Origin of the sequence: Larkinella knui (assembly GCF_003858645.1) — a bacterium.
Taxonomy (GTDB): domain Bacteria; phylum Bacteroidota; class Bacteroidia; order Cytophagales; family Spirosomataceae; genus Larkinella; species Larkinella knui.
Genome location: NZ_RQJP01000001.1, coordinates 2,111,186 through 2,168,856, shown reverse-complemented (window position 1 = coordinate 2,168,856; position 57,671 = coordinate 2,111,186). Strand labels below are relative to the sequence as shown.

At 50.9% G+C, this 57,671-nt stretch carries 47 protein-coding genes and 2 tRNA genes (2 of these 49 running past the window's edge); 24 read left to right on the top strand and 25 right to left on the bottom strand.

The genetic code is table 11. The features are described 5' to 3' along the window. Nucleotides 1-871: the 5' portion of a GTPase HflX gene (gene hflX / locus EHT87_RS08810; RefSeq protein ID WP_124905866.1), read on the bottom strand. The gene continues 398 nt to the left of window position 1, outside the view; 871 of the gene's 1,269 nt are visible here — the first part of the coding sequence; it begins with the start codon at nucleotides 869-871; the stop codon falls past the left edge of the window. A 1-nt stretch (nucleotide 872) separates the two neighbouring features. On the opposite strand from hflX, the gene EHT87_RS08805 reads away from it, so the two are divergent. The 3 genes from EHT87_RS08805 to EHT87_RS08790 all read left to right on the top strand — a co-directional run bounded on the left by EHT87_RS08805 (nucleotide 873) and on the right by EHT87_RS08790 (nucleotide 6,892). Continuing rightward, nucleotides 873-1,187 (top strand): hypothetical protein, encoded by a 315-nt coding sequence (locus EHT87_RS08805; RefSeq protein ID WP_124905864.1) that lies wholly within the window; start codon nucleotides 873-875, stop codon nucleotides 1,185-1,187. 135 nt (nucleotides 1,188-1,322) lie between these two features. Continuing rightward, nucleotides 1,323-2,708: an MATE family efflux transporter gene (locus tag EHT87_RS08800; protein WP_124905862.1), complete on the top strand. Its 1,386-nt coding sequence runs from the start codon at nucleotides 1,323-1,325 to the stop codon at nucleotides 2,706-2,708. 722 nt (nucleotides 2,709-3,430) lie between these two features. After that, nucleotides 3,431-6,892 carry a pyruvate carboxylase gene (locus EHT87_RS08790; protein ID WP_124905858.1) on the top strand — a complete coding sequence of 1,154 codons (3,462 nt, stop codon included), beginning with the start codon at nucleotides 3,431-3,433 and terminating at the stop codon, nucleotides 6,890-6,892. A gap of 31 nt (nucleotides 6,893-6,923) precedes the next feature. Here EHT87_RS08790 and EHT87_RS08785 read toward each other — a convergent pair whose 3' ends face one another. Next, nucleotides 6,924-7,202 (bottom strand): Rdx family protein, encoded by a 279-nt coding sequence (locus tag EHT87_RS08785; RefSeq protein ID WP_124905856.1) that lies wholly within the window; start codon nucleotides 7,200-7,202, stop codon nucleotides 6,924-6,926. Continuing rightward, a complete protein-coding gene (locus EHT87_RS08780; RefSeq protein WP_229320909.1) occupies nucleotides 7,199-7,402 on the bottom strand; it encodes a sterol desaturase family protein in 204 nt (67 codons plus the stop codon). Before EHT87_RS08780 ends, EHT87_RS08785 begins: the two co-directional genes overlap by 4 nt. A gap of 73 nt (nucleotides 7,403-7,475) precedes the next feature. Between EHT87_RS08780 and EHT87_RS08775 the strand changes: the two genes are divergently transcribed. Then, nucleotides 7,476-7,871: a DUF4870 domain-containing protein gene (locus EHT87_RS08775; RefSeq protein ID WP_124905854.1), complete on the top strand. Its 396-nt coding sequence runs from the start codon at nucleotides 7,476-7,478 to the stop codon at nucleotides 7,869-7,871. Nucleotides 7,872-7,953: 82 nt separating this feature from the next. After that, nucleotides 7,954-8,781, top strand: a complete 828-nt coding sequence (locus EHT87_RS08770) for a DUF2490 domain-containing protein (protein WP_124905852.1) — start codon at nucleotides 7,954-7,956, stop codon at nucleotides 8,779-8,781. Nucleotides 8,782-8,788: 7 nt separating this feature from the next. Here EHT87_RS08770 and EHT87_RS08765 read toward each other — a convergent pair whose 3' ends face one another. From EHT87_RS08765 to tamL, 7 genes are all read right to left on the bottom strand, one after another. After that, on the bottom strand, nucleotides 8,789-9,367 hold the full coding sequence (locus EHT87_RS08765) for a hypothetical protein (protein WP_124905850.1): 579 nt from the start codon (nucleotides 9,365-9,367) through the stop codon (nucleotides 8,789-8,791). A 174-nt stretch (nucleotides 9,368-9,541) separates the two neighbouring features. Then, nucleotides 9,542-9,913 carry a preprotein translocase subunit SecG gene (gene secG, locus EHT87_RS08760; protein ID WP_124905848.1) on the bottom strand — a complete coding sequence of 124 codons (372 nt, stop codon included), beginning with the start codon at nucleotides 9,911-9,913 and terminating at the stop codon, nucleotides 9,542-9,544. Between the two features lie 58 nt (nucleotides 9,914-9,971). Then, a complete protein-coding gene (locus EHT87_RS08755; protein WP_124905846.1) occupies nucleotides 9,972-10,841 on the bottom strand; it encodes a DUF8458 domain-containing protein in 870 nt (289 codons plus the stop codon). Nucleotides 10,842-10,969: 128 nt separating this feature from the next. After that, the gene (locus tag EHT87_RS08750) at nucleotides 10,970-11,563 is read right to left on the bottom strand and encodes an LptE family protein (protein ID WP_229320907.1); all 594 of its coding nucleotides are present in this window, start codon (nucleotides 11,561-11,563) and stop codon (nucleotides 10,970-10,972) included. Further along, a complete protein-coding gene (locus tag EHT87_RS08745) occupies nucleotides 11,550-12,851 on the bottom strand; it encodes a sigma-54 interaction domain-containing protein (RefSeq protein WP_124905844.1) in 1,302 nt (433 codons plus the stop codon). The genes EHT87_RS08750 and EHT87_RS08745 overlap by 14 nt, the downstream gene beginning before the upstream one ends. A gap of 22 nt (nucleotides 12,852-12,873) precedes the next feature. Further along, complete coding sequence (gene miaB / locus EHT87_RS08740; protein ID WP_124905842.1) at nucleotides 12,874-14,298, bottom strand: tRNA (N6-isopentenyl adenosine(37)-C2)-methylthiotransferase MiaB; 1,425 nt, start codon at nucleotides 14,296-14,298, stop codon at nucleotides 12,874-12,876. A 157-nt stretch (nucleotides 14,299-14,455) separates the two neighbouring features. After that, nucleotides 14,456-17,080, bottom strand: a complete 2,625-nt coding sequence (gene tamL, locus EHT87_RS08735; protein WP_124905840.1) for a translocation and assembly module lipoprotein TamL — start codon at nucleotides 17,078-17,080, stop codon at nucleotides 14,456-14,458. 25 nt (nucleotides 17,081-17,105) lie between these two features. On the opposite strand from tamL, the gene EHT87_RS08730 reads away from it, so the two are divergent. The 6 genes from EHT87_RS08730 (at nucleotide 17,106) to EHT87_RS08705 (ending at nucleotide 27,734) form a co-directional block, all read left to right on the top strand. Then, a complete protein-coding gene (locus tag EHT87_RS08730) occupies nucleotides 17,106-17,861 on the top strand; it encodes a TrmH family RNA methyltransferase (protein WP_124905838.1) in 756 nt (251 codons plus the stop codon). 180 nt (nucleotides 17,862-18,041) lie between these two features. Further along, complete coding sequence (locus EHT87_RS08725; RefSeq protein ID WP_124905836.1) at nucleotides 18,042-21,260, top strand: ligand-binding sensor domain-containing protein; 3,219 nt, start codon at nucleotides 18,042-18,044, stop codon at nucleotides 21,258-21,260. Nucleotides 21,261-21,384: 124 nt separating this feature from the next. Next, nucleotides 21,385-22,035 carry a response regulator gene (locus EHT87_RS08720; protein ID WP_124905834.1) on the top strand — a complete coding sequence of 217 codons (651 nt, stop codon included), beginning with the start codon at nucleotides 21,385-21,387 and terminating at the stop codon, nucleotides 22,033-22,035. A 272-nt stretch (nucleotides 22,036-22,307) separates the two neighbouring features. After that, a complete protein-coding gene (locus EHT87_RS08715) occupies nucleotides 22,308-25,505 on the top strand; it encodes a SusC/RagA family TonB-linked outer membrane protein (protein WP_124905832.1) in 3,198 nt (1,065 codons plus the stop codon). A gap of 23 nt (nucleotides 25,506-25,528) precedes the next feature. After that, nucleotides 25,529-27,070 carry a SusD/RagB family nutrient-binding outer membrane lipoprotein gene (locus EHT87_RS08710; protein ID WP_124905830.1) on the top strand — a complete coding sequence of 514 codons (1,542 nt, stop codon included), beginning with the start codon at nucleotides 25,529-25,531 and terminating at the stop codon, nucleotides 27,068-27,070. A 247-nt stretch (nucleotides 27,071-27,317) separates the two neighbouring features. Continuing rightward, the gene (locus EHT87_RS08705; RefSeq protein ID WP_124905828.1) at nucleotides 27,318-27,734 is read left to right on the top strand and encodes a hypothetical protein; all 417 of its coding nucleotides are present in this window, start codon (nucleotides 27,318-27,320) and stop codon (nucleotides 27,732-27,734) included. Nucleotides 27,735-27,863: 129 nt separating this feature from the next. Here EHT87_RS08705 and EHT87_RS08700 read toward each other — a convergent pair whose 3' ends face one another. Together EHT87_RS08700 and EHT87_RS08695 are read right to left on the bottom strand one after the other, a co-directional pair. Then, nucleotides 27,864-28,736 (bottom strand): YybH family protein, encoded by an 873-nt coding sequence (locus EHT87_RS08700; RefSeq protein ID WP_124905826.1) that lies wholly within the window; start codon nucleotides 28,734-28,736, stop codon nucleotides 27,864-27,866. Between the two features lies 1 nt (nucleotide 28,737). After that, nucleotides 28,738-29,523: a queuosine precursor transporter gene (locus EHT87_RS08695; protein WP_124905824.1), complete on the bottom strand. Its 786-nt coding sequence runs from the start codon at nucleotides 29,521-29,523 to the stop codon at nucleotides 28,738-28,740. 238 nt (nucleotides 29,524-29,761) lie between these two features. Here EHT87_RS08695 and EHT87_RS08690 point away from each other — a divergent pair, with 238 nt between their 5' ends. Then, nucleotides 29,762-30,058 (top strand): TIGR03643 family protein, encoded by a 297-nt coding sequence (locus EHT87_RS08690; protein ID WP_124905822.1) that lies wholly within the window; start codon nucleotides 29,762-29,764, stop codon nucleotides 30,056-30,058. Nucleotides 30,059-30,106: 48 nt separating this feature from the next. On the opposite strand, the gene EHT87_RS08685 is transcribed toward EHT87_RS08690, so the two are convergent. The 4 genes from EHT87_RS08685 to gltB form a co-directional block, all read right to left on the bottom strand. Beyond that, nucleotides 30,107-31,318 (bottom strand): pyridoxal phosphate-dependent aminotransferase, encoded by a 1,212-nt coding sequence (locus tag EHT87_RS08685; protein WP_124905820.1) that lies wholly within the window; start codon nucleotides 31,316-31,318, stop codon nucleotides 30,107-30,109. Between the two features lie 141 nt (nucleotides 31,319-31,459). After that, the gene (locus EHT87_RS08680) at nucleotides 31,460-32,947 is read right to left on the bottom strand and encodes a glutamate synthase subunit beta (protein ID WP_124905818.1); all 1,488 of its coding nucleotides are present in this window, start codon (nucleotides 32,945-32,947) and stop codon (nucleotides 31,460-31,462) included. 5 nt (nucleotides 32,948-32,952) lie between these two features. Then, the gene (locus EHT87_RS08675; RefSeq protein ID WP_124905816.1) at nucleotides 32,953-33,378 is read right to left on the bottom strand and encodes a DUF29 domain-containing protein; all 426 of its coding nucleotides are present in this window, start codon (nucleotides 33,376-33,378) and stop codon (nucleotides 32,953-32,955) included. 46 nt (nucleotides 33,379-33,424) lie between these two features. Next, nucleotides 33,425-37,996: a glutamate synthase large subunit gene (gene gltB / locus EHT87_RS08670; RefSeq protein ID WP_124905814.1), complete on the bottom strand. Its 4,572-nt coding sequence runs from the start codon at nucleotides 37,994-37,996 to the stop codon at nucleotides 33,425-33,427. 744 nt (nucleotides 37,997-38,740) lie between these two features. Between gltB and EHT87_RS08665 the strand changes: the two genes are divergently transcribed. Together EHT87_RS08665 and EHT87_RS08660 are read left to right on the top strand one after the other, a co-directional pair. Continuing rightward, nucleotides 38,741-39,190, top strand: a complete 450-nt coding sequence (locus tag EHT87_RS08665) for an FAD-binding oxidoreductase (RefSeq protein WP_124905812.1) — start codon at nucleotides 38,741-38,743, stop codon at nucleotides 39,188-39,190. Nucleotides 39,191-39,218: 28 nt separating this feature from the next. Next, nucleotides 39,219-42,470, top strand: a complete 3,252-nt coding sequence (locus EHT87_RS08660; protein ID WP_124905810.1) for a M4 family metallopeptidase — start codon at nucleotides 39,219-39,221, stop codon at nucleotides 42,468-42,470. A 146-nt stretch (nucleotides 42,471-42,616) separates the two neighbouring features. Here EHT87_RS08660 and EHT87_RS08655 read toward each other — a convergent pair whose 3' ends face one another. Beyond that, nucleotides 42,617-43,528 (bottom strand): ribonuclease Z, encoded by a 912-nt coding sequence (locus tag EHT87_RS08655; protein WP_124905808.1) that lies wholly within the window; start codon nucleotides 43,526-43,528, stop codon nucleotides 42,617-42,619. A 57-nt stretch (nucleotides 43,529-43,585) separates the two neighbouring features. Here EHT87_RS08655 and deoC point away from each other — a divergent pair, with 57 nt between their 5' ends. Genes deoC through EHT87_RS08635 form a run of 4 tightly spaced genes read left to right on the top strand, consistent with a single transcriptional unit; the run spans nucleotide 43,586 to nucleotide 47,494 of the window. Continuing rightward, nucleotides 43,586-44,353 (top strand): deoxyribose-phosphate aldolase, encoded by a 768-nt coding sequence (deoC, locus tag EHT87_RS08650; RefSeq protein ID WP_124905806.1) that lies wholly within the window; start codon nucleotides 43,586-43,588, stop codon nucleotides 44,351-44,353. Between the two features lie 35 nt (nucleotides 44,354-44,388). Then, nucleotides 44,389-45,306 (top strand): sugar phosphate isomerase/epimerase family protein, encoded by a 918-nt coding sequence (locus EHT87_RS08645; RefSeq protein WP_124905804.1) that lies wholly within the window; start codon nucleotides 44,389-44,391, stop codon nucleotides 45,304-45,306. A 51-nt stretch (nucleotides 45,307-45,357) separates the two neighbouring features. Continuing rightward, nucleotides 45,358-46,479, top strand: a complete 1,122-nt coding sequence (locus tag EHT87_RS08640) for a GNAT family N-acetyltransferase (RefSeq protein ID WP_124905802.1) — start codon at nucleotides 45,358-45,360, stop codon at nucleotides 46,477-46,479. Further along, nucleotides 46,466-47,494, top strand: a complete 1,029-nt coding sequence (locus EHT87_RS08635; protein ID WP_124905800.1) for a Gfo/Idh/MocA family protein — start codon at nucleotides 46,466-46,468, stop codon at nucleotides 47,492-47,494. Before EHT87_RS08640 ends, EHT87_RS08635 begins: the two co-directional genes overlap by 14 nt. Before the next feature lie 107 nt (nucleotides 47,495-47,601). Here the strand turns inward: EHT87_RS08635 and EHT87_RS08630 are convergent, their stop codons facing one another. The 5 genes from EHT87_RS08630 to EHT87_RS08610 all read right to left on the bottom strand — a co-directional run bounded on the left by EHT87_RS08630 (nucleotide 47,602) and on the right by EHT87_RS08610 (nucleotide 52,012). Next, nucleotides 47,602-48,009: an STAS domain-containing protein gene (locus EHT87_RS08630; RefSeq protein ID WP_124905798.1), complete on the bottom strand. Its 408-nt coding sequence runs from the start codon at nucleotides 48,007-48,009 to the stop codon at nucleotides 47,602-47,604. A gap of 22 nt (nucleotides 48,010-48,031) precedes the next feature. Continuing rightward, on the bottom strand, nucleotides 48,032-48,991 hold the full coding sequence (locus tag EHT87_RS08625; RefSeq protein ID WP_124905796.1) for a phosphoribosylaminoimidazolesuccinocarboxamide synthase: 960 nt from the start codon (nucleotides 48,989-48,991) through the stop codon (nucleotides 48,032-48,034). Between the two features lie 77 nt (nucleotides 48,992-49,068). Continuing rightward, nucleotides 49,069-50,250 carry an acetyl-CoA C-acyltransferase gene (locus EHT87_RS08620; protein ID WP_229320905.1) on the bottom strand — a complete coding sequence of 394 codons (1,182 nt, stop codon included), beginning with the start codon at nucleotides 50,248-50,250 and terminating at the stop codon, nucleotides 49,069-49,071. A gap of 34 nt (nucleotides 50,251-50,284) precedes the next feature. Then, the gene (locus EHT87_RS08615) at nucleotides 50,285-50,992 is read right to left on the bottom strand and encodes a tetratricopeptide repeat protein (protein WP_124905792.1); all 708 of its coding nucleotides are present in this window, start codon (nucleotides 50,990-50,992) and stop codon (nucleotides 50,285-50,287) included. A gap of 57 nt (nucleotides 50,993-51,049) precedes the next feature. Beyond that, the gene (locus EHT87_RS08610; protein ID WP_124905790.1) at nucleotides 51,050-52,012 is read right to left on the bottom strand and encodes a vWA domain-containing protein; all 963 of its coding nucleotides are present in this window, start codon (nucleotides 52,010-52,012) and stop codon (nucleotides 51,050-51,052) included. A 205-nt stretch (nucleotides 52,013-52,217) separates the two neighbouring features. Between EHT87_RS08610 and EHT87_RS08605 the strand changes: the two genes are divergently transcribed. The 3 genes from EHT87_RS08605 (at nucleotide 52,218) to EHT87_RS08595 (ending at nucleotide 54,133) form a co-directional block, all read left to right on the top strand. Further along, nucleotides 52,218-52,304: transfer RNA gene (locus EHT87_RS08605), tRNA-Ser, on the top strand. Between the two features lie 84 nt (nucleotides 52,305-52,388). After that, nucleotides 52,389-52,462, top strand: a tRNA-Pro gene (locus EHT87_RS08600). Nucleotides 52,463-53,095: 633 nt separating this feature from the next. Then, on the top strand, nucleotides 53,096-54,133 hold the full coding sequence (locus EHT87_RS08595; RefSeq protein ID WP_221621987.1) for a ligand-binding sensor domain-containing protein: 1,038 nt from the start codon (nucleotides 53,096-53,098) through the stop codon (nucleotides 54,131-54,133). Nucleotides 54,134-54,250: 117 nt separating this feature from the next. Here EHT87_RS08595 and EHT87_RS31250 read toward each other — a convergent pair whose 3' ends face one another. Together EHT87_RS31250 and EHT87_RS08590 are read right to left on the bottom strand one after the other, a co-directional pair. Further along, entirely contained in the window at nucleotides 54,251-54,388 is a 138-nt protein-coding gene (locus EHT87_RS31250) for a hypothetical protein (protein ID WP_185716163.1), read from the bottom strand. A 701-nt stretch (nucleotides 54,389-55,089) separates the two neighbouring features. Then, complete coding sequence (locus EHT87_RS08590) at nucleotides 55,090-55,656, bottom strand: hypothetical protein (protein ID WP_124905788.1); 567 nt, start codon at nucleotides 55,654-55,656, stop codon at nucleotides 55,090-55,092. 72 nt (nucleotides 55,657-55,728) lie between these two features. Here EHT87_RS08590 and EHT87_RS08585 point away from each other — a divergent pair, with 72 nt between their 5' ends. Both EHT87_RS08585 and EHT87_RS08580 read left to right on the top strand, forming a co-directional pair. Then, on the top strand, nucleotides 55,729-56,046 hold the full coding sequence (locus EHT87_RS08585; protein WP_124905786.1) for a DUF6804 family protein: 318 nt from the start codon (nucleotides 55,729-55,731) through the stop codon (nucleotides 56,044-56,046). Nucleotides 56,047-56,085: 39 nt separating this feature from the next. Continuing rightward, nucleotides 56,086-56,484 (top strand): cytidine deaminase, encoded by a 399-nt coding sequence (locus tag EHT87_RS08580; RefSeq protein ID WP_124905784.1) that lies wholly within the window; start codon nucleotides 56,086-56,088, stop codon nucleotides 56,482-56,484. 183 nt (nucleotides 56,485-56,667) lie between these two features. On the opposite strand, the gene EHT87_RS08575 is transcribed toward EHT87_RS08580, so the two are convergent. Then, nucleotides 56,668-57,012, bottom strand: a complete 345-nt coding sequence (locus EHT87_RS08575; protein ID WP_124905782.1) for a hypothetical protein — start codon at nucleotides 57,010-57,012, stop codon at nucleotides 56,668-56,670. A 179-nt stretch (nucleotides 57,013-57,191) separates the two neighbouring features. Here EHT87_RS08575 and EHT87_RS08570 point away from each other — a divergent pair, with 179 nt between their 5' ends. Continuing rightward, a protein-coding gene (locus EHT87_RS08570) for a DUF1206 domain-containing protein (protein WP_229320903.1) crosses the window boundary here: on the top strand, nucleotides 57,192-57,671 show its 5' portion. 369 nt of this gene lie beyond the right edge of the window; only the first 480 of its 849 coding nucleotides appear in the window; its start codon is at nucleotides 57,192-57,194; its stop codon lies off the right edge, out of view.

Sequence of the window (57,671 nt, the reverse complement as noted above, 5' to 3'; positions counted from 1 at the left end):
ACGGGTGCGAGACATCCACAACATGCAACAGAATATCGGCTTCGCGAACCTCGTCCAGTGTCGATTTAAAGGCCTCGATCAGCGTGGTGGGCAATTTCCGGATAAAACCGACGGTGTCCGTCAGCAGAAAGGGAATATTACCCAGCACGACCTTCCGAACGGTTGAATCGACCGTTGCAAACAGCTTGTTTTCGGCAAAAACATCCACTTTGGCCAAACTCCGCATCAGCGTCGATTTGCCCACGTTCGTGTAGCCAACCAGCGATACGCGCACCAGCCGGTCCCGTTCTTTTCGGCGGGTATAGCTCTGTTTATCAATTTTTTCCAGCTTCTCTTTCAGAAAAGCAATCCGGTCCTGCACAATCCGGCGGTCGGTTTCCAGTTCTTTTTCACCCGGCCCGCGCGTACCAACACCGGCTTTCATCCGGCTCAAGTGGGTCCACATCCGTGTCAGACGCGGATACATATATTGATACTGAGCCAGTTCGACCTGCAATTTGGCCTGGGCGGTTTGCGCCCGCATGGCGAATATATCCAGAATCAGTAAACTTCGGTCCAGCACTTTTACGTCGGTAAAAGCCGCTTCGAGGTTGCGAACCTGCGAGGGTTTCAAGTCGTCGTCAAAAATGACCATGTCGACCGGATTTTCAGTCACGAACGTACTGATTTCCTCCAGTTTCCCTTTTCCAACGTAGGTTCGCGTATCGGGTTGTTCAAGTTTCTGTACGAACGATTTAACGGTAATCACGCCCAGAGTCTGGGCCAGAAAAGCCAGTTCGTCCAGGTATTCCTGGGTTTTTTCGGCCGACTGCTTTTGAGTTACCAATGCCACCAGGACAGCGGTTTCGGGCTGTTTGTGATTTTCAATCATAATGGAATGGATTTACAAAGGTTCTGAACGAGCTTTTGGGACCTTTGCCGCGCAAGAAACACTCCGGCAATCCAGTCGTAGCTGGTTCAAAAACCTTAATTTACTAATGGGAATAAGAATTACAACCGCAGAATACACAAACGGTTTTTTAGAAGAAGCGGAAGGGGCCGAAATCGGCAGAACTATTCATGGGCGTACTACTTTAAGCAGTGCAAATTTAACAAAAAAATTTCAAAAAAAATACCGTTTGCTCAACCCTTCTTTTTTGGCCGGAATCTTTCCGTACATTTGCAGTCTCAAAGCTCAAAGCCGATGAACACCGCTACCCTTTAACGGGCCCCTCCACGTCTGATTCAATCGCCCGGTCTGATTGACCGCCGGTCTGAAATTTCCTATTCAAGCTGTTTTACTACACGGCGATTCTGTCGCCTGTTTACTCTTTCTTTCATCCATGACGAAATTTATTCGCCTGTTACTAGCCGCATTACGCGGTACAGAAAACCATTATACCTCCGGTAGTATCAACCGGGCCATTTTCATGCTGTCGGTTCCGATGGTGCTGGAGATGGTGATGGAATCCCTTTTCGCGGTTGTCGATGTTTTCTTTGTTGCTAAAATCAGTACGGAAGCCGTGGCCACGGTTGGCCTGACCGAGTCAGTTCTGACCATTGTCTATTCCATTGCTATCGGATTGAGTACGGCAGCCACAGCTTTGGTGTCCCGCCGGGTGGGCGAAGGCAATGCCCGTGAAGCCGGCAAATCGGTGGCGCAGGTTATTCTCGTTTCCATTGTGGTAGCGCTCCTGATCGGTATTCCGGGGGCGGTATTTGCGGAGGATATTTTGCGGCTGATGGGCGCCGATGCACAACTTATTGCCCGGGGTTCCGGCTTTACACGATTGATCTTTGCCAGTTCGCCCGCTATCATTCTCCTGTATACGTTGAGTGGTTGTTTACGGGGTGCCGGTGAAGCTTCCACGGCTATGCGCTCACTCTGGCTGGCCAACGGCCTGAATATCGTGCTGTGCCCCATTTTCATTTTCGGGTGGGGACCTGTGCCCGAAATGGGTGTCATTGGTTCGGCTTTTGCAACCACCATTGGTCGTTCGGCGGGCGCGGTTTATCAGTGGTATAGCCTCATGCGAAATGGCCGGATTGTGCAAGTTCACGCGGCTGATTTCAAACCGCATACCGCCATCATCCGGAACCTGCTCGGATTGGCTGCCGGTGGAACGGCTCAGTTTCTGGTGGGTTCGGCCAGTTGGGTATTCCTGACGCGTATATTGTCGACGTTCGGCAGCGATGTCGTGGCCGGATACACCATTGCCATCCGGATCATGATATTCACGATCATGCCGTCGTGGGGAATGGCCAACGCGGCAGCAACGCTCGTTGGCCAGAATCTGGGGGCAGGACAACCCGAGCGCGCCGAGACGTCGGCCTGGCGGGCGGCTTTTTGCAACATGCTGTTTCTGCTGGGTGTCGGTATTTTGTTTTATACCGGAGCAACCCAGATTGTTGGTCTATTCAACCGGGACCCCAGGGTGGTTGAGATTGCCGTACAATGTCTGCGGATATTCTGTTTAGGCTACGTCTTTTTTGCCTACGGTATGGTGATTAGTCAGGCGTTAAACGGGGCAGGTGACACCCGAACGCCCACGCTCATCAACATGGTCTGTTTCTGGGTGATTGAAATACCGCTGGCCTATTTGCTGGCCGAGACGGCCGGATGGGGACCCGAAGGCGTGTTCTGGTCGGTGGCCATCAGTGAATCCTTGCTGGCGGTGATTGCGGTTTTGGTGTTCCGCCGGGGACGCTGGAAATTGGTGAAGGTTTAAGAATTGAACCGGGCAGCGGTTGGTCGATAACCGGGCCGCTGCCCACCTTTATACCGTCGGTAACTAGGAGTTTAAAACCTGCAAATACTCCGTTGTTAAGTTATTCATCGAATCGGCAATCGGTTTTCCATCAAAAGCTTCCAGGGGTAAGTCCGTCCGTTTTCCCTCCCTATCGATGAGGAAAGCACTGATCATTTTAAAGTCAGCTACGAAAAATTGATTGATCAACTCCATTTGATGCTCAATCTCCGTGGAATAAAGTTTGACCGTAAACTTTTCTCCATGCGAAGACAGGAGGGAGATGTAAAGCCACATAGAGTTAAGAATTAGGCGCTTGAAGGTAATCTCCTCAATTTTTAAGCCATGGCGATCATAAACAAGAAATAGTAATCCAACGGCCCGGGAAATTTTTAAACACGGGCGATTGCGCTAGTACAACGACTAAAGCAGCATTGAAAGCGAGTCATTTTCTTTATCACTGCGATGATTTTAAGTTTCTAATGAAAAAAAGAAGTAGATTAATGAACCCTATTTTACGGGAAAGGGCGATTTTCTATCAACTGATCTGTACCCGACGATGAAACTTGTAAAGATGTAATATTTCACGAAAAACCATGCTTTTCCGATGAACCTTCGGTAAAACCTGATTTTTACAAACTTTTCAATAAACTTGCTGCATTGTTCACCAGTTTCAAAAACCCATCCTGCTTTTTTTGGGACACATGAAAGATTACATTCGCCCGATTAAACGCCTGCTCGTCGCCAACCGGGGCGAAATCGCCATCCGCATCATGCGGGCCGCCACCGAGTTAGGAATCACCACCGTCGCCGTTTACACCTACGAAGACCGCTACTCGCTTCACCGCTACAAAGCCGATGAAGCCTACCAGATTGGTCGCGATGATGAACCGCTGAAACCCTATCTGAACATTGAAGGCATCATTCAACTGGCAAAACATAAAAAAATCGACGCCATTCATCCCGGCTACGGTTTTTTGTCGGAGAATGTAACCTTGGCGCGCCGGTGTCGGGAAGAAGGAATCATCTTCGTTGGACCAACGCCCGAAGCAATGGAAGCGCTGGGTGATAAAGTGCGGGCTAAAAACCTGGCGACTACGGCTGACGTACCGATGATACCTGACAGCCGGATCGATATATCGGACTACGCCGTTGCTCTATCGGAAGCGAAGCGAATCGGTTTTCCGGTGATGATCAAAGCCGTGGCCGGTGGGGGAGGGCGCGGTATGCGCGTGGTTCGGCAGGAAGAGGAGTTTGAAAAATCATTCAACGAAGCCCGCAACGAAGCCCGGAATGCCTTTGGGGATGACACGATCTTTTTGGAAAAATTCGTCATCGACCCCAAGCACATTGAAGTCCAGTTGCTCGGCGATACGCACGGGAATATTGTTCACTTATACGAACGGGATTGCTCCGTTCAGCGTCGTTTTCAGAAGGTTGTCGAAGTTGCGCCATCGTTTGGGCTAAAACAGCAGACTAAAAACAAGCTCTACGAATACGCCCTGAAAATTGGTCGCCAGGCCAATTACTCCAATGCCGGTACGGTGGAGTTCCTGGTCGATAAGCAGGAAAATATCTACTTTATCGAGGTGAATCCGCGGATTCAGGTCGAGCACACCATCACGGAAGAAGTGACGGGTATCGACCTGGTGCGGACGCAGATCTTGGTGGCGATGGGCTATAAATTGTCGGACAACGGCATTTACATCAACCACCAGGACGAAATTCCGCTCAATGGATACGCCATTCAGTGCCGGATTACGACCGAAGACCCGGCCAACGGTTTCCGGCCCGACTTTGGAACGATCATCGCTTACCGCAATGCCGCCGGTTTTGGCATCCGGCTCGACGAAGGAAGTTCGTATCCCGGTGTGAAAATTTCGCCGTATTTCGATTCGATGATTGTGAAGGTTTCGGCGCGGGGCCGGACGCTCCGGGGGGCTACCCAGCGGCTGAAAAGAGCACTGGTCGAATTCCGGATTCGGGGCGTGAAAACCAACATCCCGTTCCTGATGAACGTGATCGACCACCCGATTTTCCAGGCCGGTGACGCCCGGGTTTCATTTATCGAGAACCATCCTGAACTGTTCGATCTTCGCAAACCGAAAGACCGTTCAACGCGCGCCTTGAATTACCTGGCGGATGTGATCGTCAACGGCAACCCGGAAGTGAAAGTGAAACCGGGATCGAAAGGCCCGGCCCAGAAATTCCGGACGCCGGTTATTCCGATTTTTGACCAGTATGGAGCTTATCCCAAAGGCAATAAAGACCGTTTGACGGAACTGGGCCGGGAAAAATTCGTCGAGTGGGTACGCGATCAGAAGCCGGTTTTGTATACCGACACGACTTTCCGCGATGGCCATCAATCGCTACTGGCAACCCGGGTTCGGACGCAGGATTTGCTGAATGTGGCCGAAGGCTTTGCCAAAAACCATCCGGAATTATTCTCGATGGAAGTTTGGGGAGGAGCCACGTTCGATGTTGCCATGCGGTTTTTGCACGAAAACCCGTGGACGCGTCTGAAGAAATTCCGCGAAGCCATGCCCAATATGCTCTTGCAGATGCTGTTTCGGGGCTCCAATGCCGTGGGCTATTCGGCGTATCCGGACAACCTGATTGAGAAATTCGTTGAAAAATCGTGGGAAACCGGCATCGACGTTTTTCGGATTTTTGACTCGCTGAACTGGGTCGAAGCCATGAAGGTCAGCATCCGGGCTGTGCGTGAGCGAACCGATGCGCTGGCTGAAGCCGCGATTTGTTACACCGGCGACATGCTGGCTCCGGATCAGAAAAAATACACGCTACAATATTACCTCGATATGGCCCGCCAACTCGAGGACGAAGGGGCTCACCTGCTGGCAATTAAAGATATGGCCGGTTTGCTGAAACCGCTGGCCGCCGAAGTGCTGGTTCGTGAGTTAAAGCAAGCCGTCAGCATTCCCATTCACCTGCATACGCACGACACCTCGTCGATTCAGGCCGCGACGTATTTAAAAGCCGTCGACTCCGGCGTCGATATTATCGACTGTGCGCTGGGGGCCTTGTCGGGCTTGACTTCACAGCCTAATTTCAACTCGGTTGTGGCGATGTTGCAGGGTCACGAGCGCGAAAGTGCAATCGACCTGAACTCCCTGAATGCCTATTCGAACTACTGGGAAGATGTTCGCGAATGGTATTATCCGTTCGAGTCGGGCATGAAAGCCGGTAGCGCGGAAGTATATCAGAATGAAATTCCGGGTGGTCAATATTCAAACCTGAAACCGCAGTCGATTGCGCTGGGCCTGGGTGATAAATTTGAAACACTCAAGAAAAACTACGTGATTGTCAATCAGTTGTTCGGAGATATTGTCAAGGTGACGCCCTCGTCAAAAGTAGTGGGTGACATGGCTTTGTTCATGACATCGAACAACCTGACCGCCGAAGACGTGTTGAAACGGGGCGCATCGCTTTCGTTTCCGGAATCCGTAAAAGGGTTTTTCAAGGGTGAACTCGGCCAACCCTATGGCGGTTTCCCGCACGAAATTCAGGAGATCGTTCTGAAGGGTGAAGAACCGCTGACCGGTCGCCCGAACGAAAAACTGAGCCCGATCAATTTTGAGGAAGACTTCAAGAAATTTGAAGAGAAATTTCCGCAGAACGACGGTTTTCTGGATTACCTCTCGTACCAGATGTATCCGAAAGTATACGAGGAATATTACAAAGCCATCGAAGAACACGGCGACGTCAGCATCATTCCGACTCCGGCATTTTTATACGGCCTGAAAGAAAATGAGGAAATTCTGATTGAAATCGACGAGGGTAAAAACATTCTCGTGCGGCTGCTCTACGTTTCGGAACCCGATGAGCAGGGCAATCGGATGGTTACGTTTGAACTCAATGGTCAAAGCCGCCAGGTTCAGGTGCGGGATAAGTCGCAGAAAGTTGATTTTCAGGCGAATGCAAAAGTCAGCAAGGAAGGCGATGTGGGTTCTCCGTTGCAGGGCCGCCTGACGAAAATATTGGTAAAACCGGGTGATGTGATCACCAAGAACCAGCCGTTGTTTGTAATTGAAGCCATGAAAATGGAAAGCATCGTGGCCGCTCCCAAAGCCGGAACCGTCAAGCAGGTGATTCTGAAAGAGGGCATGGTGGTTGTGCAGGACGATTGGGTGATTGAACTCGGTTAGAACGTAGCGAGGGATCTGACTACCAGATCCCTCATTTTTTATCCGAATGTCCCAGCGATTTTTCCGGATTCACCACGTCCCGAATCAGTTGCTTCAACTCCTTGATCTCCGGAAAACGACCGGCTTCTTTCCGGTCGAAGATCTTCTGTCCATCGATTTGCACCGAAAACCGTCCGCTGATTTCGGAGGGATGCAGCATCACGCCGTGAATGTCGTCGGTGAAGGTCGTTAGAATTTCCTGCGCCATCCAGGCGGAGCGCATCAACCAGCCGCATTTCGGGCAGTATTCGAGGGTAATAACCGGTTTCATTTTTTAGATCTGGCGGGCTTTTTGTGAACATCCCGAGAGCGCAGCATTTCGCCCAATCGCTGCTCTTTGTCGTTATCAAAACCACACGATGAGTTGAACGCCTTTGGATTTTGATAGGTTCCAAACAGCATATCCCACCACACAATATCGCCGTAGTTGTTGGTGTGTTTGTTGTATTCGTGGTGAATTCGGTGCAGCAAACTGATTTTTAAACAAAGATTGCGAAAATCATTTCTTTCGCCTTACTTGGCTGTAACTAAATCACTTACCCATATGGAAAATCAACCCTATAACAACCCGCTGCCTCCTCCGTCTCCCATAACGCCCCTGAGCCCTTCCGACGAGCGGATGTGGGGTTTGCTGGCGCATTTGAGCGCACTGGCCGGTTTCATTATTCCTTTTGGTAATATTATCGGACCCATTGTGGTTTGGCAGATTCAGAAGGATAAATCAGCTTTTGTCGATTATCACGGGAAAGAAGCCGTTAATTTCCAGATTACGATGACCATTGCTTACTGTGTGGCTCTGCTGCTGATTATTGTCGTCATTGGCGTTCCAATTCTGATCGTGCTGGGTATTCTGAGTGTGGTTTTTTCCATCATCGCCGGGATGAAAGCCAACAATGGCGAATATTACAAGTATCCATTCACCTTTCGATTCATTAGCTGATCTTTCCGGCCCTGGCGGTTTTTTTCGGTTGCGGTGAGTTTCGTATTTTTGTCGGAAATCACGACACCAAGTCCGCTTTTGAATGATTCGATCTTTCCACTTCCCGCAAATCGTCGCCGTTGTTGTTCCCCAACGGGTCGGTTTGCCCGGTACCATTTTTTTGACGTTGTTCCGGCGATTGGCGGGAATCTGCTTTTTTCTGCTTCCATCCTTCGCGCTGGCCCAGCAGCATCCGCTGGGTACGTGGTTTATCGGTACGGTGCAACTCCCGGCACGTGAACGGGGCTGGGGCGGTTTTGCCGAGGCTCAGGTGCGAGCCAATGCGCTCTTCGATCAGGTAAACTATTTCGAAGTAAAAGGCGGAATCAGTTACGATTTAGGACCGGCTTTTTCGGCCATGATTGCCACCGGTCGGTACCAGACGTATAACTACCGGGATCTGGAGGCTGGCCCGCAGCAGATCGAAACCCGGTTGTGGGAACAGATCACGATGAGCCAGAATGTCGACCGGTTAAAATTTGAACACCGCTACCGGGTTGAGCAGCGCTGGTTCGGCGAGTCGTCGCCGGAAAATCTGGCCATTCAGGGCCGCTTCCGCAACCGGGTTCGTTACCGGATGAACATGATCATTCCGTTAAATGGAACGACCATTAAGCCCAAAACCGTTTTTGTCTCGATTTATGACGAACTTTTTCTGAACTTCAAAGCTCCTCACCTGGAGCGCAACCGGATTTATGCGGGCTTAGGCTATCAGATCGACCGCCACTGGATTTTGCAGGCGGGTTGGATCAATCAATACGACCAGGCTCCGGTGCGAAACGGTGGAAAGGACAATGTGGTGTTGTCGATCATGTACCGTCTCCACCGCAAAAATGGCGAACGGGAGCGCTTGCCTACCCAAATGGATTAACTGCCGTTTAAAACCACGGACGACGAACGCGGAATGTTTTCTTAAGCCCGCGAATGAGCAGGAAGGCCCCTAACAGCCCGAAGATGATGGCGAGAATGCTGATGTTGAGAACGGCAAAAACAATGGCAACGCCAATAACCGGAACCGACGCCTTGAGTTGCCACGGAATGCGTTGCCACCAGTTGAGTTTCTTCCGGGGCTTTAGGCCCAGTATTTCACGCAAGGTCTTTTTCTTACCGGTTTTTGGCCGGGGTTGCGGCAAGGCGCTGGTTTCGGAAGCGCGGGCTGATGAATTGACCAGCGCTGTAGTAGCCTGACGAGCGCGTTGCTGAACCGTTTGCGTGGGTGGAATACCCGTCGCGGAAGCGTAAAAGTCCGGCTGAGAGGGTTCCGGTTCCGGAGCTTCAGCGGTTAATTCCGTGGCCCGAACAACGGCTGAATCACTCGCTGTCGGCCCCGTTTCGGGTTTCCCCGACGAGCGGAAGGATTCAACGGGTATGGGCTGGTATCGTGCGTAGGGACGATGACAGGAGGCAGTGAACAGGCAAACAATGACGGCAAACGGGGCAAGGGCACTTTTTCTCATCAGGCTGGACGAAGATTCAGGATGCAAAACCTTCATTTACAACGAAACCGATCCGCGGGTTTATACTTTCTGAATCAAAAATTATGATCAAAAAAAGGCCCGCAGGGTTTATTAATTCCTACGGGCCTGAAAGTCAATACCTTAAAGTTCAACGATTCTTTCTGTATGGCAGGACTATTTAGCCGCCGTTCCGCTTTGTGGCGCCGTGGCCGGAGCCGCCGGCTGTTTCTGGGCTGGCGCTTGCAAGCCTGCACCCGGAACGGTTTTGGTAGCCGCAGCGTCGACGTTAGCGCTATTGATGCTGGCACCAACGGGATTCCGGTCGACCACGATGTACGTCGAAAGCGTTAACAGCATGATGGCGATGCCAAGTCCCCAGGTAACCTGTTCCAGCAAATCGGTTGTTTTCTTGACACCCATTAACTGGTTGGAACCCAGGCCCCCAAATTCACCGGACAAACCGCCCCCTTTTGAATTTTGAATGAGTACCACCAAAATCAGCAGTACGGTACAGATACAAATTAATACAATGATTGCCGTTAGCATTTCGATTCGCCCTTGCGGTTATTTTAGTATGCGTATTGTGGTTATTGAAAGGAATCCGTTACTGATCCTGTGGCCGTTTTAAAGCCGCAATTTTCTCCGCAAAATAAACCTTTTTTTCCGGATTTTTCAACATAAGTTTCACGTAAATGTCAATCGCGCGCTCCGACTTGCCCTGTCTGGCCAGGATTTGGGCAAACGCTTCGGTGACCGGTGCCCCCGAATTGACCGGCATCCGGCGCGTTAGATCTTCCTGATCGGCCTGTTCGGTGGTGTGCAGACGCGGGCGCTGAATCATGGGTTCCCGTTTGATGAAATCCTCGATAATGCGCAGTTGCCGGTTGCGCTCGGGGTCCGGCGCTGAAACCGCTTCCGGTTCTTCGGCGGCTGGTTCCTGCTGTTCCAGCGTGGTTTGAATCACCGTCTCGGCGATAAGCGATTCATCGATCATCGGCAAAATTTCGGCGATAGCTTCCGGTTGGTCTTTTCCGTCGTCCGGTGGTGTTTCAAGGATGGGAAGCTCACCGACTGATTTGGCAAAATCAAAAATGGGATTGGAGAAGAACGTATGACTTTCCTCGGCTTTCCGTTTGAACAACTCGTAGCTTTCTTTCTTGTAATCGTCCGGAATGGGTACTTGTTTAAGCGACAGCTCATTCAGGCGACTCAACAGATTTTCGGACCACTGAAATTCATTTTCGATCAATTTCCGGAGCGCATTGCGACTCAGGGCGTGGGCTGCTGCCTGCCGGATGTATTCGATGGCGTGGCTTTTCTGGTGGACGGACGTGGCTTTGGCGGCCAGCAAATACAGCGACTGACAATACGGATAAGCCGAGATGGCCTCCTTTAGTTGTTGTAAATCAGAAGGTAATAACTCCTCAGGGTGAGTTACCCAGAAGGAAAAAGTTTCTTTGTCCAATTTGTTCATTGGATGGTCGGGGCGGGTAGGTGATGTCGCTTTGGTCAAATTTAGCAAATTGTTATCAGTTTCCTCTTCGCAAAGCACTTAAAATTAACGGGGTAAAAGGAAACCATTTCCAAAGCAAAACCGCGTTTTTACCAATCTGCGGCCGTTTTGTTAAAAATATCCAATACCAGCTGATCCTGAATCTTGGGTACAAGGCGGCTTTCACTTTGGGTGAGTGTTTGATTCGCCGGAAAATCCTGGTAAAATGAAAAAGGCTGGTCGAAGTTCTTGGTTTCGTCTTTCGAATTGGAAAAACGCACCTGAACGGTGATCTGCAAACGGTTCTGAGCCGCCTGATCCGAAGCCGTTGCGGCAACGGGCAAAACATCGTAGCCCGTAATCGAACCTTCGAGCACAATGTCGCCGTTGGCCGGAACCACCTTCATGTTGGTGTAGCGCTGGTAATATTCTTTCAGCTTTTCGGTAAATGTCAACGTCAAATTGGCCGGACCACCAGCCGCCGACGTCGTGAAGGTATTCACCGTGATGGTCTTGATATTCGGATCGAGCGTCGTGCCCGTAAAGGAATATTTTCCGCAGGAGAGAGTGAAGAGTGAAGCGTTAAGAATGAAGACTAAAACTAAACCTCGGACGAGATTGCTTTTTACTCCTGCTGCATAACTCTTCATTGTTAACCGCCGGGCGGCCCCGTCTTCACTTTTCACTCTTTTAGCCTTCTTCATCGATTTGATATTGTTTAATCTTCCGGTATAACGTCCGTTCGGAAATGCCGAGTGCCTGGGCTGCGTATTTTCTTTTGTTGTTGTTCCGCCGTAACGCCTTGACAATCATTTCCTTTTCTTTTTTCTCCAGCGATAAAGAATCATCTTCTTCAGTCTCGTGGCTAATGTCTTCTACCGTTACATCGCTGGTGGCATCGGCTGCATCATACTCGTTGACATCCAGCAAATTAGCCGGTGGGAGCAGACGGGTTACGGGTTGTTCGGGTTCCGGCATCAAATCGTTCGACTGAACGGTATCGAATAAATCCTTGTGGTTGTTGAGAATTTCGTGCCCATTCTTTTCATTCTTCAGGACGTCGAGTACGAGCCGTTTCAGGTCATTCATGTCCCGGCGCATGTCAAACAGAACTTTGTAAAGCAGTTCGCGCTCCGAGAAATTATTTTCCGCATGCCCCCCCGGCAACACCATCGGCGACTGGGGCGACTGCGATGAAACCGGCGGCAAATACTTGGCCAGTGTTTCGGCTTCAATTACTTTCGTATTCTCCGATTCGAGAATGGACGTCTGTTCGGCGATGTTTTTTAGCTGGCGGATATTACCCGGAAACGGGTACCGTAACAGCAGCAACTTGGCCGCTTCCGACAGTTGGATGGGGGCAATCCGGTAGCGTTCGGCAAAATCAGTCGTAAATTTCCGAAAAAGCAACTCGATGTCTTCCCCGCGTTCGCGGAGGGGGGGCACGTAGATCGGCACGGTATTCAGCCGATAATACAAATCTTCCCGAAATTTGCCCTGTTCAACGGCTGCCAGCAGATTGACATTGGTAGCCGCAACGACCCGAACATCGGTTTTTTGCACTTTTGAGGAGCCCACGCGGATAAACTCCCCGTTTTCGAGGACCCGCAAAAGCCGGGCCTGAGTCCCCATGGGCATTTCACCAATTTCATCCAGAAAAATAGTGCCGCCGTTGGTAGTTTCAAAATAACCCTTCCGTTGATCGACAGCGCCGGTAAATGACCCTTTTTCGTGGCCAAACAGCTCCGAATCAATGGTTCCTTCGGGAATGGCTCCGCAGTTGATGGCAATAAACTGGCCGTGTTTGCGGCTGCTGAGGCTATGGATTATCTTCGAAAATGACTCTTTTCCACTTCCGCTTTCACCCGTTATCAGTACGGTCAAATCCGTAGCCGCCACCTGAATGCCCACGTTGATGGCGTAATTCAGCGCCGGCGCATTCCCAATAATGCCGAACCGCAGCTTGACCGACTGGATTTCTTTTAAATTCATAAATACTGGAAATGGAGAACTCTTAAACCGTAACGCCCCGCAGTGTTGCCGCGGTGCAATCCGTTACCAACACATTGACATACTGGCCTTTCTGATAATCGCCTTTCGGGAAAACCACCATTTTGTTGTGGTCATTACGGCCGCACAGGAAATCGTCGGAGCGTTTGGAAAACCCTTCGATCAGCACCCGCTGAACCTGACCAATGTGCCGCTGATTGCGTTCCAGCGACAGTTCACGTTGCAAGGCAATGATCTCGTTCAACCGACGGAGTTTGACTTCGTACGGTACGTCATCGGCGTATTTTTTGGCCGCCGGCGTGCCCGGACGCTCGGAATAGGCAAACATGTAGCCGTAATCATACCGGACGTATTCCAGCAAGGATAACGTATCCTGATGTTCTTCTTCCGTTTCGGAACAGAAACCAGAAATCATATCGTGCGAAATACCGCAATCTTCGCCCAGAATGGCCCGAATCCGGTCAATTTTCTGAATATACCAGGCGCGGTCGTACGTCCGGTTCATCAGCTTGAGAATCCGGTCGTTCCCGCTCTGGGCGGGCAGGTGAATGTATTTGCAGATGTTGTCGTATTTCGCCATTGTGTGCAACACCTCGTCGGTGATGTCCTTCGGATGCGAAGTCGAAAACCGGATGCGCAGGTCGGGGTCTACCAGGGCCACCCGTTCGAGCAACTGGGCAAAATTTACGTTTTCCAGACCGTCTTCCGAGGTCCATTTGTAGCTGTCGACATTCTGGCCGAGCAGGGTAACTTCTTTATAACCAGCCGCCGAAAGATCGCGGGCTTCGCGGACGATGGAGTGCGCGTCGCGGCTGCGTTCGCGGCCGCGGGTGTAGGGCACCACGCAGAAGCTGCACATGTTATCACAGCCGCGCATGATGGAAATAAAAGCGGTTACACCGTTGGAATTCAGGCGGATCGGCGAAATATCGGCGTAGGTTTCCTCGCGTGACAGAAAAACGTTGACGGCTTTCTGTCCCGATTCCGCTTCCTCCACCAGTTTCGGAATATCGCGGTAGGCATCCGGTCCGGCCACGATGTCCACCATTTTTTCTTCTTCCAGCAACTTGGCTTTCAACCGTTCGGCCATGCAGCCCAGCATGCCAACCAGCAATTCCGGTTTCCGTTTTTTTAGAATATTGAGTTGCTTCAGCCGGTTGCGGACTTTCTGCTCGGCATTGTCACGAATCGCGCAGGTATTCAGGAAGATAACGTCGGCATCGTCGGCACTGGCGGTGGTGGCAAACCCCGCATTCCGCATCACCGATGCCACAATTTCGCTATCTGAAAAATTCATCTGGCAGCCGTAGCTTTCGATGTAAAGCCGTTTTTTGCCCACCGCCAGTTCGTCTTCCAGCACCCGGGGTTCATCTGCGCTTTCCTTGTCGGCTTCAGTCAATATGGATAATGTCTGCGTAATGCGTTCCATAATTTATCGTGTCAGTTACCACCAGCCGGTTCCCGATGTCGGGGAATGTACCGTACCAGCGTTAACCGGTAACTTGTAAAACCAAGTTTCAAAGTTACGAAGATTTTAGGGAATGTGACAGTTTGTCAGGTAGGAAAGTAACCGCAGGCTGGCGTCGTTAGAACGGATAACCAATCCCGAAGTTGATAACGAGCGGGTTGGGGCCCCGAAACATTTTATCAAACCGAAATTTGGGCAAAAAATACCGCTCATCGATAAGATCGCCGGACTTTTTACCTTCGATAAAATAATTCTGGCCGGGATCGTAGATGAAATACCGGGCGGGGTCGTATACTTTAACGGCTCCATCCAGCCGAATGATGAAGAAAGAGAAATCGATGCGCAGCCCGACACCGGCACCCACGGCGATTTGCTGAATGAAGTTGCGGGAAAAATTCTCTCCCGATCTATTCGCATTATCCCGTAAGGTCCAGACATTCCCGGCGTCCATGAAAACCGCTCCGTTGATATCACCCCCTAAATGAAATAGATGAGTTCGCAATTCAGCCGAAGATTCAATGATCATGTCGCCGGGTTGTTCAAAATCGTAACGGAACTGGCCGGGCCGCTTTGGATTGAATTCAGGCACCAGACCTTTGTCGTCGCGGGTATAGGGAATAGCAGAACCAGCACCAAGTCGGCGGGGTAACCAGGCCCGGATACTGTTGCTGCCACCGGCAAAAAAAAGTTTTTCGTAGGGAGCTGTTTTATTAGTTCCATAGCCATAAACCAACCCGGTGTTGAAACGAAAGGCCAGTGAAGTTTTTGGACGTAAAGGAATGTAATGCCGAAAATCTATACTACCACGCAGGTATTTATAATATTGCAACCCACTCGTTGGCGTTGTGTTAAAGAACTTCTGAAGCTTCTCATCATTGAATAGATTCAAGGTTGTTCCGCCCGATTCAAACGACAATCGCAGGAAATTGGCGCGCCGGTTCTGGCCCAGCACATTTGTATTGTAGGTGTAGGTAAAGCCGATACTCGACGCAAAAGCACTCCGAAAACTATTCCGAATGGTGCTGCCCAATGAATCCTGGCGGTTTAAATAAGCCCGAAACGTATCGCCGACGGCCCCGGTCCTGATGGTGGCATTCAAATAGTTGATATCGGCAACGACAAAATTATACTGATGACTGTTGTTTTTTAGCCAGTTATACGACAGGGCGGTTCTTAATATTCTTCGTCTGTATTCAGGGCGACTGGTGTTATTGACGCCAAGACTGACCTGCGTCCGCGGATTTAGTCGGTTGAACAGAAACCGGATTTTTCCGGGAAAAACAATATGAGGGAAAATCAGAGATGTATTTAATCCGAATTCCTGCGCAAATCCTACCGAGCTCTTCAGCGAAGAATAACCGGTTTGCGCTTCAAAACCGTATCGCAAAGCCGTTTCAAAGGTTCCCAGCCCACCGAATATATTATGAATTCGAAATGAAAAATTGCTAAAAGGCCCTGGATACCCTTGCCCCTGATACAATACAAAAACACCGCCTTCGGTCGTCAGCTCGTACTTGTCGATCGGTACTAAATTGACCCGGGTTCGTAAGCGTCTGCCGGTCGTATCCGTAAAACTGATGTTGGCAAACCGGAACTGGTTCAACAAGAACAATTGCCGTTGGGAATCCTGGTAATTTCTGAGACGATACAAACTATCGGGCCGCAGAAAAATGCGGCTGTCGAGCAAGCGAATGGCGTAATTCTGTTTGCCCAACAGAAACCGTAATCCGTTGTAGTTGACCGTGTCGAGCGACGAACGATCCTCGGCCCGTGCCACGCGCACATCAACCTCACCGATCGTATAAACCGGGTGTCGGGCCTGGCCGGGCGGGTTGGCAATGCGGACCAAAATATTCAGGTTACGATGCGAGGAGTCCGTACTCAGGTTTCGTGCCGAATCGACATCGAGCGGAAGCGGTATATATTGTCGCGAGAAGCTGTAATAGCCGTTGTTCCGCAGCAGTTCTTCGATCCGAACACGTTCGGCTTCGACTTTGTCGGCATTGTAGCGTTCACCGGATTTCAATGTGGAGCGGCTGAGGGTTTGCCGGACAATCGAATCGACCCGGGGGTCGGCAATCTGGTAGGTTATCTTGTTGAGGAGGAAAGGGACATTTTCGGTGATGTTATAGGTCACCCGAACCCGGCGTCCGAGCAGTTTACTACTGTCGACCGAATACGAAGCTTTCCCCAGGATAAAGCCGTTGTTGAATAAAAACCGCTGCATTTTCTCCGCATTTTCCCGGGCTTCCGGTTCGTAAAAATAGGCCGGGGGTTCGCCGAGGGAACGCATCACCCAGTTGCCTTCTTCGGCCCTCCGGCGCAGGCGGGTCAGCTGGCGGTTGAACCGTTTCAGTTGTTTCCGATGCGACCGGGTGGAGTCCGGTTTTTCGATAAACTGGTCATACTCTTTGCGTTTGGCCTCCAGGTTCCGCTGGGCCGCTTCCTTATCGAAACTTTGTGACCCCAGGCGGTAAAACCAGAGGGCGGGCGTGATGGGTAATCGAAGGATCCGGCGGTTGGGCTTCTGGGGAATGAGTGCTTCGAATTCGGTGCTTGATACCGTCCGGTTGCCGCGCACGGTCTGACTAAAAAGCAGATACTGGTTTTTTTGTAAGTTCTTCGAACTCACACAACCCGTCAGGGAAGCGATCAGGCCAGTCAGTATACTTAAAAAATAAGCCGTAGAAATTGCAAATTTTGGATGATTGCTGACGTTGCTTCTCCTTAATTTGTAATTCATACGCTTACATTCGTAATTTCTTCCCATGATTTCCAAATCGCTTAGCAAATATATTCAGTCGCTGCATCAGAAAAAATACCGGCAGGAACATGGGGCCTTTTTGGTGGAAGGGGCCATCAATGTGTTTGAACTCAGTGCGTCGGATTACCAAGTCGAATTGCTGCTGACAACGGAGTCTTTTTACCAGGAAAACGCCCGCCGGTTGGATCAACAACGGGTGCGCCTGGAAATGGTTTCGGCCGACGAGCTGAAACGGGTGGGCACGCTGGTTGCCAACGATACCTGCCTGGCTGTTGCCAAAACGAAAGAAAACCGGTTTTTAGTAGCTGAAGCCGACGAATTTGTGCTGGTTCTGGACGATGTCCGTGACCCCGGAAATCTCGGAACCATCCTCCGGATTGCCGATTGGTACGGGATTCGAAAATTGATCTGTTCCCTGTCGACTGCCGACGTGTATAATCCTAAGGTGATTTCGGCCAGCAAAGGCTCCTTTACCCGGGTTGACTGGTATTACTGCGAATTAAATGCGTACTTGAGTCAATTGCCCCATCGGCCCATATACGGTGCTTTCCTGGATGGCGCCAGCGTGCATTCGCTGGACTTTGGAAAGTCGGGCTACATTGTGATGGGAAATGAAGCGAATGGTATTAGTTTGGAAGTAGAGAAGCTTGTTAATCAGCGGATTACGATTCCCCGGTTTGGTCAGGCCGAATCGTTGAACGTCGGTATTGCCACGGCGGTTATCTGCGATAATCTTCGCCGTGCCCGGCCGGGAAAATAAAAATAGCCCTGTTCAACGCAAGGCTACTTTTACTGCTTTCTTAACCTAAACTAAATATACATATTGGTTACAAAAATACGACCGCAGACCGGCTCTACATTTACCCCAATATGGGGGATTTATTAAAAACATCAGAAGGCGTAAATTTGTGAAATAGGGGGATTTTATCCCCCAAACCCAATGAAAACAAATTTGTGCATACTGCTCCTCTGCCTGAGCGGGGTGACGGCGTTCACCCAGGCAACTAAAAATTTGCCAGCGGGGAATTCGATCGAGTCGCGCGGGCCGGTGATGCAGTTTCTGGACCAGATTTCGGTTGACAACGGCCTGTCGCAAAGTGGCGTCTACTGTGTTTTGAAAGACAGCCGGGGCTACGTTTGGTTCGGAACCCAGGATGGTCTGAACCGCTACGACGGCTATCAGATTACGCACTATAAACACAACCCGTTCGATAGCACCACGCTTTCTCACGACCAGATCATGTCGTTGTATGAAGACGCCCGGGGCAAAATATGGGTTGGAACCGTCAATGGATTAAATCAGTACGACCCCGTCACGGGGCATTTCCGGCGGTGTCGGGATTTGCTGGAACCCAAACAGCAGCGGTTTGGCCTGACCACCATCAACGCCATTACGTCCGACCGCTTCGGAACGGTTTGGCTGGCCACCAGTTTGGGACTCAAGCGGCTGATTTTTAAAGATGCCAGCCACTACCAGGTCATTCATTACGTCATCGAAAACCAGGACGACCGGCGCGCCCAGGTCGTGAACGCGCTCCTGACCGATCAGAACGGCACGCTGTGGATCGGCACGGGTAGAGGTCTGGCGCAACTGGCGCTCACCAAACCCGATCCGAAGCAAAGGCGGCCCGTGCCGGTACCACTGGTGGGCTGTGTAGACAACCTGACGTACCAGCTACCCAATGACTGGGTGAAAACGATGGCACTCGATGAATTCGGCACGGTTTGGGTCGGAACCGCCGGCGGAATAGCCCGGATCAATCCCGCGTTGAGGCAGTCGGAAATTTACCCCGAAATTGGTGAGCAAACCGGTGACCTGCCCATCAACTCCATTCACATCGACCGCTACAGAACGCTGTGGATCGGAACAAGCCAGAATGGGATATGCCGCTTTAAAATTGTCAGCGATCAGCATATTCGCTTCATGGACCGCATTCAGGAAGATTTATTTGGTAAAAAAGGACTGAAAACCGGGGCCATCAACATGATTTACGAAGGTCCGGCACCGCTGGAAGATGTGGTCTGGATTGGCACACTCGATGCGGGCGTTCAGCTCTACAGCCGTTCCAAAAACACCTTCCGCCAGTGGCCCACCATCACCAGCCGGCAGCAGTCATCGGCGGCCGGTCTGGTGTTTGCCGTCACCACCGACCATGCCGGAAAGCTGTGGATTGGCACGCACGAAGGGTTGATTCAAATCGACCGGCTGACATCGGCCATTCAGCGGTTTCGGCCCAATCCGGCTGACCCTCACAGCATTGGCAGCGATAAGATTCAATGCCTGCGGGAAGATCGTCAGGGTAATTTGTGGATTGGTACCATGGAAGGGCTTTTTCGGTATGACCGGCAACGAAACCGGTTCGACCGCCGGTTGGCCGGTATTTCCTCCAAAAGCAGCGAGAAAGGCGACGGCGTTCTGAGTCTTTATGAAGACCAGGCCAGCAATCTGTGGGTGGGAGGGTATTCCAGTCTGCGACGAATCGACGCCAAAACCGGTGCCGTCAGTACGTATCGCCACGACCCGAAAGACTCAACTAGTCTGCGGGCTTTTATTGTTTACGCAATTCAGGAAGACCGCAAGGGCATGCTTTGGGTTGGAACGGGTTTTGGGTTGAATAAACTAAACGTACAAACCGGTAAAATTACCCACTATGAGAATAATCCCAAGGATCCGAATAGCTTGATGGGCGAACAGGTGCTGGGTTTTCTGCGCGACAGCAAAGACCGGTTCTGGGTTTGCAGCAACAAAGGATTTAGTAAGATGGTGTATGGTGAAAAAGGGGAGGAGAAGTTTATTCACTACACCGAACGCAATGGCTTGCCCAATGAACTGGTCTACGGGGCGCTGGAAGACGCGCAGGGCCGCATTTGGATGAGCACCAACCTCGGTCTGTCGTGTTTCGATCCGCAAAAAGAGCAGTTTGAAAATTATGACATCAATGACGGCCTGACCATCAACGAATTCAACATGAACGCCTACCACCAGGCACCGGATGGCGAAATGTTTTTCGGGGGAATTGGCTCTCTGGTTAGCTTTCGACCGATGCGTATGGTTAAAAACCGGCATTTACCCCACACGGTTTTGACATCGTTCAAGAAATTTGAAAAACCGGTCAATGTCGATAGTTTGCTGGCAAACCAGGGCCGGATCGAGATCAAGCCGGGCGAAAATTTCTTTTCATTCTCGTTTTCGGCGCTGGATTATACCAATGCCCACAAAAACCAGTATGCGTATATGCTGGAGGGTTTCCACGACGGGTGGATTGAAAGTGGCACGCGCCGGTATGTGAGTTTTACGAATATTCCCCCCGGCGATTATGTTCTGAAAGTCCGGGGGTCAAACAGCGATGGCGTATGGAGTGATGCAAACATGCTCCGGATTCCGATTACCGTACTGCCGCCTTTCTGGCAAACGTGGTGGTTTCTGGTTCTGCTCATAACGGTTCTGGGCGGAACGATCTGGCTGGTTTACAATTACCGCGTCAAGAAAAAGGTCGAACACCTGCTGGAACTGGAGCGGGTAACGCTGGCCGAAAACGAGCGGGTCCGGAAAATGGCGGCTCAGGATCTGCACGATGAATTTGGCAACACCATCACCCGCATTTCGATGCTGACCGAAATCATTAAAAGCAAACTGAACGGCCACGGGGAGGAAATTTCACCACTGCTGACGAAAATCAGCGATAACAGCAACCGGCTTTACCAGGGCACGAAGGATTTTATCTGGGCCATTAATCCCGAACACGATAATTTTCTGGAAATAGCCATCCGGCTGAAAGATTTCGGCGACGACGTTTTCGACCGTAGTCACATCACTTTTGAGGCCATTGGCATCACCGACGATCTGCGGAAAGCCATCCTGCCGGTGGGCACGAGCCGTCACCTGATTTTTCTGTTTAAGGAAGCCATGAGCAACACCCTGAAGCATTCGCAGGCTACGGTTTCGCAGATTCACTTTGCGATGTTCAACCGGCGCATCGAAGTGCAATGGAAAGACAATGGCATCGGCATTCAGAAAAGCAGCCGGTCGACCGTCGGCAATGGGTTACACAACATTCGGAGCCGGGCCGAGAAAATCGGCGGAAAAGTAGATATTCTGTCCGAAACGATGGAAGGCACCACCATCCTGTTTCGGATGGATATCCCGCACATTGGGTGAATACCCGCTCTCGTCGCTTCATCGACATTCCTTTCGTAAAGTCATTTATTCCGTTGGTGTAATAACGGAATAACCGGCCCTAAAAAAGTAGTTTCTTACTCTTGCAAACTCTAATGGACACACTATGAATGTAACTCAACTTTTACGCAGTCCGCAGACGATTCGGATTTGCATTGTCGAGGATGATAATCTGATTCGCGACGGTTTCGCGTTACTGATCAATAGTACGTACGGTTTCAAAATTGCCAATACGTATTTTCGATGTGAGGATGCGATCAAAAACATCCATTCCGACTCACCCGATGTGGTTTTGATGGACATCGAGTTGCCGGGCATGAACGGGATCGAAGGCATCGCCCGCATCAAGAAACTCCGTCCGAAAACCAACATTATTGTGGTCACGGTGTATGAAAACGATGAACTGGTGTTTAAAGCCCTGTGCGCCGGAGCGGGCGGGTATCTGACCAAAAACATGCAGCCCAGCCGCCTGCTGGAAGCCATTCGGGACATTCAGGAAGGTGGTGCGCCGATGAGCACCAACATTGCGCGGATGGTCGTGGCGTCGTTCCAGAAAAACCGCAATTCACCCCTGACCGCCCGCGAAACCGAGGTGCTGGAGTTGCTCTCAAAAGGCAAAAGCTACACCACCATTGCCGAACAATTGTTCGTCGATAAAGAAACCATCCGGACACACATCAAGAATATTTACTGGAAGCTTGAGGTTCATTCCAAAGCCGAAGCAATCGAAAAAGCAATCAAAGAAAGGCTTATTTAGCACTAAAATCACCTCTTATGGGGTAGAGGACCGCCCCATCATTCGCCTACTTTTGTCGTGTTGACTCGCAGGCGGCATATAAGCCATCTTCGAGCTGACAAAGAAAATAAAACCGGGTTCTGTTAATTCCGAACCTATTCTATGAGATGAACGTAAACAGAAAAAACCAGCCGTTTCGGTTGGTTTTTTCTGTTTAAAAATCACCCTCATTGCGGGATTTTTCGACTGTCAAGGTTAGTGACCTTTGTAAGAAGACACTAATCAGCAAACCAATGAAAATACTGCTACGAGGAATCTTGCTAGTACTGTTGGGATATCAGTATGGGCTTTCCCAATCAAAAACGATTACCGGCACGGTTCGGAGTGCGTCCGACAAATCGCCGATGCCCGGCGTTACCATCAGCATCAAAGGCACCACCCAGGGCGCAAGCAGCGACGGGGCCGGGGCCTTCCGGATCACCAATGTGCCGGATAATGCGCGACTGGTTTTTTCATTCATCGGCTTTAAAACCCAGGAAGTCAACGTCGGTAACCGTACTGATTTTGATATTTTGCTGGAAGAAAGTACGGCTATACTGAATGAGGTAGTGGTTACGGCGTCGGCCATCGAGCGCGAGAAAAAAACGCTGGGCTACGCGGTTACCAATGTGAAAGGCGAAGAACTGATTCGGGCCAATGAGTCGAACATGCTGCGGTCGTTGCAGGGCCGGGTTCCGGGGGTTCAGATTTCGAGTGCATCGGGAGCCGCCGGGGGCGCTACCCGCGTGGTTATCCGCGGGGCGCAATCGTTCAATGGAAACAACCAGCCGCTGTATGTGGTCGACGGGATTATTGTCAGCAACAACAACACCACCACGGCTATCATCAACGGAAACGGCACGGCTTCGACCGCCGGAACAGGCGGTGACCTGAACAACGGGGTGGACATTACCAACCGCGCGGCCGACATTGATCCGAATAACATCGAGTCCGTATCCATTCTGAAAGGGCCCGCTGCTGCGGCTTTGTATGGTTCGCAGGCGGCTTCGGGCGTCATTATCATTACGACCAAAAACCGGGGCAAATCCGTCACCGATAAACCCCAAATCAGCCTCAACAGCTCGGTTAGCTTCGAAAACCCGTTGCGGCTTCCGCCGTTCCAGAATACGTTTGGGGCCGGTTTCGATGGCGTTTATGACCTGGTAGATGCCGGAAACGTGAGCTGGGGGCCTAAAATTCAGGGACAGATGGTGCCCGACTGGCGTACGTACGGCCTGTATACGCTCGGGCAACGGGATCAGCCGGATTCCATTCCGCTGGTGGCCAAACCCAACAATGTCCGCAATTTCTTTAAAACCGGGATGACGGTCAACAATTCTTTCTCGGTGCGGAATAACAACGGGACTTCCAACTACATTCTGACGGTTTCGGATGTCAACACCAAATCCATGATTCCCAACACGGACTACCACCGGACGGCCGTGAATGTGGGAGCCGGAACCAAGTTTTTCAACAACAAAGTTTCCACGAATCTGTCGGCCACATTCACCCGTTCGGGTGGTGACCGCGGGGTTCAGGGACAGGGTCGTTCGAACATTCTGCAAACCATTTACAACACGCCCCGCGATATTGAAATCACGGAGCAGAAGGATATCAACGATCCGAGGTATGATCTGAATGGCTATTATCTGGCTGGTTTTCGAAATAATCCCTACTGGCTGTTGGAAAATAACCTGTTGAAAGACAAAGTCAACCGGTTTTTTGGCAATGCCCAGATTAGCTATGATCCCGTGTCATGGCTGAATTTTACCTACCGGATTGGTACCGATATGTATTCGGATTTGCGGACCCAGAAGTTCGCTCAGGGCACGATCAATACCGTTGGTGGCCGTTACGTCGAAGATAATACCAACTTCCAGAGTTTGCTATCCGATTTTATCGTTACGGCCAACCGCGACCTGAGTTCCGACCTCAACCTGAAAGTGATTCTGGGACATAACCTGCAGGATTACAGCTCGTCTCGGGGGGTGTATGACGGTCAGCCGCTGATTGTGCCGGATTTCTACGACCTGAGCAACGCCAGCACCATTGTAACCACCCGGGTCGATTCGCGCACCCGGCTATACGGTATTTACGGCGATGTACAGCTGGCCTACAAGGATTATCTTTTTCTGGACGTGACCGGCCGGAATGATTACTCATCGACTCTGCCGAAGAAAAACCGGTCGTTCTTTTATCCCGGTGCCAGTGTGAGTTTCATTCCCACCTCAGCGTTTCAGAATTTGAGAGGGAATGTCGTGAGTTACAGCAAGATCCGGGCTAATATCGCCCAGGTAGGGAAAGTGGCCAACGCCTATCAGATCAATCCCGTCTTCACGCGAACGTCCATCACCGACGGGTTTCAGGCCCTGTACCAGTTTCCGTTGAATGGAATTGCCGGTTTTTCGGTCGGCAACATCCGGGGAAATCCGGACTTGCGGTCGGAACTGACCACCTCCTGGGAGGTCGGCGCGGAAGTCATGCTGTTTAACAACCGGCTGGGATTTGATTTTACCTATTACAATTCCAAAAGTGCCCAGCAGATTGTCAATGTGCCGATTTCGAGCACATCCGGCTTTTTGGCACAAACCCTGAATGCCGGGGCCATGACCAACAAAGGAATCGAGCTTTTACTGACCGGAACACCGGTAAAAGCACCGTCGGGTTTCCGCTGGGATGTATCGTTCAACTTTACGCGCAACCGCAACAAGGTCACGGAGTTGTATAACCCATTGGCACCCGTTGGTTTGGGTGGGCTGGCGTCACCCGGTTTGCAGGCCCGGTTGGGTGAGCCTTATGGTGCGTTCTTCGGCAGTAAAATGTTGCGTGATCCGGAAGGACGCGTCGTGGTCAACCCCACGACCGGCCGTCCGCTGGCCGATCCGGTTTTGCAGGTACTGGGCAATATTCAGCCCGATTTTTCGGCCGGTTTAAGCAATACCGTTTCGTTTAAAGGGTTGTCATTCAACGTATTGGTGGATACGCGTCAGGGTGGAAAGTTCTACTCCCAAACCGCTAACCTCGGCCGGTTTGGCGGTTTTCTGGAAGAGACGACCTTCAATGACCGCGAACCGTTTGTGTATCCCAACTCCGTAATCCAAAACCAGGACGGCACATTTACGCCCAATACCACGATCAAAACAAACGGCGGGTACGAGTACTGGTCGACGGTTTCGAACTTTGGCGAAAACAACCTGTTCGATGCCTCGTTTGTGAAGCTCCGCGAAATGAGCCTGAGCTACGCTTTACCCAAGTCGCTGATCGGAAAAACCCCGTTCTCGACCATTCAGGTGTCGTTGATTGGCCGCAATTTGATGCTGTGGACCCCCAAATCACAGCCCAATGTCGATCCGGAAGTTAGCTCGTTTGGAACCGGCAACGCCCAGGGCTACGAATATCTGGCGTATCCGTCGTCACGGAGTTACGGAGCTAGTCTGAAAATTGTGTTGTAACCGATCTTGATTTTTCGAACCATATGAAACGGACCTTATTAAAAACCGTGTTACTGTCCCTGTTCGTCGGACTAAACACGGCCTGTGACAAAGAGTATCTAGACATCAATACGGACCCCAATAACCCGACCGTAGCCGACATCAACCTCGCTTTACCCGCCGGGCAGGCGCAGGTCGCTTTTATCGTGGGCGGCCAACTCAACATTCTCGGCGGTATTTTGGCGCAATACTGGACCATTCCGAAAGGCGGAAATCAGTACCGGGCCTGGGATCAGTACAACATCACGTCGTCGACGCTCGATGGACAGGGCGGGCAATTTGCCACGATGTATTCGGGGGCTCTGGAGGATTTTCAGTACATCATCAACCAGGGAAGCGCGCAGAATGAGTGGCGCATGGTTGGCATTTCAAAAATCATGAAAGCCTATGCGTTTGGCGTATTGACCGATTTATACGGGGACATCCCCTTTTCGGAAGCCTTGAATGCGGACAAAACGATTACCCCCAAATACGACGCCCAAAAGGATGTTTATGCGGGTTTGCAGGCGCTGCTGGATGACGCTAAAGCGGATATTGCCAAGAAACAGGGCCGTTTTCCGGGTACGGCCGATATGCTGTATCAGGCCGGGGCAGAAACGGGAATGGATCGCTGGGTTCGGCTGGCCAACACGCTTAAGCTGAAATTTTACATGCGGCTGAGTCAGGTCGACCCCACCACGGCCCGGACCGGTATTCAGGCCCTTTATGCCAGCAGCGGTACGGCTTTCATGAAAGCCGGTGAAAGCCTTCAACTGGCGAACGGTACGGTTACGAATTCGGAAAATCCGCTCTGGCAGGCGACCTTCCGGTTGTCCAATAACCTGACCGCCAGCACCACGATCGGTAATCTGATGCTGCCGAACAATGATCCCCGGCTGCCGGTCTACTTCCTCGATGCGGATTTGCGGACCCCCGAAATCGAGTATGTATTCACGCCCAACGGAACCACATCAACCAACACGCCAACGTACACGTCGTATCCGGGTAAGTATTTTATCGGACAGCGGTTTACCAATGGAACCATCACCGGTACCTCGGCGGCCAGCGGAGTTACGGCCGCCGATGATAACGCGGCCAAGGCGCGTCCGGTGGTTTTGGTGGCCTACGAAGAAAGCCTGTTTCTGCGGGCCGAGGCCATCGCCCGGGGCTGGGCCGGGACCACCGCCGACGATCCGGCCAAGCTGTATAACGAAGCGATTACGGCGTCGATGACCCGGTTTGGCGTTCAGCCCGGCGATTATTTAACCAAACCGACGGTCGATTATACCAGGCAGGCCGATAAAATCAGAGCGATCGCTACGCAAAAATACCTGGCGCTGTACGGACTGAATGGGGTAGAAGCCTGGTCGGAGCAGCGCCGGACCGGTTTTCCGGCGCCATCCGTTCCGGTGGTAAATCTAACGGGCGGCAAATTCCTGAAACGCTTGCCGTATGTCGATTCGGAATTGCAGCGCAACCCAAGTATTGCCACAACCGGTATTGCGCCCGGCGATGTATTGACCCCCGTTTGGTGGGATGTCGATTGACGTGACCGGCCAGTTCACCAGCAGAAAACGATCGATTTTACGCTTAAAAACCAGCCAATTCGGCTGGTTTTTTCTTTATCCGCTCTTTCGACCACTCATCATCCTCTGCACTCCATTCCTTAATATCCCCTCATTTGCGGTACCTGGAGCCGAAGACATCCCGCTACTTTTAGCTCATCAGCCGGTTGCCAAAAATGAATCAGTGGTCACTCCAAAAACAGCAAATACGATGAATCGCGCTATGAAAATGATCGCACTTATCCTGGTGATGAGTGCTCCCGGTATCGCCGGAACCAATACCGCCGGACCCGGCGAAGAAAAAGACAATGCATCGCCGTCGGTTAACGTGACCCGCACCAAGTCGATGGGGGTGGCCGTTTATCGATCGATCAACACCGCCAAGATGAATCTACTGATCGAAAACTACATTGAAGTGCCGCTCAAGGTAACGTTGATGGGCGAAAATAAGGAGGTTCTTCACACGGAGAAAGTGAGCAAACGACTCAAGAAATACTGGCGGAAATTTGACATGGAAACCATGAAAGATGGATTGTATACGTTCGAAATCAGCGATGGATTCACCAAAGTCACCAAGTCATTCCGGCTGGAAACCCAAAAGGTCGAAGTGAAAGAACCCACGCGTTTTGTATCACTGCTGAATTAACAGCCGGGTAGCCTTGCCGGATTCAAACCATCCCTCGCTGACGAAGGAAGGTGGGTAAAAGACTGCCGCGCTTTTACACCTTCCTTCGCAGCGGGGGATGGTTTTGGGTGGATAAAGCGAAACTTTTTGCTACTCCGCCGGTTCCAGAGAGATTAATTCCAGGGCGATTTTCCACTTTCCCTGGCTGTCTTTTTTCCAGATCCTCAGGTAGTTACCCATCTGTTTAACGGCTTTTCCGCCCGTGTTTGCCAGAGTCTGCGTATTACCATATACGTAGCCCATATCACCCGATTCGGCAACGGAGGCATTTAATGGCAGAAAACCGAGGGTAACCGGCTGTTTTAGCAGCGAGTCGATAGCGGCCTGCTCAAGATACGGCTGCTGATGCATCCGGTATAAGCGGGTCTGCGGGGCGAGGTATTGTTTGTAGGTCGTGGCTGCTCCGTTTTTTTCCAGAACCTTGATAAACTGGTTGTCAAACGCCAGGAGTTCTTCCCGATTTTTAACCGTATCCGCGCTCGTCACACTGCGAATACCGGTAGCCGCCCGAATCATATTGACCGGCGGAACTGGCGGAGCCGGATGGGTAATTCCGATGTCGAGGGCAACCCGCCAATTGTTGTCCGGTTGTTTTTTCCATACCGTAACATAATGGCCAAAACCCGTTGGCTTATCCGCCAGCGTTTTCGGGCGCGATTCCCACGGCCCGGTCGTATACCCCAGATCTCCCGAAACCGACACGTCGGCGGCAACCGGCTGCCAGGTTAGCTTTCCGGGATTTTCCGGGCTCTTTTCCAAAAACTCGCGACCATTCGTAACCTTGCCTTTGTTAAACAGAATACCGTCCGGAGCCAGGTAGGCTAAAAAAGCGGCTTTGGTCGTGCTGTCTCTGGCGAATTGCGCAAATTTTTTCTCGCTATTGACCAGGGTTAATAAGGGACTTTGTGCCAGGGCCGAACTCGCCACTGCCAGGAGAAGAAAGGCCGGGAAAATGTGTTTCATACTACATAAACGTACTCATGCTCGATTCGTTTGCCAATTCTTTTGCATGTTCTTTGCCGAGATAGTTATCAATCAGAAAATGAGCGACATACAGAAGCGGTGTTAGCACAACAGCAATAAAAAACTTGTAGATGTAATTGACAATCGCAACGGCGATGACCTGCGAAAACGACCAGTTTCCAAAAATGTAGAAAGCGATGGTCAGAACCACGAAGCTGTCGACCAGTTGCGAAACGAGCGTCGATCCCGTTGCCCGGAGCCAGATTTTGCGGCTACCCGTAATTTTCTTCAGGGATTGAAAAACCGTGGCATCCAGCAATTGCCCCAGCATGAAGGCCGTGATTGAACCGATGATAATGCCGAGCCCCTGCCGGAAAATCATGGCAAACGCGTTGTTGATGTTCACCGGGTTCCCCACCGCATCGGTTTTGTTGACATCCAGCCAGAACTGAGCCGGGGGCAGCGTGGTAACGAAGTAGATGATCAGAAAGCTGTAGGCGATAAAACCGGCCGTAATGTAGGAAATCTGCTTGACGCCTTTGATGCCATAATATTCATTGATGATGTCGGAGGTGATGAAAACCGCCGGCCAGATGACGACCCCCGCCGTCAGGTTAAAATCCAGCACAAAATCGCCGAGTAAATGCAACTGCGCCGGAGCGACACCCAGCAGGGTTTCGGCGGAGAAAATCTTGACGCCAATGATTTCCGCAATGATGGCATTCGTTAGAAAAATTGCACTTAAAAAGATGTACAAACTGGTTCGCTTGCTGGTAAAAGAGGCCATACGGGAGTTAAGAATTAAGAGTTAAGAATGAAGAGTTAGTCGGTGGCGAAACAGCAACAAGATAGAACGCATAACGCTTAAGTCATAATTCTTACTTCGATGAATCTGGCCAACCAACGGCAATTTAATCCATTATTCGGTTCCATGGTTTTTCGGTAACCGCGCCGGTCCCATCGTTCAGGTGTAACTAAAAATTACCTTAGGCAACTGTTTGCCGATTGGGTTCGTTATCTGATGTATGAAAAAGAACGCATCCGTTGTTGAGTTCGATGAAAACGATCTGGATCGAATTGTGGAAATGGCCTGGGAAGACCGCACGCCTTTCGAGGCCATTGAGGCACAGTTTGGGTTGTCGGAACAGGAGGTTATCGACGTAATGCGCCACCAGCTAAAACCCGCTTCGTGGCGGAGGTGGCGCGAACGGGTTCAGGGCCGGGCCACCAAACACGCGGCTATGTCGGCTGTGGATGATGCCCGGTTTAAAGCAAACCGGCAACGCAGTATAACCATGAACCGGATTACCAAACGGCAGTGAGGGCTGTACGTGACGTCTGGTAATCCCACCCGAAACCGCAAGCTGACGTCACTTCCGGCGGCTTTCCAGGAACGCTTCAATCCGGTCCAGGGCCAGCGTCAGATCGTCGACGGAAGGCAGACAGACGATCCGAAAATGGTCGTCGTGGACGTAATTGAAACCCGTTCCGGCCACCACCAGCACCTTCTGCTCGTCCAGTAAATCGAACACAAAATCATCGTCGCTGGCAATTCGGAACTGGGAGAGGTCGATCTTGGGAAAAATGTACAGGGAGCCTTTCGGTTTCACGCAGCTCAGGCCGGGAATGGCCGTAATGCGATCATACGCATACTGAATTTGCCGGTACAGCCGTCCCGTAGGCAGGATTAAGTCGTTGATACTCTGGTATCCACCCAGCGCGGTTTGAATGGCGTATTGGGTTGGCACGTTGGCACAAAGCCGCATACTGGCCAGCAGCGTCAGCCCTTCGATGTAGGATTTGGCCCGGTGTTTGGCCCCACTCAACACCAGCCAGCCACCCCGAAAACCGGCCGCCCGGTAGTTCTTCGACAAACCGCCCATCGAGATGCACAGGGTGTCTTCCACCATCGTCGCCATGGGATGATGAACGACACCGTCGTAGAGGATTTTGTCATAAATTTCGTCCGCAAACAGAATGAGCTGGTGCTTTTCTGCAATTCGGGCGATGCCTTGCAGGACGTGCTTGTCATAAACCGCCCCCGTCGGATTATTCGGATTGATGACCACAATGGCCCGGGTGCGCGATGTGATCTTGCTTTCCAGATCCACCAGATCCGGGTTCCAGTCGGCCTGCTCGTCACAGAGGTAATGGACCGGTTTGCCACCAGAAAGGGCCACGGAAGTTGTCCAGAGCGGATAATCGGGTGAAGGCACCAGCACTTCGTCGCCTTCGTTGATCAGTGCCTGCATCGTCAGCAGAATCAACTCGCTCACACCGTTGCCGATGTACACGTCGTTGATGGCAACGTCTTTGATGCCCAGATTCTGGGTGTAATGCATAACGGCTTTCCGGGCGGCAAAGAGACCCCGCGAGTCAGAATAACCCTGGGCGTTGCGGATATTCAGGATGATATCGTGGACAATTTCGTCGGGCGCGTCGAAACCAAACGGGGCCGGATTGCCAATATTCAGCTTAATAATGGTGTACCCCTGACTTTCGAGGTCCAGCGCTTTTTCATAAACCGGCCCGCGAATTTCGTAACGCAAATCATTGAGCCGGTTGGATTTTAAAAAATTCATAGGGGTAATTGATTCGAAAAGTGGGGCAAAACTACAAAGTTTCCCAGGTGAATAAACGGATTGGTTTAAAGTTGTGTCGGGCCTAAAAACAAAAAAGCCGCCGGTCGTCAAACCGGCGGCTCCTGATTAAGTTTTCCGTGGTCAGACTGTCGCAAACATCGACTTGGCTTTCGCTTCCAGCTGGCTTTCACCCATCAGGAAGAGGTCGGCCGCTCGCGCGGCTTCACGGCCTTCTGAAATCGCCCAAACCACCAGCGACTGTCCCCGGCGCATATCCCCGGCGGCAAACACTTTTGGGTTGGCCGTAGTCTGATAATTAACGGCTTTGACGTTGCCACGCTCGTATTCCAGTTCGAGGGCATTCAGCAAACCTTCCTGCTGCGGATGCAGAAAACCGGCCGCCAGCAACGCCAGTTCGCAGTCGATATCCCGTTCCGATCCCGGAACTTCTACCATGTTCATGCGACCATCGACGTTTTGCCACTCCAGGTCCACGATGCGCAGGGCTTTCAGGTTGCCATTTTCATCCCCGATAAACGCCTTCGTATTGATCGACCAGTGCCGTTCGCACCCTTCCTCGTGCGAGGTGGAGGTCCGGAGCATCATCGGCCAGTTGGGCCAGGGGGTGCTTTCGGCGCGGTCGGCCGGTGGCATGGGCATCAGTTCAATTTGAGTCACCGACTTCGCACCGTGGCGATTCGACGTTCCCACACAGTCGGAACCGGTATCACCGCCACCAATAACAACGACGTTTTTGCCGGTTGCCAGCAGTTCGCCATTCTGGTACGGTGCGCCCCGGTGGTCGACCTGAACGGGACGATCGGCAACGCGCTTGTTTTGCTGACTCAGAAATTCCATCGCAAAATGCACGCCTTTCAACTCCCGGCCCGGAATCGGCAGGTCGCGCGGAACCGTTGATCCTCCCGTCAATAAAATGACGTCGAATTCGGCCAGCAGTTCCTTGGCTTTAATATGTTCACCAACATTTACGCCGGTTTTGAACGTGATGCCTTCGGCTTCCATAACGGTCAGCCGACGGTCGATCACCCATTTTTCCAGTTTAAAATCCGGAATACCGTACCGCAGCAAACCGCCGATCTGGTCGGCCCGCTCGAACACGGTGACGTCATGTCCGGCTTTGTTCAACTGCGCAGCCGCTGCCAATCCGGCCGGGCCGGAGCCGACGATGGCCGCCTTTTTGCCCGTCCGTTTGATGGTTTTGGAAGGCTGCACGAATCCGCGGGCAAACGCAGCTTCGGCAATCGACTTCTCGATGAATTCAATGGCGACGGGCGGTTTATTGATGCCCAGCACGCACGATGATTCGCAGGGAGCGGGGCAAATGCGGCCCGTAAACTCCGGGAAGTTGTTGGTCGATGCCAGGATTTCGTAGGCATACTCCCAGTTCTGTTCGTAGACGGCGTCGTTGAACTCCGGAATGATATTTCCCAGCGGACAGCCGTTGTGGCAGAATGGAATACCGCAGTCCATGCAGCGAGCCGCCTGTTTCTGGGTATCTTCCTCCGCGTACGGTTGTTCGATTTCCTTGTAATCATGAAGCCGCTGCTGAACGTCGCGTTTTTTCGGCAGTTCGCGGGTAAATTCTAAAAATCCAGTGGGTTTTCCCATGTAGATTAAAGCGTATACGGTTTTTCAAATACTTCGTCCCAGGTCAGGTCTTCCTTATCTGCCGAAACTCCGGTTTCAATTTCTGCTTCGATTCGAGCTTCAGCAATAACCCTTTCCCAAATGCTTTGGATGTATGGTACATTTAAAGAAGGCGTATATTCCCTTAAGCTCTTAATTTCAAAGCGGGCATTATTGATCGTCAGAAGCCAGCTTTTGGATCGTTTTTCCGGCTGAATTTTCCATTTAATTATGTGCTGCATCAGTCGTACCAACTGACTCTGCAAAGCCCGGCGCTCAGAACGTGACATGGTTTCAATTAACTGATTGAGGCCACTTTCTGCGTCTTCCAGATCCCCTTCGTCCCAGGAGCGTTTGATCTCCTGTGCGGCTAAAAGCTCTGAAGTCGATGCAATTTCTTCCCAGTTTTTCATGGCATTACCTTGGTTTTAAACAAAGATAACGAAAGAAAATCAGTTGTTATCCGTGGGCCACGTCCACGACGATGTCCTGATAGACCACGTTCTTGTCGCGAATCTGGTCGGCCAGTGAAATACCGCGTCCGGCCAGCGCCTTGCGGAAATCGCCCGGCATTACCTTGACAAATTGCTTGATGAGGTTATCCCAGTCCTGAATCAGCCGCAGCGCCACGTTGCTGGTGGTATACTGGAAGTGTTTCTCGACAAATTCCTTCACAATGGCGATGTCATCGCTGTCCAGGGTTTCCAGATTCACCATCTCGCCGTTGACTTTGGACGCAAAATCGCCCTCCTGATCCCAGATGTAGGCCACACCACCGGACATGCCGGCGGCAAAGTTTCGACCAACCGAGCCCAGAATGACGGCCAGACCGCCCGTCATGTATTCCAGACCGTGATCACCAACGCCTTCGACAACGACCTTGGCCCCCGAGTTCCGAACGCAGAACCGCTCGCCCGCCATCCCGCGAATGTAGGCTTCGCCGGAGGTTGCGCCGTAGAACGACACGTTGCCGACGATGCTGTTTTCTTCCGGTTTAAACGGCGCCATGCGGTCAGGGTACACAATCAACTGCGCGCCACAAAGCCCTTTTCCGAAATAATCGTTGGCGTCGCCTTCCAGTTCGAGCTTGATGCCATGGGTGTTGAACGCACCGAAACTCTGACCGGCCGTACCCCGGAATTTGAAGTGAATCGTGCCTTCGGGTAACCCCTTGCCAGCGTATAGTTTGGAAATTTCGTTCGATAAAACCGTACCTACCGCCCGGTTCAGGTTGATAATGGGATACTCGGCGTATACCGATTCAGCGGCTTCCAGCGCGGGTTTCGCTACTCTGAGCAATTCCCAATCCAGAATATCATCCATGCCGTGATCCTGCTCTTCCTGCTTGTACAAGGCGACATCCAGGTTATTGGCATCTTTGAACAAGACCGCCGACAGATCGACGTGATTGTATTTCCAGTGCTTGATATCGTTGCGCATTTCGAGCATTTGCGACTGACCCACCATTTCGTTGATGGTCCGGAAGCCCAGTTCCGCCATGATCTCACGCAATTCGGTGGCCAGAAACGTGAACATGTTGACGACGTGTTCCGGTTTGCCCGTAAACAGCGCCCGCAGGTCTTTGTTCTGCGTGGCAACACCCACCGGACAGGTGTTCAAATGACACTTCCGCATCATGATACAGCCGACGGTGACGAGCGCAGCGGTGGCGACACCGAATTCTTCGGCACCCAGCAGCGCGGCAATCGCCAGGTCGCGGCCCGTCCGGATCTGGCCGTCCGTCTGCACCGTTACGCGGCCCCGCAATTTGTTGCGAACCAGCGTCTGGTGGGTTTCGGCCAGTCCCAGTTCCCACGGCAAACCCGCGTGACGAATCGAGCTCAGGGGCGACGCGCCCGTTCCGCCGTCGTGTCCCGAAATCAGGATGTGATCGGCGTGGGCTTTGGCAACCCCGGCGGCAATGGTTCCAACTCCGGCTTCCGACACCAGTTTGACGCTGATGCGGGCGGCCCGGTTGGCATTTTTGAGGTCAAAAATGAGCTGGGCTAAATCCTCGATGGAATAAATATCGTGGTGGGGCGGGGGCGAAATCAAGCCCACACCCGGCGTTGAATGACGCGTCCGGCCAATCCAGTCGTCGACTTTATGGCCGGGCAACTGACCCCCTTCGCCCGGTTTCGCGCCCTGCGCCATTTTGATTTGCAGTTCGCGGGCGTTTGTTAAATAATGACTCGTAACCCCAAACCGGCCCGAAGCCACCTGCTTGATGCTCGAATTCATGTTGTCACCGTTCGCCAGTGGCGTATACCGCAGTTCGTCTTCACCGCCTTCGCCGGAATTGCTTTTGCCGCCGATGCGGTTCATGGCAATGGCCAGCGTCGTGTGAGCTTCCCACGAAATGGAACCGAAGGACATGGCACCTGTGGCAAACCGGGTGAAAATGCTTTCGATCGGTTCAACTTCCTCAATCGGTACCGGATTGCCTTTCTTGAACTTCATCAGGCCGCGCAGGGTCAGGGCCTTGCGGGTTTGGTCGTCGATGAGGTTGGCGTATTTCTTATAAATCTGGTAGTCGTTCTTTTTGGTGGCCTGTTGCAGCAGATGGATCGTGTCGGGGTTGAAAATATGCGCTTCCCCGCGTTGTTTCCACTGGTAGACGCCACCCACTTCCAGCCGGGGCGTCAGTAGGTTATTTTCCGGAAATGCCTGCCGGTGACGAACCAGGATTTCGCGACCGATCTCTTCGAGGCCCATCCCGCCAATCCGGGAAATCGTACCCGTAAAATACTTGTCGACCACTTCCTTGTTCAGACCCAGGCACTCGAAAATCATGGCGCCCTGGTAGGACTGAAGCGTTGAAATGCCCATTTTCGAGAAGATCTTGAGCAATTCTTTATTGACGGCCTTGATGTAGTTCTGGTGGAGTTTTTCGACCGGATAATCGGTCTGAATCAAGCCGCGCTCCTTCATATCCGTGATGGTTTCGAAAGCCATGTACGGGTTGATACCGGAAGCTCCATATCCAATCAGTGTCGCGTAATGATGCGTTTCCCAAACGTCGCCCGCTTCGACCAGAATACCAACCTGACCGCGTAAGCCTCTGCGAATCAGGTGGTGGTGAATGGCCGACGTCGCCAGCAGCGACGGAATCGGAGCGTGGTCGGAGTCGATGGCCCGGTCGGACAGGATGATGATCTCAAACCCGTCTTCGATGGCATCTTCGGCGTAGCGGCAAATGCGTTCCAGAGCGCGCTCCAGTCCCGTGCCGTTATCGGCCCGGAAATAGGTGTTGATCGTTTTGGCCTGGAAGTGGTTTTTATCCACAAACCGCAGTTTATCAAACTCCTCGATGGTCAGAACCGGCTGCGCCAACTCGATCAACCGGCAATGTTCCGGATCTTCGCTCAGCAGGTTACCGGTAGCACCAACGAACGAAATCAACGACATAATGGCCCGTTCCCGGATTGAGTCGATCGGCGGGTTGGTCACCTGCGCGAATAATTGCTTGAAGTAATTGGCCAGATGCTGGCTTTGTTCCGACAGAATAGCCAGGGGCGAGTCGGTTCCCATCGACCCCAGGGCTTCCAGACCGGTTTCGGCCATCGGCGCCAGAATCATCCGCAAATCTTCGGAGGTAAAACCGAATGCCTGCTGCCGTTGCGTAATGTCCTGCTTCCGCATGTGGCTAAACGTGCGGACCGGTTTGGGCAAATCGGAAATTTTAATCTTATATTCTTCCAGCCACTGCTTGTACGGTTTCCGCGAGCAGATGTCGGATTTCACTTCTTCGTCACTGATGATGCGGCCCTGTTCCAGATCCACGACGAACATGCGACCCGGTTGCAGACGGCCTTTTTTGACCACCCGTGCTGGATCGATATCGTTGACACCGGCTTCGGAAGCCATGATGACCACGTCTTCGTCGGTTACCCAGTAGCGGGAAGGACGCAGGCCGTTGCGGTCGAGAGTCGCGCCCACAATCCGTCCGTCCGTAAACGAAATCGATGCGGGGCCATCCCAGGGCTCCATAATGGCTGCGTGGTATTCGTAAAAGGCGTGCCGTTCGGGGTCCATGCTTTCGTTGCCGTCCCAGGCTTCCGGAATCAGCATCATCATCACGTGCGGCAGCGACCGGCCCGATAAAACCAGCAATTCGATGGCATTGTCGAGGTTGGCCGAATCCGACTGGCTGAGGTTGCAGATTGGGCGAAGCATGTCCAGTTCTTCCTGCGTAAACAGTTTCGACTCAAGCATGGCTTCCGCCGTTTTCATCCAGTTGACGTTGCCTTTGACGGTATTGATTTCACCGTTGTGGGCAATATACCGGAAGGGTTGCGCCAGTTGCCAGGATGGAAAGGTGTTGGTCGAAAAGCGGGAGTGAACCACGCCCAGGGCCGACACCAGCTCTTCCCGTTGTAAATCCGGAAAATAATCGCGGAGTTGCTTGGTCGTTAACTGACCCTTATACGTAATGACCCGGCTCGATAGGGAAGAGTAATAAAAATTGTTCTGAACGCCAGCGACCGTTTCATTGATGATCCGGCTGCTGTAGTTCCTTACGATGTATAATTTACGCTCAAATTCGTCAGAAGTCAGGGTAATCGGTTTACGAATAAAGACTTGTTCCATCACCGGTTCGACCGACCGTGAGCCGTTGCCCAGATCAGAAGAATCGACCGGAACGACGCGGTAGCCGAGCAGCTCCAGATTTAGTTTTTTGATGGTTCGGTTCAGAATATCGCGGCATTCTTTCCGCAGACGGTCGTCTTTGGGCATGTAAATCATCCCGACGCCATAATCGCCGGCCGAAGGCAGCGAGAAGCTCAGTTTGCGACACTCGTCGACAAAAAGTTCGTGGGGAATCTGAATCAGAATGCCTGCACCATCGCCCGTATTGGGTTCGTAGCCAACCGCACCCCGGTGATCCATGCGCGTAAGCATCGTCAGGGCGTCCTCCACAATCTGATGGGACTTGCGGCCTTTCACGTGTGCGACGAATCCAATTCCACAGGCGTCATGTTCAAACTCAGGCCGGTACAGACCCTGTTGCGGTGCGTTAGAAGAAGACATCGGCGTAAACTCGTTTGTGGTTTGATATTTAAAAATTGGCAAATCTAAAGGTCTGCAAGCGAGTAAAGGAAAAACTAACTATATGTAGCAGACACTACTGTTTTTGCATTGGAAGTGCAAGTTACGTTAAAATATATTTTGTGAAAAGTCCAAAACACGAAATTTCGTTTGCATAGCCAAATTTATGATTTTGGTACAAAATTGTCTTGGTTAGTGAATAAAATTTAGCAAAAATAGCCTTGAATTGAAGGAATTAAAATGAACAATTTGAACAAATTTCCTCTCAAAAAGCCCTACTAAAAATATAGTTAACCTTGAAATGGAACGGCTTGAAGCGATAATCTCCTGAAATTAATGAGAACTTTAAAATTGAAGCAGTTTTTACTTAAAATTGGTTTTTAAGTAAAAATCAGGTTTCATTTTTGTCTGCTTTTAAATGAATTTATGCTAAAAATCAGAAAAATAGGTTTAGAACTAAGGCAATTCACTAAATCATATACGTTGTTTATTGCAAACCTGCTTTTTAAAAGATTTTGTGACCACTTGCCCCCAATCAAGTCCAATAGAACGGTGCCCAGGCCGTAGGCGGATCAAACCGCAGACAATCTCCGGTCGCGATGCTCACCATACCGTTTGCTCAATGGGATACAGTTCAGCCGCGATTTTTGACGACTCATGGATTGAATAGTAGCAGGCCTGATGCTCCATCGCCTACCTTCGTCCCTGTTCAGAACAAACCACATCATGCTCAAAACGTTACGAATCGGATTGATCATACTGGCCGCCAGTGGGCTGTGTATGGCGCAATCCAGGTCCACTTATCCGCTCACGTATCAGAATCGCCAGATTAGTGTTGGCAAAGGCGGAGGATTTACCGGCGCATCGACGGCCTATTATCTGCTGGAAAACGGGAATTTATATGCCAAATCCACCGCAGATTCTCTCTTTACCCATCTGGGCAAAAAATCGGCCGCCGTTACCCGGCGGCTTTTCAACGAACTGGAAAAGACGTGTCAAATCAAAACCACCCGGTTTGACCAGCCGGGCAATGTCTACCAGTATGTGAGCTGGAAAAAAAATCAGCAGGAATTCAAAGTGACCTGGGGTAATCAGCGGCAACCGCCACCGGCCCGGTTTGTCAAATTTTACAAGTCGTTTATGGCGCAGATTCCGGCAACAAAACGCGCTGATTGACAGGATTTTACCAACAACAAATACACCCATGAAATCAATTTTATCCACCTTTTTTCTGGCCTGTGCGGTCGGCGCACTGGCACAGTCTCCGCAACCCGGCTTTGAACGAAAGCTCAAAAGCCAGGCTCCAACGCCCGGATTAGCACAAAAACTGAAGGCTGACGTAATGCCCGTTGCGGCCCAAAAAAGCAATTTCCGCATGGCCGCCGGGGCCAATACCGCTCAATTTGACGCCCGGACCCTGAAATTGCGGATTGTGCACGACACGGCGACCAGTCTGCCGGTATTCATTGAAAACCGGTCGCCCGTTTCTTCGACCAAAGGGGCCAGAATGAGCGCCCGGTCGTCGGCATTTTCGTTTATGACCCAGATCAGGACGCTGCTGAAGATTGAAAAACCGGAGGAGCAATTTCAGATTACCAGGACTGAAACCGACCAGTTGGGGCAAACCCATATCCGGATGACCCAAACGGTTCAGGGCGTTCCGGTTTATGGCAGTGAACTGGTTGCTCACCTCACAAATGGAACGGTTACGCTGCTCAACGGCCACTACCGGGTTGCCAAAAACGCATCGACCCAGCCCCGGCTTTCGTTGAAAGATGCAACGGATCGGGCTTTTGAGGATATTGGCAACGAGTCGATTGTGCGGCCTTTCGGGCAGAATGTCTTCAACCTAAAACCGTCGGAAGGCGCTTTGTGCCTGTATCCGATGGGTGAAAAAATGGTGCTGGCGTATACTTTGACGATTCGGCCCAATATGCTCGAACGGTGGCAGTATATCGTCGATGCGCAAACCGGGGCAGTGCTGAATAAATACAACAATACCTGCGGGGTGGATGGGCCGGTGAAAGCATCGGGCAAGGATTTGAACGGCATAATGCGAAATTTCCAGACGTATCAGTCGGGAACGAACTACTATTTACTGGATGCAACACGATCCATGTACGATGCCAAAAAATCGACCATTAAAAAACCGGTGGGTGCCCTGGTTACGTACGATGCTAAAAATAAGCAGGAGACCGATGGCACTTTTCGTTTTTATGACATCACTTCGAAAGATAACAAGGACTGGAATTCCAACGCGATTTCGGCACACACCAACGCGGCATTGGCCTATGATTATTATGAAAAAACGCACAAGCGGAATTCATTAGATGGCAAAGGGGGAACCATGGTGTCGATTGTCAATGTGCTCGAAGACGGCAAAGCGATGGACAATGCCTTCTGGACCGGAGAGTTTATGGTTTATGGCAACGGCAATGTGTATTGTAAACCCCTGGCGGGCGGGTTGGATGTAGCCGGTCATGAAATGACCCACGGCGTGATCGATCACTCGGCGAATCTGATTTATCAGGAACAATCGGGTGCGATCAACGAGTCGATGGCGGATATTTTTGGCGCCATGGTCGACCGTGACGACTGGTTGATCGGGGAAGACATCGTCTTGAAAACCAAGTACACCTCTGGAGCCATGCGCAGTCTGTCGAACCCGAACCAGAACGGAAAAGGGACACTGGGCTACCAGCCCAAAACAATGGGCGAATTTATTGTTACCAAAGACGACAATGGCGGAGTACACCGCAACAGCGGTATTCCGAATCATGCCTTTTATCTGTTTGCCACGAAAATCGGAAAAGAGAAAGCCGAGCAGGTGTATTACCGCACCCTGACCACCTACCTGACCCTGAACTCGAAGTTTCTGGATTTGCGTCTGGCCGTGATCCGCTCGGCGGTTGATCTGTACGGCGAGAATAGTGCTGAAATGAAAGCGGCCAGGGATGCTTTTGATACCGTCGGCATAGTTGAAACGACTTCGCAGCCGGACGAACCGAAGGATTTGCCGGCCAACAACGGTCAGGACATGATTCTGCTCTACAGCATTGGCGACCAGAAATTGTATACGGCTCCCGTCAGCACCGGCAACCTGACCGCCCGGATCAAGGCCGAAGTGGCCCACCGCCCCAGCATTACCGACGATGGAAAGGCGGCTTATTACGTAACGACGGATGGCCGGATTCGGGCGGTAACGCTGACTGGCGCGGTCCAGGAAGTGATCATTTCTGATGAGCCTATCTGGGACAATGTGGCCATTTCGCGGGATGGCACCAAGCTGGCGGCTTTAACCAAAGAGAAGGATAAATCGATTTGGGTGTATAGCTACGACCTGAAAAAGTGGAAGAAGTTCCCCCTTAGCAATCCGTCTTCTGCCGAAGGCATTTCGACGGGTGAAGTGGAATATGCCGATTCATTCGAGTGGGATTTTGCGGGCGAAATTTTAGTGTACGACGCTTTTAACAAACTAAAGAGTGGCGATGGGGCCGATATTGAGTTTTGGGACGTGGGCTTGATCGATGTCTGGAATAATGATCAGAAAACGTTCGGCGATGGCAGCATTCTAAAGCTGTTCAAAAATCTGGAAGAAGGCGAAAGCGTCGGCAATCCGAGTTTCTCCCGAAACTCCCCGAACATCATTGCTTTTGATTATTATAACGATGTTGACCAAAGCTATAAAGTGTGGATCGGTGATCTGAAAACGGGGACACTCAACACGGTATTGACCAATGTGACTTTGAGTTTTCCGGCCTATTCCCGGCTTGATGACAAGCTTATATTCAATACGTTAAGTACGGGCGGTGATAAGGAAATGGTAGCATGGCTCGATTTGCAGGCTGATAAAATGACCGCGAAAGGCGATGTGAAACCGCTCTACGAAAACGCAAAATGGGCCGTTTGGTATGCCGCCGGAACGCGGGCCGAAACCGGTAAAACGGCGCAAACCATTACGTTCAACGCGCTGCCGGATCGTTACGCCGATGACGGTTCGTTTACGCTGTCGGCCACGGCTTCGTCTAAATTAGCGGTGAGTTTTGAGATCGTGTCGGGTTCGGCGACACTTTCGGGAAACCGCCTGACGCCCACCAAACCGGGGGTGGTGACGGTGCGCGCAACGCAGGCCGGCAACAATGAGTTTGCGGCCGCAACGCCGGTCGAGCGGAAGTTCAACGTGCTGGCGGTTACCGCAATCGAACCGACCTGGGCCGATGTGCTGAAAATTTATCCAAATCCGGTTGGGGCATCGCTGACGGTCGAACTGCCAGCGGGTGAGTATGTGGAGACGGTGACGTTATCAACGGTTTCGGGCGCTACGGTCATTGAGCAGCCGGTAAAAAACCGGGCTAGTCAAACCACGCTGGATACGAGTCTGTTGCCATCGGGTTTCTACGTCTTGAAAGTTCAGACGCCGAAAGGCGTGGTGTTTCGAAAGGTTGTGAAACCGTAAAGCTTACCCCGGCCGGGGCGTACTCATCAGCGGATTTAGTACGCCCCGGCCGGGGCTTAAAAGCGGTGGCTTGCATGCTGGTGGCTGTTGACAGGCTACCGCTCCGGGGTAAAGGATTGCCCTTGCTATGGCGCTTGGTTTCTGTTCTAAATCTCCGTCGTTTCGCCTTCGATGGCCAAATACGTTTCCGGAAAAACCGACCGGGCCTGAACCAGAAATTCGTCGGTGGTTTTGTAGCGCGACGAAAAGTGGCCGATCATCAACCGACCCACTTCCGCCTGAACAGCCGTTAAAGCCGCCTGACGGGCCGTGGAATGGAAGTATTTTTCGCTCAGCGCTTCCATATCGTCCAGAAACGAAGCTTCGTGATACAACAAATCCACTCCCCGAATCTGGTCGAACATCGCTTCATTATACCGCGTATCGGAACAAAACGCGTAGGAGCGGGGCCGGGGCGCGGGCAGGGTATAGTCTTCGGCGCTGTACAAAACCTGCCCCAGATCATCCAGAATGTCGTTTCCATCCTTTAAATGCCGATAAAAAGACACCGGTAAATCGGCGGGAATTTTGTCGGCAATCAGCTTCCGTTTCCGCATTTTCTCCCGAAACAGAAATCCCGTACAGTCGATGCGGTGTTGCAGCGGAATGGTTTCTACGGTGACGTTCGGATGGTCGAAAAGGAGCGTGGGCTGGTGCGGATCCGTTTCCTGAAAATGGAGGGGGTAATTCAGTTTGGTGTCTGAATACCGAAACTGCACCGTGATGATTTCCCACAGTCCGCGGGGGCCAAACAGCCACAGATCGTCGGTTCGTCCACTCAGGTTCAGACTCGACAGAAACGGAACCAGGCCGAAATAATGGTCGCCGTGGAGGTGGCTGATAAAAATATATTTGAGCCGACCGGGCCGCAGGTGGTTTTCAATCAGGCGGTATTGCGTACCTTCTCCGCAGTCGATCAGAAAATAATCGCCTTCAAGGGTCACCACCTGGGCGGTGGTGTGGCGGTCGAGCACGGGCGTTGCCGAACCGCTGCCAAGTATAGTCAGGTTGAATGTCATATTTTTTGTAAACTTGCCGGTAATCCATTCAGTTTCCAAAACGCAACTAATTCTTTCATGGATGCCCATTTGATTCGCGAACTTGCCAAAATGATCGATCATTCGCTGCTTCACCCGACGTTGACGGACGAAGAATTGCGGGAAGGGTGTGAACTGGCCCGACACTACGACGTGGCTTCGGTCTGCATCAAACCGTATGCCGTCAAACTGGCCGTTGGGCTGCTGGCCGGAACCGATGTGCGGGTCGGAACCGTCATCGGTTTTCCGCACGGCAACAGTGCGATGGTGGTTAAAATGGCCGAAACCGAGCAGGCCTGCCGGGATGGGGCCGTCGAAATCGACATGGTGGTGAACATCGGGAAGGTGCTGGGTGGGGAGTGGGACTACGTGACGCAGGAAATCCGGGCCATCAAAGCAACCTGCGCCCAACACGGGGCCATTCTGAAAGTCATTTTTGAAAATGATTTCCTGCCCGACGATGCATTCAAAATCCGGCTTTGCGAAATCTGCACGGAAGTGGGTGCGGAGTACGTGAAAACCTCGACGGGCTACGGGTTTGTGAAAGGCGCGGACGGCACGTATTCGTACGAAGGGGCAACGGAACACGACCTGAAGCTGATGCTCGATCACGTGGGGCCGGGTGTCAAGGTGAAAGCCGCCGGTGGCGTCCGAACGCTCGACGGTTTGCTGAAAGTCAAAGAACTGGGGGTGACTCGTTTGGGAGCCAGCGCCACGGCCGCCATTCTGGAAGAAGCCTACCGGCGTTTCGGCCGGGTGGATCCGCAGGCCGGCAGCGCGGAGATCAAAGAATCAAAAGGGTATTAATAAACGGAAAACCGTAAACTTTTCAACCAAGTACAATGCTGCATCTCGGATTTGTTAGTGCGATTCTGGCGGAGTATGAGCTGGAACAGGTGTTAAAATTTGCGTCTGAACAACGGTTCAAGTGCGTCGAAGTGATGTGCTGGCCCACCGGTAATGCGGACGCCCGGCGGTATGCAGGGGTGTCGCATATCGACGTGGATAATCTGGATATCAAACACATTCAGCACCTTACGCAAAAATATGGCGTGTATATTTCGGGATTAGGCTATTACCCCAATCCGCTCGACCCCGATCCGGAAAAAGCGGAGTATTACCGCGAACACATCAAAAAAGTAATCCGGGCGGCTGCCAGGCTGAATGTGCCGGTGGTCAATACCTTCATCGGTCGAAATCCGTCGCTTACCATCACGGAGAATCTGAAGCTGTTTGCCGAACACTGGCCCGCCATTGTGAACGTGGCCGAGGAAAACAATGTAAAAATCGGCATCGAAAACTGCCCCATGTGGTTTACCGATGATGAATGGCCGGGGGGCAAAAATCTGGCGACGACACCGGCCATCTGGGACCGGATGTTCGAAATCATCCCGTCGCGGATTCTGGGATTGAATTACGATCCGTCGCACCTGATTTTTCAGATCATGGACGAAGTCCGGCCCATTTACGACTACAAAGAGCGCCTGCACCACATTCACCTCAAGGATGTGAAACTGTACCGCGACAAGCTGAACCGCGTTGGAATTATGGCCAATCCGCTGGAATACCATTCGCCCAAACTTCCCGGTTTGGGCGATGTGCGCTGGCGGGATTTCTTCACGGCGCTGACCGACGTGCGGTACCGCGGCCCGGTTTGCATCGAGGTGGAAGACAAGGCATACGAAGGCAGTTCCGAAGACGTTCAAACGGCCATTTTAACGGCCCGGAATTATTTGAGCCAGTTTCTGGCGCTTTCCTGACCCCGGTTTCCGCCCTCTCAATACTTCCGGTAGATTGGCACCCCTGGCTTTATGAGCAACCCGAAACGACTGTTTCCCGGCCTGAGAAAGCGAATCAGCCGATTTCGTCTCAAGCATACCTACTGGACCTTTACTGACTCAACCGGAAGAGCCGGTTTTGCTGTTGTTGGCAGTCCCAATGGCCGTCATCCTTACCAGCGGCTTTACCTCAATGAGCACGAAGGAATACGGGTCCAGGCCCATCTTTACGAAGGCGGTGGGGCCGTTGCCCGACGGCTGATTCCGGGCCGTGGGTTGGTCGTGTTGTCCGAAGCCGACCTTCCGGACGAGTTGGCGAATGAAACCGTGCGGGTTCCTAATTTTATTGATGCGGTGATTTCGCTGCCGATTACGCCGGAAGCGTACTCTTTGGGGTTACCTCATTCTGCCCGGGAAGATGTTCGCCGGGCGCGGAAAGCCGATTATACGTTCGAGATATCGAGGGATGCAGACTGGACAGCGGAGTTTTTTTGCCGGTATTATCGGCCCTCCATGCAAGGTCGGCACGGGGATGAAGCGTACATTATGCCTCAGCAGGAAATCGCGGCTCTGGTAACCGGGCAGAACGCCGAATTTGTCAAAATCCTTTCCGGCGGTATTTGCATCGCAGCGATGTTGGCTCAGGTTGAGGGCGATAACTACCATTTTCTTCGCCTGGGATGGCTCAACAATGATTCGGCGTATGTGAAGCAGGGCGCCATAGCGGCTTTATACTGGTTTTTAATTCAACGCGCTTTTCAGTTGACCTGTTCCACTGTGTTTTTGGGCGGAACGCCAACTTACCTGGAAAGTGGCGTTTTGAAGTTCAAAATGAAATGGGGCGCTCAGCTTTGCGGGGCCAATTTGACATACGGTTTTCGGAGATTACTGCTCGATCCGGCCCAGCCAGTTTGTTACCGGTTTTTACAGAAATATTCTTTAATTGCCTTCGATTCGGATGATTCATTGGTCGTGTTAAGTAGCAAACACCCCGATCAGGTCGGCATGCCCGAGCGCATTTTGTCGTCAATAAAAAGCTGGTATGTATTGCGAACCGATCGAATAGTTCAACCGCAGGAAGGAGGGAAGCTGCCTTCACTTTTAAACCACTGGTACGAGAAAATACCGGTTTCTACACGCTATGCCGAAATTTAAAGCCGCCCTCATCGGAGGGGGGAACATTGCCGATAAAAACCACATTCCGGCCCTGAAACAACGGTCTGATCTGGTCGAAATCATGGCCGTCTGCAGCCGGGATCAGTCAAAAGCCCGCGCCCTGGCCGACCAGCACGGTATTCCGCACGCTTTTGACGATGCTTCCGAAATGTACCGCCAATGCCAACCGAATCTGGTGATCAATTGCACACCGAATAATCTGCATTACCCCTACACGATGCAGGCGCTCGAAAACGGCTGTCACGTGTTGTGCGAAAAACCGCCCGCCCTGCACGCGCACGAAGCCCGGGAAATGGCGGATCTGGCGGCCCGGAAAGGCGTGGTGCTGGCGTATAACCTGCAACTGCGGCAAACGAGCGAGTGGGAGCTGATGATGCGGTGCAAGTCTGAGGGACAACTGGGCGAGATCTATCACATCAAAGCGCATTTTTTGCGTCGCCGGGGCATTCCCGGCTGGGGGTATTTTACCAATAAAAAGATGCAGGGCGGGGGTGCTCTGATGGATTTGGGCGTCCACGTGCTCGATCTGGCCCTTTGCGCCCTCGACTATGCCGTTCCAACGCACATTCTGGCAAATACCTATGATTTCATCGGGAAAACCGGCAGCAAAGGATTGATGGGCTCCTGGGACCCGCAGAAGTTTGAAGTGGAAGATGCCTGTATGGCGTATCTGTCGTTCCCGAACCGGGCGTCGATTATGCTGTCGGCGTCATTCGCGCTGAATACAAAAACCGATGTCGACCGGAATCTGGAGGTATTTGGAAGCAAAGGCGGGGCGAAATTATTCCCGTTTTCACTCTATACCGAAGTTGGCGGTGAACTGGCCGACGTTCACTTTCCGTACCTGGAAGACGTTGATATTCAGCTCAGGAACACGGCGGCTTTTCTGGATGCCTGTCTGGGAAAACCGTCAAACGTCTGTACGGCGGAACAGGGCGCTATTTTGCAGGAGGTGGTGGAGCGGATTTATGGGTCGGCGGAAAGAATTGGATAAGCGAGGTTTAAAAGTCAGGAGAACAGGCTTTTCAAGCATCATCCTTGAAATTTAAAAATCGAACTTTTAAATTTCAAGGATGATGCTTGAAAAGCCAATTGCTGCTATCAATCGTCCGAGCTTCCCCCAAACTCGTAGCTGTCGTCGTCTTCGCTGCGGAAGTCGTTTTCGAGTTCGTTCATAAAAACCGCGTCGATGGCTTCTTCGACTGTGGGCAGAATGGTCAGATCGGGGATTTTTGATCCATCCAGAAAATCAATGACATCCTCGCTTTTCGTAACCAGAATCAACAAACCGGATTCATTGGTGCACTGCCGGGTTATTTTCCGGATGACCGGGACACCCGTAGTCTCCACTTCGGTTACCGGCGTAAAGTCGACAATAATATTGCTGTAGCCTTCCCGGAACAAATTACGGCTGAGGGTCTCGAAGGTTGTCGGGACTTCCCCACCAAATACCGGTTCATTCAGCGTAACGAGCGAATATTGCTCGTTCTTTTCGATTGCATAATTCATAATGAATAACCCTTTTTCCGTTTTAAAAATACGTAACAGTCAGCGAGCGACGGATATTTTCTTCAATACGGTGGTAAATATTGTCAGTTTCGGAGCGAATAAACGCCTGTCCGGTAACCTTTTCGTACAGTTCGATGTACCGATTGGAAATCTGATCGATCCATTCGGCCTTCATTTCCGGAATCGTCTGTCCTTCTTTGCCCTGGAAGTTGTTGGCAATGAGCCATTCCCGCACAAATTCTTTCGATAATTGTTTCTGCTGGAGGCCTTTTTCCTGATTTTCGGCGTACGAATCCACGTAAAAATACCGGGAAGAGTCGGGTGTATGAATTTCGTCGATCAAATAAATCTGCCCATCGAGCATCCCGAATTCATATTTGGTATCGACCAGAATCAACCCGCGTTCGGCGGCCATTTCCGTGCCGCGTTTGAAAAGCGCCAGCGCATAGGTTTCAAGCTGAACGTATTCGCTTTCCGGGACAATGCCCTGAGCCAGAATCTCTTCCCGCGAAATATCCTCGTCGTGTCCTTCCTGCGCTTTGGTGGAGGGGGTAATAATGGGTTCCGGCAGCCGGTCAGCTTCCTTCAATCCATCGGGGAGCGAAACGCCACAAAGGACCCGTTTTCCTGCCCGGTATTCGCGCCAGGCATGACCCGCCAGATACCCCCGCACCACCATCTCGACCGGATACGACTGGCATTTCAGCCCCACGCTCACGTTCGGGTCGGGAACATCGAGGAGCCAGTTGGGAACGAGGTCGGCCGTGGCCCGCAAAAAATGGGCTGCGGTCTGGTTCAGAACCTGGCCTTTGAACGGAATCGGAACGGGCAAAACGACATCGAATGCCGAAATCCGGTCGCTGGCCACCATGACAAGACGGTCCTGGAAATGATAAACATCCCGGACTTTGCCCCGGTAAAACCCGGTTTGTCCGTCAAAATTGAAATTGGTTTCCTGAATGGCCTGCTTCGGATTACTCATTTTGGATGATTCTTAACTTTTACACTCATCGTTGCAATTACAAATGTAAAAGTAACTGGTCCTGTTATCGTTAAACTTTAAATCTTTTCAATCACCAGGGCCGACGCGCCACCTCCGCCGTGGCAGATTCCGACCGCGCCGATATGGCCATTTTGCTGCTGTAAAATGTTGGTCAGCGTGGTAACGATGCGCGCTCCCGACGCTCCCAGCGGATGACCCAGCGAAACCGACCCGCCGTTTACATTTAGTTTATGCTGCGGTATTTCCAGCAATTCGCTGCATACCAGCGCCACGACTGAAAACGCTTCGTTGATTTCGTAAAAGTCAACGTCCTCCGGTTTAACGCCCGCCCGTTTCAAGGCCGCCGGAATCGCCAGCGTCGGTGCCGTCGTAAAAAGGGCGGGTTCCTGCTCGGCATCGGCGTAGCCGAGAATCCGGGCAATGGGTTTCAGCCCCAGCTCATCCGCTTTTTTCTGGCTCATCAGCACCAGTGCCGAGGCCCCGTCGTTGATGGTCGAAGCGTTGGCGGCTGTCACCGTTCCATCGGGCGTAAAAGCCGGTTTTAGTTTTGGAATCTTGTCAAAAAATACATTTTTATATTCCTCATCCTCCCCAACCGTCACACTGCCTTTGTTCGTCGGAACGTCAACGGGAATAATCTCGGCTTCAAATTTACCATTTTTCGTCGCTTCTGCCGACCGCTGATACGATTGAATGGCAAAAGCATCCTGTGTTTCGCGACTGATATTGTATTTTTTCGCCGTCCAATCGGCGAAAACACCCATCGCACACTGGTCATACGGATCGACTAAACCGTCTTTCGCCAACCCGTCGATCAATTGGGCATCGCCGTATTTATAGCCAAAACGTGCCTTGGGTACGTAGTAGGGCGCATTCGACATACTCTCCATGCCGCCGGCAATGATAACATCCGCCTGGCCCAGTTGAATGGTTTGGGCGGCCATCATGATGGCTTTTGTGCCCGAAGCACACACTTTATTGACCGTAGTACAGCGAACGCTGGGGGGAAGGCCCGCTTTCAGAGCCGCTTGCCGCGCCGGAGCCTGCCCCAGATTGGCGGAGACGACATTTCCCATAATCACCTCTTCCACCTGATCGGCTGGAACACCGGCTTTTTCATAGGAGGCCCTGATTGCCAGCGCACCCAGTTCGATTGCCGACAAAGGCGCCAATGCCCCGCCAAAGCTACCGATCGGCGTGCGGACCACCGAGACAATCACTACATCGTGTAGGTTCACTAGATTCTGTGTTTTGTTGATGAAAAACGGCCCACTAGTACGTATTGAATTTTTGCCGGTCTTTCGAGGTCGCCGATTGTTTTCGCTGGTGAATATACTGCACTTCACTGTCCTGCATGGCATTCAGAATGGATAATGCCTGCTCTTCGGACAGGTTCAGGGAGCGCAGCCGACGCAACAGTTCGCCTTTCGTATCGCCTTTCTCTACTTCCGTTCCACTTTCCCGGCCACTTTCAACCGCTGCTTCCGTTTCTTCCTGCCTGGGCCGCTGTTTGCGTTTGGGTTGCCGGGCGCTGGTGGGAGCGGGCTTACCGGAGTACGTTTTTTTAATCAATTCATAATTAAATTGGGCCGCTTCGAGAGCAGGAACGGTATTCAGCGCTTTTCGAAACCATGTCAGCGCCGTGGTTGAATCGCCCTGCAACACGGCGATAACCCCCAATTGCACTTCGGCGGCTGCCGCCAGAGCGGGTTGACTGACTTGGGCAACGAGCCTGTAATGCTTCTGAGCCTGCGCGTATTGCCGGAGTTGAAAATACGAATGCGCCAGATTCAGCCGGGCCGATGGTTCTACAAAAAGCGTGGAATTGACCAGGGCGACATACTGTTCGGCCGCCCGTTTGTAATTACCGGCCTGATAAGCCTTTTGCCCCTCAATACGCGCAATATTATCATGCGAAATCTTATCGAAAGAACGATTGTCATACAACCAGAGCAAAACCGATAAAATCAGGTAAGTCATCTTAGCGTTTAAATGGTTCGCAAAAATACGAACTCTTTCGGACAACTGGAACGTCGTTTAAAGCTTAAACGTTCGAACCGTCACCAGGAGGTCGATGGCAATCAGAACCAGGGCAACAACCAGAAAGTAGTAGTATTTATTGGTTGTTACCTCCAGTTTCCGCTGATCGACCAGCCGGTTTTCCAGATTCTCAATGGCCGACACGAGGGGGGTCAGGTCGCCGGACGAAGAGGCCAGTTCCAGATAGGAGCCCCGGGTTTCCTGCACAAACTGGCGCAAATAGCTGCGATTCAGGTGGGTATGAACAACCCTTCCGTCTTTGTCGAGCAGCTGGCCTTTGGCCGTCGGGATGGTGCTTCCCGTTTCGGTGCCCACACCGACCACAAACGGAGCAATCCCGTATCGGCGTAACTGAACCGCCAGCGCCGGGTCACATTCGCCGAAATCTTCGCCGTCCGTTAGCAAAATCAGCACTTTAGTTTGGTTGACATCCGTAGTTTCGGCCAGTTGTTTGCGGAGCGCCAGTTCGACGGCCGAGCACAGATTGGTGCCGGACTCGGGAACCAGATTGGTATTCAACGACTGGATAAAGAGAGCCAGTGCCCCCTGATCGGACGTCAGCGGGGCGTGAACATAGGCTTCCGTGGAAAAAACCAGCAGACCGAAGCGGTTTCCGGGCAGCGCGTTGATCAGCCGTTTTAGTTCATATTTTACTTTTTCCAGCCGTGTTGGCGGAATATCGGTCGCATCCATCGACTTCGAAAGATCGACGGCGATGTAAATATCTTTCCCTTCCGACACCAGTTCTTTTTCAACCACTCCGAACGACGGTCCCAGCAGTGCGACCAGTAAGAGAGTAAAATAACCGCTTCGCAGAAAAAATTTCGGGATGGTGGCCCAGGCTGTGGTTCCCAGTAGCCGGGCCACCCGAAAGATTCGAAAGAAATAGTAGCCATAGAGCAGTACAAAGACGGCTATGAACAAATATTCCGTTTGGGTCAGACTATGATTCCAATTCATGCAAACAGCGCAGGATCAGGACATCAACCAACCGGCGGTTGTTGAATTGAATCCGTGAAAGTGCGAAATTAGAAGGAAATGACCGGATGCCCTACCGTCGGCGGCAAATTACGGTGAAACTTTTTGGTCAAAATCTTGGCGAAACGGGATGAATACCTCTATATTTGTGACCCCAATCAGCGCAAAGCGGGTTTGGGTTTGTTTCGGAGAGATGCCTGAGTGGCCGAAAGGAACAGTTTGCTAAACTGTCGTACTGGCAACGGTACCGAGGGTTCGAATCCCTCTCTCTCCGCAAGACCGTAAATAAAACGGGAATATTCAGGTGCTGATTTTCTTTTCCGGATTAAAATCGTACCTTTGTGCTCTCGAAAGTAATCGGGGTGTAGCGTAGCCCGGTATCGCGCCTGGTTTGGGACCAGGAGGTCGTAGGTTCGAATCCTGCCACCCCGACGCTAAAAACCGCCTAAATTTAACGATTTGGGCGGTTTTTTTGTGCTCACTAGTTTCAAGGGCAGTTTTTTGTGCTCAATTTTTAGTGAAACAAGAGTTCAAATTCGGCAAAAGAGCCAATATCCCTACAAGCTTCCTCGTTTGGTTCAGTCTTCTAAAGGTGGTATATCATGTATTATAGCTGGAATCTCGATGATGAAAAACTCGAACGGAAACGGGTTAAAGTCATTGACAATACTGAAAAGGAGAAAATCAAAAATTCGGATGAGATAATTGGTTGGCCAACGAAATAATTGAAAAAATGGGTCTATGTAGGTGACAATCCGAAAGCCGAGCAAGAGAAGGAGCTACGCAGGCGCTGCATCGCCGGGCTATTCCTAAAAGCCGCCAAGGGTTGAAACAGGACGACTTTTTATATATAGAATAAATTTGAGATCAGGGTCTTAATAAAGGAGCGTTTTTGTGAGGCCTTGTCCACTATTCACTCACTTATTACGAGGGTCAAACAGGACACTTTTTGGAGAAAATTTATTTCGTTAACATCTCATTAACATTCTTTTGCAAGCCATTAACTAGATCCTAGCAGTAAGATAGGTAGGTTTGCTGAAACCATCGGGCCATAAAAAAGAACCAATGATGAAATACGTACCCGTATATACTTTGTTCTTGCTGTTTGTATTTTATACTTCCTGTAAAGGGCAAAACAAAACTGATCTACCAAAAGATACTATCAAGCCTGAAACCGATATCACTTCTCCCGAATTTCACAGTGTCACTCGTACGATCAGGCAGGATCGAAAGGGCAATATTTGGATTGCAACATTTGGGGGTGTTTTTCGATACGATGGAAAATCGTTTACCAATATCACTGGTAAAGTGAGTTCGGCTCGTTTCTTTTCTGTTTTAGAAGATAGAAAAGGCAACTTGTGGTTCGGCTCGATTGGCGCAGGGGTTTATTATTACGATGGAAAATCCTTTCGAAATTTTACAACCAGGGACGGACTGATTAATAATGAGATCGTTTGTATTTATGAAGATAAATCCGGCACGATTTGGTTCGGGGCTAACGGAGGGATAAGCCGTTATGATGGGAAATTCTTTCGAAATTACAGGCTGAATGGAGGTTCTATAGTTGAAGATAGAACAGGAATCCCCTTTCCGGATTTTACCCGGCCTCCGCATGAAATCAACACGATTATTGAAGACAAAACCGGCAAGTTTTGGATTGGTACCAGGGACAATACCTTCGTTTATGACGGTATAACTTTCACCAATACAACTCATATTGGCCATTCTTTTACCAATGTTCGTTCGATCATCGAAGATAAAAAAGGGTATATCTGGTTGGCAGGCAACGATGGCCTTTGGCGCTATGACGGCAGCACATTTACCAATTTTACCCAGGATTTTGTTGGCTATGTCATCGAAGATAAAAAAGGCAACATCTGGACGAGTTCACAAAGTGGTAACGACGCGAATTGGGTACTTTCCCGTTATGATGAAAAATCCTTGTCTGATAAAAAGCCTACGGTAACCGAAATGAAGCCAAAAGTAGGAATGATTTTTGGGCTATTAGCAGCGAATGATGGCAGTATGTGGTTCGGCTCTGGTGGGGTGTATCGGTATGATGGCACTACCATTACCGACTTTAAAAGGAAAAAAGAGGAGTAGGACTGTGAATAGCCGGCAATTTGAAGGTAGAACTATGTTCATCGCTGTTGGTTAAAACGCCCGTTTGACGCTTCATGAAAGGAGCGTTTTCGCGAGACCGTTGTATCTTTAACATATTTAGTCGAAGTTGGGAAAGGAGCGGGCATAGTCCAGGCCCTTTTCAACCCCGCCGTAGAGGAAGAATTTCAGATCGGGGTGAGCCGAAGCCCACTGCCGGAAGTAGTCCACGTAGGAAAGAAAATCGCCGGAAAGCATCGTGATATAGCTGGTTTAAGGCGAAAATGGGGTATTTGGGAGCTATGTGACAGGACAGGATTAAAAGTGTAATTACAAAAAAATGATCCAATCTTTCTTACATTGGATCATTGATTAACAAAACGGCACTTATATACCTAAAAGACTATGTTTAATCCTACTTGGATGCATCGTATGGGTAAAGTTCTCCTAAATACTGTTATTTATATAATAGTATTTATGGCATCATACCCTTTTATGTTTCTTTTTGCCTCTGCAAGTGAACCACCGATTTGGCAAAAAATCTTAGGGCATATCCTTTTTCCATGGGCTAGTTTGTTAAAGCCAAACTATATGTCGGAAGTCGTAATCTGTCTGCTGTTAAATGCCTTTACATGGGGAGTCATTATTCAATTGTTAATAGCGCTATCTGCGTATTTTAAAAGGTCGTAAAATTTGACTATTGATAGATTGTCGTTCTTATAAATCTTATTGCAACCTAGAAAAACTCTCATAACCTAAGACCAGTGGCTGTTGAAAAAGTTTGGAAGGGGGCCGGAAAGGCTGGTTTGATTGCTATTTTCCTGCTATTGAATAGCCCTAAAAGACCAATTTTTGAGGCCACTAATTGCGGGTAGCGACTTTTGTAACAGCCACGAATCTTATGTTATTCGAATTTTCTAAGATCAGCGGCCGGACAGATGCGAGTAAAACCACGCTTATCAGACCGATATAAGCTTGCTAACTGAGCCATCCTTTTTAAAGATAATATGCATGTCAACTCCAGACCCACCCCCATAGATAGTTCGTCCACTGGTCATCATCGGCTGACCATTTTTGTAAAACATGGGTTGACCATGTATGTCTAATATAGGTCTCGGTTGGGGAGGGGGCGGACGTTTGTTGACTCGAGTACCCACGACTTGAGCTAAACAGGTTTGCTCTTCGTTGGTCAACTTGGGATCATTCGGTAAGAACAAGTCATTATACCAAAGAATAGGTTTGCCCAAAACCGTTGACCAGCCAATTGGTGGTTTTCGTTCAGTGTAATAATCTTTGTAGCTCACCCCAATGTACCATTCTGTTTGGCCTAGTGGATCAATCCGTAGATGAAGCATAATAATGCCCGTATCTGCTTTCAAAAATCCTTTAGATTCACAAAAGCGGATATATTCTTTCAGCACTTTACGCTCTTTACGGCTGATGTTGATTAGTTGCTCACAAGGCTGGGCTAGTAGTGGGGGAGCCAGAATTACCGCAATTAAAACAGTGAGTGCTAGGCGTAACATAGCTTTATGTTAACATATAGGTGATTAATTTACAATTTTAGGTATACAAGGCATAGTCATTTCTTTTCACGTATGAAGATTTATAAAGCGCTTCTCTTAACTGCGGCTATCTTGCTATTTTTAGCTACTCTAGCCGCATTGTCTTTGCCTTATGGCTTTTTTACCTTTCTGCGCATCATAGTTTGTGGCGTGGCAGTCTATGCCGCTATACAGGTAAGGGACTCAGTCGTAGCGTTGATTGGCTTACTGATGGTAGCCTTCCTCTTTAATCCATTGGTGCCTATTCATTTGCCTCAGCAAATTTGGCGTATTATTGATTTGGCAACAGCTGCCGCCTTTATCCGACTGGCATTTAAGCCTTCAAAAAGGCAAAACCAGCAGGAGTTTTAAGCGTCTATTTATCATAATGCCACTTTATAACAGTTTGAAATGACCCGTTTACCCATTGATGATGGCGATCAGGAGCTAATTCAAAAAGCCCGCGATCTGATTGCCCTTCGGTATAAACCTGACCTTCACGCCGTCAGCTCAGTACTTAGAACCAAGTCAGGAAAAGTTTTTGAAGGAATCCACTTAGAAGCTTACATTGGCCGAATTGCCGTCTGCGCAGAAGCAGTTACGATTGGAATGGCAGCTACGCAAGGAGACAGTGATATTGATTCAATTGTAGCCGTTTACCACACTGGAAAAATAGTCGCTCCCTGTGGTATGTGTCGGGAGCTAATCTCTGACTATGCTACTGATGCTTTAGTGATCTTAGAAGATAATTCAGGCATTTTCAAGACTCCAGTACTTGATCTGTTACCAATTAAGTACGAGAGAGAATAAAATTATTGTTAAAACGTGGCTTAGGCCGCAAACAACCCACTTTTCTTTGATAGGTCGAATAACATAAAACTAGTTATCTAACGAGTCATAAGAAATACAAACTCCTCACTTGGCTTCTGACCGCAAATCCTCCATTTGTTTGTTTTCGCGTTTGATCTTCAAATTATTATCCCGCATAAAAATTCAGACGGTGTGTACATTCTGTTTGCAAACCTGATCAAAGTTGCCGAAAACACTCAGTTTGGCAATGTCCATCAGGGACGTTAAAATCCTTTCCCCGTTTTTGTACAGGGGCTGCTCGTCCGGCTCGTCGCTGTCATACACGTCCTGATAGGCTTTATAAAACCGCTTGTTCATCCACTCGAAGTATTTCAAAACCGCCATGACCTGCCCAATACTCATCTTCTGAAACCGGCGGGTGCGTTTGTCGGCCAGCACCGAATTGAACTCTTCGCGCAGATCGCCATTCCAGTCGGCCGACTGCCGGAACGTCTCGGCGTCCTTGCGCATTACCAGGACGGTATTCATTGTTCCTGCCAAACAATTTAGAGTGATCACTAAACGTCAAATCTCATGGCTTTCATCACCGTACTTCTTCCGTCATCGGCTTGTTCCGCAGCGGAACATAAAACATTTAGTAGTTAAATCAATTATGTTATTTACGGAAGACCGATTAGACGGAAAGCAACTTACCCAAAACGATTTAGATGATGAACTTATCCAGCATCTCCTCCCACATACCCTCGACCCAGCCTCAATGGGTGAAGCGTTTTGCCAGGCTTGGTCTGGTGGCCAAAGGAGTTGTGTACTGCCTGGTTGGTATACTGGCGTTTATGGCTGCTTTTGAAATCGGCGGCAGTACGGAACGGAATGTCAACAAACAGGGCGTCTTTCGATTTATACTGGATCAACCGTTTGGGCAGATTTTGCTGGCACTGGTGGCCGTAGGTCTGGTCTGCTACGCCCTCTGGCGGCTAACGCAGGCGTTTCTCGATAACGAGCACAAAGGGACCGACGCCAAAGGCATCGGTCGCCGGGTAGGGTATGCCTTCAGCGGATTGGTCTATGGATTCCTGGCGTATGGTTCTTTCCGGATGGTACTGGGTAGCCGGGGTAGTCAGGGCGGGGGTAATTCGCGCCAGACCCTCGTTCGGGAAATTCTGCAAAAACCGTATGGCCAATGGCTC

Bases quoted from the DNA above. Each gene is read 5' to 3' on its own strand.
- EHT87_RS08755 (WP_124905846.1), bottom strand. From the start codon at position 10,841: ATGAACAAATTGGACAAAGAAACTTTTTCCTTCTGGGTAACTCACCCT.
- EHT87_RS08615 (WP_124905792.1), bottom strand. From the start codon at position 50,992: ATGACTTACCTGATTTTATCGGTTTTGCTCTGGTTGTATGACAATCGT.
- EHT87_RS08585 (WP_124905786.1), top strand. From the start codon at position 55,729: ATGAAGATTTATAAAGCGCTTCTCTTAACTGCGGCTATCTTGCTATTT.
- EHT87_RS08665 (WP_124905812.1), top strand. From the start codon at position 38,741: ATGCTCAAAACGTTACGAATCGGATTGATCATACTGGCCGCCAGTGGG.
- EHT87_RS08710 (WP_124905830.1), top strand. From the start codon at position 25,529: ATGAAACGGACCTTATTAAAAACCGTGTTACTGTCCCTGTTCGTCGGA.
- deoC (WP_124905806.1), top strand. From the start codon at position 43,586: ATGGATGCCCATTTGATTCGCGAACTTGCCAAAATGATCGATCATTCG.
- EHT87_RS08575 (WP_124905782.1), bottom strand. From the start codon at position 57,012: ATGAATACCGTCCTGGTAATGCGCAAGGACGCCGAGACGTTCCGGCAG.
- EHT87_RS08800 (WP_124905862.1), top strand. From the start codon at position 1,323: ATGACGAAATTTATTCGCCTGTTACTAGCCGCATTACGCGGTACAGAA.
- EHT87_RS08690 (WP_124905822.1), top strand. From the start codon at position 29,762: ATGAAAAAGAACGCATCCGTTGTTGAGTTCGATGAAAACGATCTGGAT.
- EHT87_RS08700 (WP_124905826.1), bottom strand. From the start codon at position 28,736: ATGAAACACATTTTCCCGGCCTTTCTTCTCCTGGCAGTGGCGAGTTCG.
- EHT87_RS08625 (WP_124905796.1), bottom strand. From the start codon at position 48,991: ATGAGTAATCCGAAGCAGGCCATTCAGGAAACCAATTTCAATTTTGAC.
- EHT87_RS08730 (WP_124905838.1), top strand. From the start codon at position 17,106: ATGATTTCCAAATCGCTTAGCAAATATATTCAGTCGCTGCATCAGAAA.
- EHT87_RS08745 (WP_124905844.1), bottom strand. From the start codon at position 12,851: ATGAATTTAAAAGAAATCCAGTCGGTCAAGCTGCGGTTCGGCATTATT.
- gltB (WP_124905814.1), bottom strand. From the start codon at position 37,996: ATGTCTTCTTCTAACGCACCGCAACAGGGTCTGTACCGGCCTGAGTTT.
- EHT87_RS08725 (WP_124905836.1), top strand. From the start codon at position 18,042: ATGAAAACAAATTTGTGCATACTGCTCCTCTGCCTGAGCGGGGTGACG.
- EHT87_RS31250 (WP_185716163.1), bottom strand. From the start codon at position 54,388: ATGCTTTCCGGCGATTTTCTTTCCTACGTGGACTACTTCCGGCAGTGG.
- EHT87_RS08775 (WP_124905854.1), top strand. From the start codon at position 7,476: ATGGAAAATCAACCCTATAACAACCCGCTGCCTCCTCCGTCTCCCATA.
- EHT87_RS08645 (WP_124905804.1), top strand. From the start codon at position 44,389: ATGCTGCATCTCGGATTTGTTAGTGCGATTCTGGCGGAGTATGAGCTG.
- EHT87_RS08595 (WP_221621987.1), top strand. From the start codon at position 53,096: ATGATGAAATACGTACCCGTATATACTTTGTTCTTGCTGTTTGTATTT.
- EHT87_RS08770 (WP_124905852.1), top strand. From the start codon at position 7,954: ATGATTCGATCTTTCCACTTCCCGCAAATCGTCGCCGTTGTTGTTCCC.
- secG (WP_124905848.1), bottom strand. From the start codon at position 9,913: ATGCTAACGGCAATCATTGTATTAATTTGTATCTGTACCGTACTGCTG.
- EHT87_RS08750 (WP_229320907.1), bottom strand. From the start codon at position 11,563: ATGAAGAAGGCTAAAAGAGTGAAAAGTGAAGACGGGGCCGCCCGGCGG.
- EHT87_RS08685 (WP_124905820.1), bottom strand. From the start codon at position 31,318: ATGAATTTTTTAAAATCCAACCGGCTCAATGATTTGCGTTACGAAATT.
- EHT87_RS08660 (WP_124905810.1), top strand. From the start codon at position 39,219: ATGAAATCAATTTTATCCACCTTTTTTCTGGCCTGTGCGGTCGGCGCA.
- EHT87_RS08590 (WP_124905788.1), bottom strand. From the start codon at position 55,656: ATGTTACGCCTAGCACTCACTGTTTTAATTGCGGTAATTCTGGCTCCC.
- EHT87_RS08720 (WP_124905834.1), top strand. From the start codon at position 21,385: ATGAATGTAACTCAACTTTTACGCAGTCCGCAGACGATTCGGATTTGC.
- EHT87_RS08635 (WP_124905800.1), top strand. From the start codon at position 46,466: ATGCCGAAATTTAAAGCCGCCCTCATCGGAGGGGGGAACATTGCCGAT.
- EHT87_RS08790 (WP_124905858.1), top strand. From the start codon at position 3,431: ATGAAAGATTACATTCGCCCGATTAAACGCCTGCTCGTCGCCAACCGG.
- EHT87_RS08630 (WP_124905798.1), bottom strand. From the start codon at position 48,009: ATGAATTATGCAATCGAAAAGAACGAGCAATATTCGCTCGTTACGCTG.
- EHT87_RS08715 (WP_124905832.1), top strand. From the start codon at position 22,308: ATGAAAATACTGCTACGAGGAATCTTGCTAGTACTGTTGGGATATCAG.
- EHT87_RS08680 (WP_124905818.1), bottom strand. From the start codon at position 32,947: ATGGGAAAACCCACTGGATTTTTAGAATTTACCCGCGAACTGCCGAAA.
- EHT87_RS08765 (WP_124905850.1), bottom strand. From the start codon at position 9,367: ATGAGAAAAAGTGCCCTTGCCCCGTTTGCCGTCATTGTTTGCCTGTTC.
- EHT87_RS08785 (WP_124905856.1), bottom strand. From the start codon at position 7,202: ATGAAACCGGTTATTACCCTCGAATACTGCCCGAAATGCGGCTGGTTG.
- EHT87_RS08695 (WP_124905824.1), bottom strand. From the start codon at position 29,523: ATGGCCTCTTTTACCAGCAAGCGAACCAGTTTGTACATCTTTTTAAGT.
- miaB (WP_124905842.1), bottom strand. From the start codon at position 14,298: ATGGAACGCATTACGCAGACATTATCCATATTGACTGAAGCCGACAAG.
- EHT87_RS08580 (WP_124905784.1), top strand. From the start codon at position 56,086: ATGACCCGTTTACCCATTGATGATGGCGATCAGGAGCTAATTCAAAAA.
- EHT87_RS08610 (WP_124905790.1), bottom strand. From the start codon at position 52,012: ATGAATTGGAATCATAGTCTGACCCAAACGGAATATTTGTTCATAGCC.
- tamL (WP_124905840.1), bottom strand. From the start codon at position 17,080: ATGAATTACAAATTAAGGAGAAGCAACGTCAGCAATCATCCAAAATTT.
- EHT87_RS08640 (WP_124905802.1), top strand. From the start codon at position 45,358: ATGAGCAACCCGAAACGACTGTTTCCCGGCCTGAGAAAGCGAATCAGC.
- EHT87_RS08705 (WP_124905828.1), top strand. From the start codon at position 27,318: ATGATCGCACTTATCCTGGTGATGAGTGCTCCCGGTATCGCCGGAACC.
- EHT87_RS08655 (WP_124905808.1), bottom strand. From the start codon at position 43,528: ATGACATTCAACCTGACTATACTTGGCAGCGGTTCGGCAACGCCCGTG.
- EHT87_RS08675 (WP_124905816.1), bottom strand. From the start codon at position 33,378: ATGAAAAACTGGGAAGAAATTGCATCGACTTCAGAGCTTTTAGCCGCA.
- EHT87_RS08805 (WP_124905864.1), top strand. From the start codon at position 873: ATGGAATGGATTTACAAAGGTTCTGAACGAGCTTTTGGGACCTTTGCC.